Here is a 57671-nt window from a genome sequence, read left to right as displayed (position 1 = left end):
AGTTATAAATTTATGCAACATCTCCTAAAACTGATAACATTCTTTGTACGAGACTTAAAACTATACGTATTAGGTTTGGTGCTCTTAAGCGCTATGTTATCACTTCAGGCTCAAGATAAAGTCCCTGCCGATTTTGAAACTGCCTTACAAAAGGTAGAGAAAACTTGGCCCAAGGATTATACCGAGATTCATTCCATATTTGCCGAGTTTATAAACGACAGTTTAAATTTGAAACGTTTGGTGAACATAGCATCAGAGGCCGAGGCCTTGGAAGTAGAATGCTATGCATTGAATAAGCTGGGAGAAATCTATAGGAATAGATCATTTTATGATTCTGCTTTAAAAGCCCACCAAAAGGCTGAGAAATTGGCCCAAGCTGCCAACAACATTCAACTCGAGGTTATTAGCTTGAATATGATTGGTGTGGTTTACCGACGGATGGATTTTATAAAGCCCGCTTTGGATTATCATAAAAAAGCCTTGGACATTGCACGATCTGTTAAGGATCCATCGGATGAATTGATGCTCAGCATTGCAGTTTCACAAAACAGTATGGGGAATATCTATATGACCCTAAAGCAATATGACCTAGCAATTGAGCAGTTTGAAAAATCTCTGGTCATTGAAAATCAATTGGGAAATAGATTAGGTTTGGCTATTAATTACCACAATCTGGGCTATGCCGATGAGGCCAAAGGGCTTTTGGATCTTGCCCTTAAAAACTATAAGCGGTCCTTAAATTATAATGAACAAATTGGCTCTGAAGTTGGCCGGGTCATTTGTTATAATAGTATTGGACAGGTATATATAAAACAAAAGAAATATAATGATGCCAAAGTTATCATTGAAGAAGGTCTGAAAAAGGCGATCCATTTGGGCGATCAGTATTATATTTCCTACGCCTATATTAATTTGGGTTGGGTACAGCAAGAATTACAAATGTATGAAATGTCAGAAATCAATCTCAAGAAGGGATTGGAGGTTGCTGAAACCTACGGACTAAAAACCTCAAGGGTTGACGCCCATATGCACTTGTCGGAATTATATAAAAAATTGAATGATTACAAGAAGTCGTTATACCATTATGAGGAGGCTGTTACACTTGAAAAAACCATATTCACTGAGCGCAATATGCAATATGTAAGTGATATAATAATTCAGTATGAAAATGAAGCCAAAAACAATCAGATCATACAACTTGCCAATGAAAACGAATTGGTGCGCTCCAAATTACAACGGAATCAAACGATATTTTGGGCAGCTCTTTTGACGCTAACCATTGTTGCGGGTATTATGATAGCCATTAATAGAAACCGACAATTACGTCATGAAAAACAAATATTAACTTTAGAGCAGGACATGTTGAGGAGCCAAATGAATCCACATTTTATCTTTAATTCATTAAACTCCATAAAGCTCTATATTATCAATAACGAAAAGGAAAATGCAGTCTATTATTTGAATAAATTCTCAAAATTTATTCGAAAAATATTGATTGCTTCTACTGAAAAGGAGATTTCTTTGGAAGATGAGTTGGACACCATGCAACTATACATGAACATTGAAAATATACGATTTTCAAATGAGATTAATTTCTCGATAGATGTTGAACCAGGCATTAATATCTCGGTGATTAAAGTGCCGTCACTTATTTTACAGCCTTTTCTTGAAAATGCCTTATGGCATGGTCTTTCTTCTAAAAAGGCGAACAAGCAAATTGAATTAAGAGTTTATAAGGTCAATGATGATTTCGTTAATATTTCGATTACTGACAATGGCATTGGTCGGAAAGCTTCAGAAAAAATCAACGACGGTAGGGTACTCAAAAGCAGGTCAGTAGGTATCGCCATAACCAAGGCACGATTAGCCAATTTTTCCAAACGATTTACTACAGATTATAAAATGGATATTGAAGATTTATATGATGCACATGGACGACCGTTGGGAACTAAAGTGGTAGTGCATATTCCAACACGTGCCAATAAGCTGAAATCGGCATAAATAGTGGTTGCGAAGTTATTATGGTATAGTCTTTTTGTTTCATGAGCACGGTAGTCAGATGAAATATAGATGTAATAATAAGGAAGCCTTGCCGAGTAAACCTTATAATTTTCTGAATAATTTTGAGTAAATCATAGTCCAAAAGGTAGTGCGGGCAGTTTGTTTTTCCACTCCTCGCCAAATTTCAATGTTAAATACGCTTCGATTTTCTTGTTGGTGTTTGTTGCTGTTTTAAATGCGATAGGATCAACCACACAATTCTCACTTATAAAACCAACTCCATAATCTTCTTTAAATACTTTTATGGCTTCAGGATTTATAGCTAACAGCCCGTGGACTATAAAATTGATGGTGCCATTATTTATACTTTCTTCAATTTGTTCAATTGAAAAGTTGGAAATGTCTTTCATGGAAAGACTTCTATTGATTGAGACTGCTTCAGGATCAGCTGTGTTGTTTTCCAGTCTTATGGTCACGGTGTTTTTTCGTTCCGTAATCCTAACAGGGTAATAGGTTGAGGCAGTGACATCTTCAGAATAAAAACCAAATTGGTATTTTCCTTTCCTTGGAAGTGTAATCGTGAATTTCTCTAATGAATTAATTTCTAGTCTTTGATTGGTTTCTTTAATAAAAAATACGCCAGAGATGGTGGTTTTTTCAGTGAAATTTTCAAAAATGATGGTTGCCGTAATTGGATCAGAAAAGGCAGTAGAAATAGAGAAGATAGCAATGAGAACGCTTAGTAATGGTTTCATAAAATAGGTTTCTAATGATCTCAAAGATAATTACAATGAAGGTTGTTTTATATCTTAATTGCGTAAAAAAGGCATTTCAATACGTGAAATGCCTTTTTGGTTGAGGGAATGGTTCAATATCAAATACCGGAATTATTTTCCAAGAGCACCTAACATAGAACCGTAATCTGAGGCTTGGAGCGAAAAATCGGTTTTTTCCAAGCCTACGCATAACATGGTCGTGTTATTCTTTTTTTTCTTTTTGTCAATAAACTGCATTTCCATCATGAGTCCATTCTCTGCATAGGTTTCCATCCAGGCTGGGTTGAAGCCTTTTGGCATCTTGGATCTGCTGTTATCCCATACTTTATTAAAGCTCACTGGGGCTTCATCAGTAAGATAAACCGTGACTTCACTATCCTTGTTTTCCATAACAAAGCCTTGACAGTTAAACCCCAAAATGGTTTTAGAGCCTATTTTTGTAATTGTAAAATCGGGATCGTTTTCATCTAAATCAAAATCGCTAAGCTTTATTTTCGATTTTTGAACCATTTTTTTACCCATCATTTCCATGAACATTCCGGTAGTACTGTTATCGTAGTCAATAACGGTAAACATCTTCATGTCTTTCTGGCCTTTGGTCATTTCTGAAATATCAAAACCAAAATATCCCGCGTCTTTTTTGAGATAATAATCCATTTGGATTTCATCATTTTTGTTGGTTATTTTAAGTTTATAGATATAATCAAAATTGTATAGGTCTTTAAGCTCTTTAGAGCCCTTTTGAGATAGAACAATGCTTGTAGAGAACAAAAACAGGAAGCATAAAGCAACTCTAACAACTGAACTTTTCATTTGCAAATTGGATTAATTGAATTAAGGTTACTTAAAGCTATTAAAACAAATGAACTAAGGCTAAAAGAATGTATGGTCTGTAGTGAATAATGTATAGTTGGAACAAAAAGAGGGTTGAGATTGATTCCCACCAATGAATTTTATCCTTCTTGCCCCCTCAAAAAAATAAATTCCTATGTTTAGGTGGTTCGCTTGCCTTGAGATTTTTGATTCTCTGCCACTTTTTCCAGTTCCATATACCAATCTTCTCCAAATTTTCTGATCAGCGCTTGCTTAACAAACTTATAAACAGGCACCTGAAGCTCTTTGCCTAAAGTGCAAGCAGCATCGCAGATTTCCCATTTATGATAATTTAGAGCAGAAAATTCAGAATACTCTTTGACGCGCACCGGGTACAAATGACAAGATACGGGCTTTTTCCAATCTGTCTCACCCTGATTGTAGGCTTCTTCGAAGGCACAGAGCGCAGTTCCTTTTTTGTCAAAAATGACATAGGCACAGTCTGCCCCATCAATTAAAGGAGTTTCAAATTCGCCCTCTTCGGTGGTGATAAACGTACCTTGAGCCTCAATAGCATCAATGCCCTCTTGACGCAAAAACGGTTTGATCTTGGGATATATATCCTGCATGATTTTTGTTTCTTGCAACTCTAAAGGAGCGCCGGCATCTCCATCGATACAGCAGGCTCCTTTGCACGCGGCTAAATTGCATACAAAGTCCTTCTCAAGAAGATCTTCTGAAACGATGGTTTTTCCTAATTGAAACATAATCTATGGGCTTAAAGATGAGCTAATTTATATAAAAAATCAGGTTGCAAAAATAGCTAAAATTTATAGTTATTGACCTTATAAATTAGTATTAATAATCTACTTTTGCAAAAAGTTTAAAGCTAAATCGAATGCGACTTAATTTCAAAGAAATTTTTACCGCCTTTATGATTCTTTTTGCGGTTATTGATATTGTTGGCAACATCCCCATTGTAATTGATTTGCGCAAAAAATTTGGACATATTGAAAGTGGAAAGGCGTCTATCATTGCTGGATTGATCCTTATTACCTTCTTGTTTTTAGGTCAGAATATTTTGTCTTTAATTGGTATTGACATCAATTCTTTTGCGGTGGCAGGCGCTTTTATTCTGTTTTTTATTGCCTTAGAAATGACTCTCGGAATTACACTTTATAAAACTGAGGATAGTGGCAATATGACCGCAACCGTCTTTCCTTTGGCATTTCCATTGATTGCTGGACCGGGAAGCTTGACCACGTTATTGTCCTTGCGGGCAGAGTATTCGGTAGAAAATATCATTGTAGCGGTTTTGTTAAATGTTGTTGTTATCTTTATCGTTTTAAAAACTTCAGCCAGGATAGAACGTTTTCTTGGACCGAGCGGAATTAATGTCATCCGAAAGATATTTGGTGTTATTTTGTTGGCTATTGCTGTAAAGTTATTTGCCCATAATATCAAGACATTGTTTATGTTATCTTAATTAAATCCATATTTAATATGAAAATCGTCACTATAATTTTAACTATCGTCGCATTGGGACTCATTAGCTTCAATGCTGGAGAGCTCAATTTCAGCAATTTATTGCAAGGAGAGAGTTTTGTTGCAGTGGTTACTATCATCCTGTCTCTTTGTGCTATTGTTTTATTGCAGATCCTTCGAATTTCGATCCGCATTGAGAAACTTTCAAAACAAAATCAGGATGTATGACGTGTTGATTATTGGAGCTGGAGCTGCTGGAATGTCTTGTGCCTTGATCCTCGGTTCGGCAAAATCCAAAGCCTTTGCTAAGGACAGGCGGATTGGCTTGATTGCGCACCAGCGAACTTCCCATTTGCAAACCGCGTTGTTTAATAATGTTTTGGGTTTCACTTCTGGTACTTTGGGTGCTGATATCCTGAAACAAGGCAGTGATCAACTCACTGAATTGTATCCCCATGTTGATCAAATTAAAAATGAAAAGGTCAAGGCCATCCTGAGAATTGTGGACGGATTTAAAGTGACAACAAATAAAAACACTTACACTTCCAAAACAGTGATCGTTGCTGTGGGCTATACCAATTTGATGACGATTGAAGGTTTGGGGCCTTACGTTGAACCTCATCCAAGAGCGCCTGCAGCTAAGGAGCGCATCTGGTTGAAAAACGAAGACCATTTGGTGGATGATGGTTTATATGTTGCGGGAACCTTGGCAGGCTGGAGAAGCCAGTTTGCGATTGCTTCCGGAAGCGGTGCTCAAGTGGCAACGGATATCTTAACGTTGTGGAACGACGGCCAGGATGCCCATGTGCATGATAAAACCCAAGGATAGAACGCAGAGGACAGTGATTGAACTGATCAGCACTGATTATGATATGGTCGTTTGATATTTTGGAATTATTTCATGGGGTTGATGCCTATGCGCATTGGATTATCGCCATTATTACTATAGTTAAATGAACTATAACAACAAAAGATTTCAACCCGTTCATAATTCCGAAAATACAGAAACTTCAGAGGTAACTATATTTGAGTATAAACAGACCGGTATTATTCTGACATCCGAATATAAATGATGGCAAATATTAAAAGGGCCTATAATCGGATTGGTGAATGAAAAGGGTTATATTGAATGTATTATCACCAAGTCAATATCATCGGAGAAATAATGACTGGATGTTGTCATTCAAAACCAAAATTCCAGATCAATGGAAAAATAAGACTTCATGAAAATTGGCAATGGACCTCTGGCGACAAATCCAGCGGGAAATCCCTATTGGAGGAGATATAGTCTAAGTCAAAGAGATGCTGGCTTTCAATGGTGATTAAGAGCGATATCTTTAAAAACCAATAATAATATAAAATAAAGAATAACGCTTCTACCTGTTCTCGATCAATCTCATCACTTCTTCAATCATATCATCGGTAGCATTTAAAATTTCCTCAGAAGCATTTGAGCCATATAATTGATCGGCCAAGGCTGCTTTGATTAGCTGCTTCATTTCTTTATTGTATGCCACAAAAGTCACGTTTGCTCTGTGTTTTTCATTCAAATATTCTTGGAATCTGATCACAATATCATCACTGACCTCAAAATTAGTAATGAAATCCTGTTGGCTTACCCCCTCATAGCTCTCACGGTCTTTGTCAAGTTCTTCAAAAACAAAATAACTGATAAGGCCGCTTTGCCTGATGTAATTTAGGGTTTCGTTTTGGATGCTTGAATCTAAAGGCACAAAAACATCAGGAATAATGCCCCCACCACCATAAACTACTTTTCCTTTTGGGGTGGTGAACTTTAAGGAATCCGCCACTTGTATGTTGGTTTCATCATTGAGTTCGCCACTACTTCTACGCTTGTAATAATCGTTGTAGTATTCTTGATTGTGTCCGTTGTCATAAGGGCGTTGTATGGAGCGTCCGGTTGGGGTGTAATATCTCGATACTGTCAAGCGTACGGCGCTTCCATCACCCAATGCCATTTCACGTTGTACAAGGCCTTTGCCATAGCTTCTGCGTCCTATGATAGTACCTTTATCGTTGTCTTGTAGGGCACCAGCAACAATTTCACTGGCCGAAGCTGAGTTTTCGTTGATCAAAACAAACACTTCACCTTCTTCGAAATCGCCTTTACGTGTGGCGTAACTTTTTTCAATCCGGCCAGATTTGTTTTTTGTGAAAAGGATCAATTTACCATCTTCCAAAAACTCGTCCACAATTTGTTCGGCAATTCCTAAAAAGCCACCTGGATTATCTCTCAAGTCCAGAACTAACTTGGTAGCGCCTTCATCTTGCAGATCATCCAGAGCTTGTTTGAATTCTTTATATGTGGACTCGGCAAATCGATTGATTTTGATATATCCCAAGTCTTTTGTGATCATATAAGATGCATCTACACTTTTGATCGGGATACTGGTGCGTTTTACTGTAAAATCCAGTAGTCCTTGATGTCCTTTTCGGTAAACTTTTAGATTTATTTTAGAGTTTTTATCGCCTTTTAATTTCTTTATAATGTCTTCATTGCTCCATTGATGTCCAAAAATGGAGTCACCATCGGCCATAATAATTCGGTCACCACTTTTAATTCCTGCTTTTTCACTTGGTCCTCCAGAAAGCGGTCTGATGACTGCTATGGTGTCTTTGTAGGTATAAAAACTAACACCGATCCCCACAAAATCGCCTTTCATGTTTTCACTGACGCGTTGCATTTCGTTTTTAGGAATGTACACGGAATGCGGATCGAGTTTGTCTAAAATACCATTGACGGTCACATCCACAATGCTATCGGTGTTTACATTGTCTACATATTCAAAATCAATATAATCAATAAGCCGATTGAGCTTGTCTTTTTTGCTGTTTGAAGTGAACAGGCGATCTGAAGTATCTGTGAAATTTAATTTTCCACCAATAAAGACACCGGCTGCAATGGCAACACCAATAATCAATGGAATGTATTTTTTCCTAGACGTCATTCTGTAGTTAATTCTTCAATAAGTTTTAATTCTATTCCGGCCTTGGCCAAAAACGCAAGCCCGGAATCATCTTTGTAACCTTGGTGATATACAACACGAATAATGCCAGCTTGATGGATCAATTTGCTGCATTCTTTACAAGGTGATAATGTAATATATAAAGTCGCACCTTTACAAGACTGTGTTGAGGCCGCTACTTTTAAAATGGCATTGGCTTCGGCATGGAGAACGTACCATTTTGTGTAACCTTCATCATCTTCACAAGTGTTCTCAAAACCAGTGGGTGTGCCGTTATAGCCATCGGAGATGATCATCCTGTCCTTTACTATGAGTGCACCAACCTGCTTGCGCTTGCAATGGGATAATTTGCCCCATTCTTTTGCGATTCTTAAATATGCTTTGTCGTAGCGTAACTGTTTTTTATTTGACATTAATTAATTTAATTATTTGGTCGCTAGTTCTCATGCAAACCTACAACGAAAATAGAAGCTATGTATTTTAATTTTTACAATTTAGAGTTAAAGTTTCGACAAACCTTACGTCTCTTATGAAAACAACTCATTGTTGATCAGCATTGGGATGACCAAGCCCACAACAACAGCCGATAATACCACAATCCAATCGCGTCTTGAAAACCTGAAGATGGTTTGGCATAAGAAACCTAAAAACAGGACCACAAAAACAATGATGATCTGAGCCAATTCAATACCCAATGCAAATTCTACCAAGGGCATCAGTTTATTTTCTGCACGGCCGACAAACATTTTAAATTCGCCTGCAAAACCAAGTCCGTGGATCAACCCGAAAAATAAAGTTGATAAAAACAGAATTCCAATCTTTTCGCTCGTCGCTTTTTTGCCTGCAGTAAAAACATTGTAGAGCGCCACGACCAAAATTGTTATAGGAATCAGGAACTCAATCAAACTGGCATCAACACTGACAATACCATAAACGGCCAACACTAAACTAACAGTATGGCCTAATGTGAACATGGTCACCAACAAGATGATGCGTTTCCAATCTTTGAACATATAAGGCACGGTAAGGACTAGTAAAAATAGGACATGGTCGTATGCGTTGATGTCCAAAACATGGTTCATGCCGTACTTTACGTTAAACCAAAAATTGTCGAGCATAAGGTTGTTATTTGGGTAGCATCAAAGGTACAAGGAATGGGTTAAGCTGCAAAATATATTATAAAAAACAACCGGCCTGAAAATCCTAAAATCAGCGTTTTATGTGTCCAGATTACTTTTTATTCTTCACGATAAAACCCTGAGACTTTAATTTGTATTGAATGCTATGATTAAACGTAAAGTGCGCGAACTTTATTGTAAGGAATATCATGATGGAAACCCTAATGATGTTCATGCGACTTCGTGAACTTCGCAAAAAAATTTAGCGCTCCTTGGGATTGATGAAGTGATGGCCCAGGATTTCTCAAAGTTAAGTTGAAATTGAAGTCAGGAAACACAAAACGGGCCTGCCCGTCCGTAGTGAAGCACAGGCGGGCCTGCCCGTCCGTAGCTAGTGCGAAAGCGGAAAATACGAAACTTTGAACCTGAAACTTAATTATGACTTCCGATGCGGCAACAGCGGAGGCGGTTCGCCATTAAACGGGTTCCATCGGCCAATGGTTCGTGCTTCCATTCCGGCAGCGCTGATCACCGCTCTGTCGCCATAACGTTCGCGCATTTTGTCAATGGCCGTGTTTAAGTTGAGGTACTTGGTGTCGTCGTCAAACAAATTGACCTGATGTCCACCTTCTACCAAATGGCTGAATTTGACCCCAATCAAACGCACCAAAAGGCGTCGGTTATAAAGTTTTTCGAATAGATCGAGAACGACTGGAATGATATTATGGTCCATGGCACTGTACGGAATGCGTTGCTGTTGTGTGTAGGTCTGAAAATCAGAATAACGGATTTTAAAGGTCACGCAGGCGGTCAACTTATTGCCACGACGTAATTGATAGGCCAGGTTTTCGGCCATGGCAATAATAATTCCTTTCAATCTGGTCACATCGGTGGTGTCTTTATTGAAGGTGCGTTCCGTAGAAATGGATTTGCGCTCTTGGTATTGAACCACTGGCGAATTGTCGATACCGTTGGCTTTGTTCCAAATGCTCAAGCCGTTTTTTCCAAGCACTTTGTACATGAGTTCCATGGGCATTTCCTGAACGGTCCTGATTTGTTTGATGCCCAAATCGCATAAAGATTTATAGGTGACATCGCCAACCATCGGGATTTTCTTAACGGACAACGGTGCCAAAAATGGTTTTTCTTCGCCTGAGGGAATACGGATTTCATTATTGGGTTTGGCTTCGCCGGTGGCGATTTTGGAGACCGTTTTGTTGAGCGACAATCCAAACGAAATAGGCAATCCGGTTTCTTTGATGATACGTTGACGCAATTCGGAAGCCAATTTGTGGCAACCGAAAAATTTGTCCATCCCCGTCAAATCGATATAAAATTCATCAACCGATGTTTTTTCATAAAGCGGGACGCTGTCTTTGATGACGTCTGTTACATTTTGGGAAAACTTGGTGTAAGTGCCAGCATCGCCACGAAGAATAATGGCTTCTGGACATAATTGTTTGGCCATGCGCATGGGCATTGCGGAATGGATGCCAAATTTCCGTGCCTCATAACTACAGGAGGCCACAACGCCTCTATCGCTCGTGCCGCCAATCAGGACCGGTTTCCCAATCAGGCGACTGTCGAGCAGGCGTTCGCAGGACACGAAAAAGGTATCTAAATCCATGTGGACTATGGAGCGTTTGTGGAGCATTTTTTTTAAAAGAATTAAGAATCAAGAATCAAGAACAAAGAACAAAGAACAAAGAATCGAGACTGTTTCTAAGAAGGGTGCTTTTACGAAAGGAAATCAAGATTTGCTTTCGACTCATTAATGAATAACGTTTTTTAGATATTTTATTTGGTGTTAGAGTTGCCTTTCAAATACATTTCAGGGGTCATTATGGCTAATGTGCTTTTTTTAAAATCTTTTATATTCCTTGTTAAAATGACTTTAATTTTTCCTTTTCCTATAGCAGAGAAATTTTGTAAAGCATCTTCAAAATCCTTGAATTGAGAATTTAACGCATTTAAGACGACGGTTTTATCCATATCAGCAATGTCGATAATGGTTAGAAGCTGTTTTAATCTTTCAATAATAATGTCATGCTTTCCAATTTTTCTCAATAAATAATAAATATTTGAAATTGCTACAGGAGTTATAAATCCTTTTATTTTTTGTTCTTCACATAAGTTCAAAACTTTTGCGGCATATTTGGAATAGGGTTCTCGATCAAAGAAAAAATCCAATATGACATCGGTGTCTATAAGTACATGATCCATTCTATAAATATTTTTCTTCTAATCGTTTCGTTAATTCTTTCTTGTAATCTATTTTTTTAGATGTTTTAAAAGAGCCTTTTAGGGATTTTACAATTGGATGAAGAGTTTTCTCGCTTTGTTGACGTTCTTCCATGGTTAATATTTTGAGATAATTTTCAATAATATCGGATAGGCTACGATTTTTCTCTTTTGCATATTTTTTTGCCTTTTCTATGACTTCCTTTTCGATTGTCAATGTCAATTTCGTACTCATAACTTGTTGTTTTTTATAAAGATAATAAAAAAATAAATGCACGTGTATTATTTAATATATTTATACGTATTCTTAATGGTTGTCTACCTATCGGGAAGCGGATATTTGAATAGGTGATCTTTTAGGTTTTAATCTCACTCTCGGCATCATTCCGCCCTGAAAGTCCTCTTCCTCTCGGGAAGGGGATTTAGGGGATGGGATTTTATACCTCGGGTCTTCAATCACTGCCAAGTGTTCCATGCTACTCACTTCAATGGTGACACAATCAAATTCAATTACCACTTTACCTGTAATCTTATAAATACCTTTGCCCCTAAAAGGGAATTTGGCTGCCACCGGCGGAAAATGGACGGTGTCTACAAAATCGCCATCACGATCCAAAAAGTTTCCAAAATGCATGATTTTGCCGCTGGTCGTCTTGGTGTTTTTGAGGGTGATGAGATAGCCTTCAATGGTGATCATCTTTCCTTCCAGGGCTTGCAAATCTGTTGCTCGCAATGGGTTTGCCGAACGTTTTTCCAAGAGATGAAACGGGTTACAAAGTGGAAAACCCAACAATTCAATTTCGTCAAAAGCATTTTCCAAGGCTGTACTTGGCAATTCTGGCGTTTTATACTGGATTCGTTCAGTCTTAAATAATGTGACAACCTGCTCTTGTAAGGCATGCTTGCTGATCTTTAAATGGGCTTCCCAGAGCAGTTCGCGTTTATTGTTTCCGGTAAATCGGAAGGCATTTATTTTTATCAAGATCGAAATCTGTTCTATGGAAATCGGGACCCGTTCAATGAAGTCGTCCAAACTTAAAAAATCGCCTTGGGCATGACGTTCTTTCACGATGCGCTGGATGGTCTTTGACTCCAAGGACTGCAGGAACATAAATCCGAGGTAAATGGTTTTGCCATGAATGACAGTTTGTGTAAAACTCGTATTTATGCAGGGTGCTTCTATGAGGCCACCATCCATTCGGGCTTCATGGACATAGAGTTCTGTGCTGTAAAATCCGCCAAAATTATTGATGGTTGCCACCATATACTCCAATGGAAAATAGGCTTTTAAAAATAAGCTTTGGTAGCTTTCCACGGCATAGGACGCTGAATGGCCCTTTGCAAACGCATACCCAGCAAAACTTTCAATCTGTCGCCAAATATCTATCACTAAACCATCAGGTTTTCCGGTCTTTTTACAGTTGTCAAAAAATTGTTGTTTCACTTTCATGAACTCATCACGCGATCGAAATTTTCCTGACATGCCACGACGTAGCATATCGGCTTCTCCAAGTGTGAGGCCGCCAAAATAGTGTGCTACTTTTATAACGTCTTCTTGATACACCATCACGCCAAAGGTTTCTGGCATGAGATCGAGTAAGACTTTGGGCGCATCCTTTCGGCGCGCTGGATCACGATACCGCAGAATATATTCGCGCATCATGCCACTTTTGGCAACGCCGGGGCGGATTACGGAACTTGCCGCTACCAAGCCCAAATAACTGTCCACTTGTAATTTCCGCATCAGCATGCGCATGGCTGGAGATTCTACATAGAAACAGCCGATGGCTTTGGCGTTTTTAAGCAAGTATTTGATACGTGCATCTTGTTTGAACCGTTGAATATCATGGATGTCGATAGGCGGCTTTTCGGGATGGTTATAGGCGACAATCTCTGTAGCTTCCTTAATTTTCCCGAGGCCACGTTGGCTTAAAATATCAAATTTGTACAAACCGATATCTTCTGCCACGACCATATCAAATTGAGTGGTGGCATAGCCTTTTGGCGGCATAAAAGTAGCGCCATAGTAATGAATGGGTTTTTCTGAAATGATAATACCACCGGCATGAATACCCAAATAATTCGGAAAACCTTGAATATGCGTACTGTATTTAATGACGAGTTGAGACAGGTTGTCCAATTGGTTAATATGGTATTTTCCTCTGGTGAGCTTGTCCATTTCCGATTTTGGCAAACCAAACACTTTCCCCAATTCCCGTACGGAGGCTTTAAACTTGAAAGTATTGTACACGGCAATCAAAGCGGTGTTTTTAAATCGGTTGAAAATAAAGTCGGTAATATCATCGCGGTCTTTCCACGAGAAATCAAGGTCAAAATCGGGTGGATTCTGTCTGAAAACATTGATAAAACGCTCAAAATAGAGATCGAGTTCCACCGGATCTACATCCGTTATCCGAAGCAAATAAGCCACAATGCTATTGGCGCCACTGCCCCGACCAACGTAGAAATAATTTTTACTGCGTGCGTATTTCAGAATCTTCCAATTGATCAAAAAATAGGATACGAATCCTTTCTGTTCAATGATGGACAGTTCTTTTTCGATACGTTTGAAAATGCGCTCTCCAGGATTTTTATACCGGTAATGGATGCCGTCGTAGGTGAGTTTTTTAAGCAGTCTAAAATCCAATGCCTCATTGTTGGTGTAGCATCGCTGGTTATTGGGGTTTTCATGTGAAAAGTCAAAATCGATCTGACACTTTTTGAGAATGGACGCTGTGTTTTTTAAAAGCTCTGGAAATTCATTATAAGTATCGCACAATTCCTGATAGGGCAACATTCTGTCCGTCTCCTCTCCCTGCTCACTTTTGGTAAGTTTGCTCAACAAGGTGTTATTGTCAATGGCGCGTAATAAACGATGGGTATTAAAATCCTTTTTACTCTGAAATGACACGGTCTTTAACACGACCAATTTGTTCCTTAAGACATTCCATTTGGAGAATTTGAGATGGTTCAAATCCTTTGGTTTGATGCCCAGGAATTCGTTCTCTTTGAGTTGGTATGTTTTTTTATGGATGTAGGGATAAATCACAAAGACGTCTTCCAATTCGGGAGCAATTTCCGGGATTTCCAATTCAGGGTTATGTAAGAATTCTGATAGGTAATCGTTGATGTTCTTAAACCCATGATTGTTTTTGGCAATGAGGATAAATTGCTGTTGGACACCATTCCTGAAATCGATACCCAAAACAGGTTTGATCTTGTATTTTGAGGATAATCTTACGAAATCCAAGCAGGCGGAGGTGCTGTTGATATCCGTCAAAGCCAAGGTCTGCAAGCCATTTTCTGAAGCAATCGCAAGCAACTGCTCGGGCTTAATAGTGCCGTAGCGAAGGCTGTAGTAAGTGTGGCAGTTGAGATACATTTTTTCTTATTTATTGATATTTTTCAAAGTTAGCTATTATATGTAGTATTGATTGCTTATATTTGTAGCAAGTTGTGAATTCAGGATTCAGGATTCAGGATTCAGGATTCAAGATTTAGGATTCAGGAAACAAGCCTGCCCGTCCGTAGCAAAGCGGAGGCGGGAAACAAGAAATAAGAAAATGAAACATATCCAAGCAAATATCAAACACCTACGTTCTTTAAAGGAACTTTCGCAAGAGCGTTTTGCCGATGAATTGGGTTGGTCACGATCCATCGTTGGGTCTTATGAAGAAGGACGTTCGGAGCCGCCAATTGATCGATTGATCGATTTGTCCAATTATTTTAAAATCCCCATTGACATTTTAGTCAGAAATGATTTGCGAAAAGCCAAAGACACGTCCTTTATTGACATTGGCAGTAAGCGGGTCCTCTTTCCAATTACGGTCAATGAAGACAATGAAGACCTCATTGAGATTGTTCCGGCAAAAGCTTCGGCAGGGTATTTGTCTGGATATGATGATCCGGAATATATTGAGCAGTTACAAAAAATCAAATTGCCCTTTCTGCCCACCGGAACCCATCGCGCTTTTCCTATCAAAGGCGATTCCATGTTGCCCGTAAAGGACGGTTCTTTTGTGGTCGCAAAATTTGTGGAAGATATCCGGGATGTGAAAAACGGACGTACCTATGTTGTATTGACCAAGGATGATGGCTTGGTTTATAAACGTGTCTATAATTTGATAGAGGATAAGAACGTTTTGTTGCTGAGCAGCGACAATAAAGTGTATCAGCCTTATGAAGTTCCTATTGAAAATGTATTGGAGCTTTGGGAATTTACCTGCTGTATCAACACTCAGGAATACGACGAAAAAGAACTGAAAATGAGCAGTATTATGGCGATGTTCCAAGAATTGAAGGTGGAATTGGAGGCAGTTCAAAAAATGGCATAATGGCAAAACCCAAAACAACCTATACCATTATTGATGTGGAAACCACTGGGCGGGGCAACAAGATTACTGAAATTTCCATTTTTAAACATGATGGGGAAAAGGTTCTTGAAGAGTTCACGTCACTGGTCAATCCCGAGGCGTTAATTCCAGATTATATTACGGCATTGACGGGTATTGACAATGCGCTGGTTGCTGATGCCCCAACCTTTGCGGAGATTTCGGAAGCTATTCTTTCCATTACTGAAGACAGCATTTTTGTGGCCCATAATGTCAATTTTGACTATAACGTCATTCGTAATGAATTCAAAGCGATTGGTGGCGATTTCAGACGGCGGAAGTTATGTACGGTGCGCTTATCCCGAACCTTATTCCCAGGATTTCGATCGTATAGTTTGGGGAAATTGTGCAATTCCTTAGAAATTACTTTAGTGGATAGACATCGCGCACGAGGCGACGCCGAAGCAACCGTGACGTTGTTTGAGAAGTTATTGGCCCATGGTCATTCGGATACTGTTTTTTCCGATTTCCTTAAAAAAGGGTCTAAAGAAGCGACGCTGCCTTCACATTTGCCAAGTGCTATTTTTGAAGGTATCCCGAATGGTCCGGGAATTTATTATTTCAAAAACAAAAAAGGAAAAATCATTTATGTAGGCAAGGCCATCAATCTTAAGAAACGGGTCTTAGGGCATTTCTACGATAAAAAAGAAAAGGAACTTAATCTTTGCCGGGAAACGGCCCATATTGATTTTGAACTTTCGGGAAGCGATCTCGTAGCCCGACTGATGGAAGATGCCGCCATCAAGCATCATTTTCCCATATATAACCAAGCGGCCAAGCGCGTACCAAAACCGTATGCCGTGTTTAGTTATGAAGATCGGCAGGGCGTTCAGCACTTGGCATTCAATACGCTGAAGTCAACTCCCCATCCGTTGCAAGTTTTTCACAGTATTCGCGATTGCCGACTTTATTTAGAGCACGTATGCGAGCAATTTGAACTATGTCCCAAATATTGCCATTTACAGGAAAATGTCTGGACCTGCTCGCATTACAAGCTGACCACTTGCAAAGGCGTCTGTAGAGATGAAGAATCGGTTGGAATCTATAATGAACGTGTGAAGTTGGCAATTGATTATATGGCCAATTCCAATCAGAATTTGGTTTTAAGAGAAAAAGGTCGCCATCTAGAAGAAGAAGCTTTTGTGCTCATCAAGAACGGCCTCTATCTTGGTTATGGTTTTGTTGAGAAATCAGAACAAATTACAAATACTGAGGATTTGGAGACCTTCTTAATCCCGCAGAAAGAAACTACTGAAGTTCAAGGGATTTTGAGAAAATTGTTGTTGCAGCCTTCGGGTGTTCAGGCTTTGCATTTTGAATGACTTCAACATATATGATGTAGTAAGGTTAAGAAGATATTGTTTTAGTTCATCAAAACAGACTTTATACCCTTCGAGTTTATTAGTGTTCTTAGGAATATTCTGGTATAAGGACCCAACTTTTAGCTTTTTACTATGAATGTTTTCTTAACTATCCTATATTAGTATTCAAATTGAACCCCTGCTCCTATGAAACACGTTTGCATGATGTTACTGGCTCTGTGCGGCCTAATGTCGCATGGCCAAAAGAAACTCCCTTTTGTTGATTATGAATCAATTCTCACTTCTGTTTCTGAAAGTGCTGAAAAGGAAGATTATGATGAGGTGCTGAAACAACTGTATCGCATCCATAAAAACGATTCTACCTATTGCTCGATATTGACTACCAAATCTTATTACTACATCCTTCAGGAAAAATATGATAAAGCATTGGCGACTACAAATGAAGGTTTAGAGATGAACTGTGAAGGCGGTTCCAAATTATTCCTTTTAATTAATAAAGGAGTGAGTTATTCTAACAGCGAGAATTACGAAGAAGCACTGAAGGTTTATGAAACAGCCTTAAAATTGTATCCCAGGAATGCCAAATTGTGGTTCAATAAGGCTATCGCTTTAGAAAATTTAAACAATTTTCCAGCGGCTATTGAGGCCTATCAAAATACAATACTGTATAATCCGCTGCACAGAAATGCCCACGTGCGATTGGGAAATGTATGCTATCGTCAACAGCTTATGTCCCAGGCCTTAATGTGCTATAATATGGCCTTAATGATCGAACCTGATACCGAACGAGCGTTCGCTTTATTAAAATATGTCAATGATGTTGTCGCAGATAAAAATGAGAGTGAATCTGTACCTAATTTAGTGGTTTCTCCCGATGATGACGCTTTTGAGGATATTGATCTTATTTTGAACAACAGAATTGCATTGAACGCCAATTATCCAATCGAAACACAAATCCCCATTCCTTTAGTAAAGCAAAATCATGTGCTGTTGCAGCAATTGCAATCCTTTGAAGGCGATAACGGTTTTTGGGATAAATACTATGTGCCATTTTACAATTGGATCTATGCAAATAATTATTTTGAGGATTTTACCTATACGGTCAATTATGCCGTAAAAAATGAAGCTTACAAAAAAATCATAGAAAAAAATGAAGACAAGGTATTAGGTTTTATAAAAAGCTATAGTGAAAAATGGTTTGAGATTTTGAGTGAAAATGTCAGGGAAAACATGGCGCATCATTATTCCGAAGGGAATTTATTGGCTGAAGGACCTCGAAATGGTGATGTATATGTTGGGGATTGGACATTTTACGATGCCAATGGTAGATTGTCGAGCACTGGATTTTTTAATGAGAAAGGTGAGCGTCAAAACACCTGGACTTGGTTTCATGAAAACGGAGCAATCAAAGAAATTGCAACCTATAAAGACGGAAAATTAAACGGGGAGAACAGGTTGTTTTATGATGATGGGAGCCCGTATGTCCTGACGACATTATTGGACGATGAATTCGAAGGAGAATACAAATATTATTTAGAAACCGGTGGATTAAAACAGAAAAAATTCTATTCTAATGGGAAGCTGGATGGTAGGTATTTAGCCTACTTTGACGTTGGTGAAGACTTATTGGAATATGATACAAATTACAAAGAAGGTGAGATCTCTGGCGATCTTATTGAGTACTATGCTGATGGAAAGATTTTTTCTGTGGTTAATTTTAAAAATGATAAACGCCACGGAAAGGAAATTCAATATTATTGGAATGGAAATAAGTCTCTCGACGCCGATTATAGTGAAGGTGACCTCCAGGGTGCATATATCACCTATCATTCTAATGGTAAGATAAAAGATATTGGACAAGCTGATAAGGGATATTTTAATGGTCCATGGAAATCATATTTCTATGATGGCACCTTAAATGCAGAATACACATATAATGAAGGAGATTTTGAAGGCGGTTATAAAACTTACGATGTAGATGGTGTACTACTTTCAGATTTTCAATATAAAAAAGGTGATATCATCAGTTATAAATTTTATGACAAATCTGGGAAAACCTTTTCTGAAGGCAGTAAAAAAGAAGGAGAGTTTTTCTATGAAGGGTATTATGCAAATGGGAATAAATCATCAGAAGGTAAATATGACGTCAGTGGCGGCAAAACAGGCCATTGGAAGTTTTACGGACAGAATGGAATACTTAGTAGCGATGGCGAATTTCAAAACAATGAACCAATAGGTGTCCATACTACTTATCATAAATCTGGAAAGACCATGTCCATTTCAGATTATAATATCGAAAACGGAAGTACCTATTACCAATATTTTTATCTTAACGGACAATTGCAAAATCAGGGTTGGTATAAGGATGGCTTAGAACATGGCGAATGGCATTTTTATTATATAGATGGCACTTTGGAGGCGACTCGTTTTTACCATAAGGGCGATTTACATGGCCTACAGAAAAATTTTAAAGTAGATGGAACTATAGAAAGTCATACCGTCTATAACTTTGGTCGGCCAATTGAAGAATCGTATTTCAATACTCATAATGAGCAATATGAATCTTTCAAGTTTAAAGATGCTGAAAAAACCCACAAACTCGTAACCCATTATCAAAATGGCAATATCCAATCAGAAATTCCTTATGTCAACGGTGTTCAGCATGGACCATATAAGTTCTATGATTTTTATGGAGCGGTAGTAGTTTCTGGGAATTATAATAACGGGAATCAACATGGCGAATGGAACTGGTATTATGATGATGGTAAGCTTAGGGTTTCCGAAGTGTATTTGAACGGAAGCAGAAACGGCGCATCCAAACGCTACTATCAATCAGGGCAATTGGAAGATGATTATTTTTATGAAAATGGCTCCAAAGCGGGAACATGGTTGTCTTATCATGAAAACGGAAAACTGTTTACATCTACGGAATATGTCAACAACATGGTTGAAGGTAGAAAGGAACTGTTCAGTCCTTCCGGGAATTTGCAAATAGTTAGATTCTATAAAAATGATGTACTTATCGGATATACGTATCTCAATGCCGACGGCACTGAAAAGGAGATGATTCCTATCAAAAATGAAACAGCCCAATTGGAGGCATTTTATGATAACGGAAAACCTTCCAGAACCATGACTTTTATTAATGGAGAGGTTCATGGCGATTATAAGGCTTACTATTATAACGGACAATTGGAGCACCACAGTATTTATGACCATGGGGAATACAACGGTTTGGATATTGATTACTATGAGGACGGAGCAATAAAATCCAGAGAAAACACGCTTTACGGCTTGCGAAACGGAATCTCCGAACAGTTTTATGAAAACGGTAAATTAAAGCAATCCGTCAATTATCTTAATAATGAAAAACATGGCGAAGCGAAATATTATAGCGAAACAGGAAAGCTCACCAAAACTGAATACTATGCCAATGGTCTTATCTATGATTCAAAAAGCTGAACCTACAATTTTATATGTAATTCTTTGTTTGTTATTACTCATTCCTTCAGAAATAAAAGCCCAATATTCGCCTGAATTTGAACTCAACAAAGCTAAATATCCAGAATCCAATAAGGTGAGATTGTTGGATGAAGTTTTAATTTCTGTACAATTGAAGAATGATGAGATTGAAATTCGGCAATCTTTTGTGGAAGAAGACTTATTTCTGGATGAAATGGCAACCTATGGTTCGAAAAGGGCATTAAACTTTTCTTCTTTTTTTGAACTACAGTCGGTGGAGGCCACTTCCTACGAGTTTAAAAACGGAAAATACACGGCTTATAAGGTCAATAATTTTGTGGAAAAGGACGAAATGGGCGATGCTTTTCACGATGATATTAAATCTGTGAATTTCATATATCCCAATTTATCCATTGCGGGAAAAACAAAATTGGCATATACGGAGATTGTCAAGAACCCGCGCTTTCTGAGACCAATCTACTTTGCTGACTTTTTCCCAATCCAGCATAAAAAAGTGACGCTAATTGCAGATAAAAACATTCAATTTAAATTTCAGGAATTCAATACGTCAAATTACGATGTCATGTTTTCCCAAAAAGAAAAGAGAGGTGACATCATTTATACCTGGGAGCTTAAGAATATTGATAAGTTCAAACATGAATCCAATATTCCGAGCTATGGTCGTTTGTTACCACATATCGCACCTATTATAACTTCCTATAGCTCACAAGGAAGAACCACCAATGTCCTCAATGATGTGTCCGATCTCTACCAATGGTATTATTCTATGGTCAAGGACATTAATCAAGCACCTTCAGATCCTGATTTAATTGTATTGGTGGATGATCTTATCAAAGGCCAAAAAACAGATGTGGATAAAGTCAAAGCCATTTATTACTGGACCCAAAAAAACATCAAGTACATTGCTTTTGAATATGCTCTCGGAGGGTTTATCCCAAGAGAAGCCAACGATGTGTTCAAAAAGAAATATGGCGATTGCAAGGACAATTCCAGTCTGTTGTATGAAATGCTCAAGATTGCTGGACTGGATGGGCAATTGACTTGGATAGGTACCAGAACCATTCCTTATACTTATAGTGAATTGCCAACACCTTATGTAGATAACCACATGATTTTATCAATAGATATTAATGGTAAAACCTATTTTCTCGACGCCACCGGACGCTATTTACCTTTAGAAATGCCGTCTTCTTTTATTCAAGGCAAGGAAGCATTAATCGCTAAAAACGAAACTGATTTTGAAATTAAAGTGGTTCCGGTGATGGCACCAAAAACGAATACTTTTAGAGAGCAAACATCGCTGCAATTGGATGGGAATGCACTTATTGGAACAACTAAAACCGAGGTTTCAGGGTATTATAAAATCGATTTTTTTAATCAACTTGAAGCCGAAAACACCCCCATAAAGACCAAGGAATATTACACTCGGAAATTGCAAAAGGCTAATAATAAGTTTCTGATTGATGAGGTGAAAGAGACCAATAAGTACGATTATGATAAAAACTTGATTATAGATTATACGTTTAAAGTTGGTGATTATGCCAAGAAATTAAATGATGAAATCTATATCAATCTTAATCTCAATCAGAACATTTCCAATTTTAAAACCGAAGATAACAGACAAAATGATAGTGAGGTCAAATATAAAAGCTACTATGATTTTGAAACAATTTTAGCAATTCCTGAAGGTTATGCCATAGATTATATGCCAGACAATTTTTCATTGCAAAACGATTATTTTGACTGTCAAATAAGTTATGAGCCATCAGAAAACACCATTATCTACAAACATCAATTGGAGATGAAATTTTTAAATCTTAATTCTAAACAACAAAAGGAAGTTAATCAGGCCATTAAAACAGTGGAGAAAAACTTTAAAGAAATTGTTGTCCTAAAAAAACAATAGTATATGAGACCATTCGCATGTTTTTGCCTTCTTTATATCGCCGGAATGCTTACCACTTTGGCACAGCCGTTTTACAAATCGTATGATTGGGATACCAATCCAGAATATTCCAACGGATCTTTTGCCAATGAACACATGGCTTCTTTGAAGGAAAAAATCGTAACGGAATTTTATTTTGACGATGATGGTATTTTAACAGAATATTTTTTAGAGCATAAAGTGTATTATCTTAATTCTGATGATACTATTGAAGAATTTAATAAGGTGTATTTGCCCTACGCTTCCGATGCCCAATTGGAATTGAACAAGGCACGGGTGATAACTGCTTCTGGTCAAATAATTAATCTGGACGATTCTAAAATCTTAACCGCTACAAACAATGAAACCAACAAAACATATAAGTATTTTGCTTTTGAAGGAATTGAAAAGGGTAGTTTTATAGAGTATTTGTATGTGGTAAAACGCAGTCCTGTTTACAAAGGAAAACGCATTGATTTCCAGTCCAATTTCTCGAAAAACAATCTGGAATTTGATCTTTATGCGCCCTCAAATCTTTTGTTCAAATTCAAAAGCTATAATGGATTGCAGGAGATGGTAAGAGACACTATTATTGAGAATAAGAACCGTTGGTCGCTGCAAATTCCGGAGGTGGAATTGTTGGAAAGAGAAGATCTTGCTGCTTATGATGCGGACAGACAATTTCTGATATATGCCTTGAATGAGAATACAGCAAGTAGGGCTAAGGATATTAGTTCGTACGCAAATGTATCCCAAAACAGCTACGAGTATTACGTCGGGGAACTTCCAAAAAAGGAATTGTCAGTCTTGAAAAATTTATTGAAGGAAATTGAGTTTAAGGAAGATGAGGCTATCGATGAGAAAATAAGAACCATTGAATCTTATATTAAAACCAACTTTTTCATCACTGAGGGGAGCACTGACCAATTGTCCTCCCTATTGGATGTGCTCAAAGATAAAGTGGCCAATGAAAGAGGAATTGTAAAGTTGTATGCTTCAATTTTTAATCACTTGAAAATTAAGTTTGACTTTATTTACACTTGTGGACGGGACTATATGAGATTTGATAAGGATTTTGAGGCCAATATTTTTTTGACCGATGTGCTGTTTTATTTTCCGAAAACCAAAAAATACATGTCTCCATCTGAAATGGATTCCCGATACGGATTCCCACCACCAAATTTAACCGATACTTATGGGCTGTTCATTAAGGAGGTTGTCATTGGAGACTTCAAATCGGCTATTGGAAAGATAGACTATATCCATCCTGTGACAGCTGATATTACAACCGATAAAATGTTGATTGATGTCTCCTTTGACGATGAAGACGTCAGCAATGTTACCATAAAAATGGATAAATCAATGACGGGGTATTATGCCATGTATATTCATCCGTTTATGGATTTGATCAAACCTGAAGATAAGGTGGAGCTCATTGAAGGGTTTGCGAAAAACATTGATAAGGATGTGCACATTACTGAAAAAAAGGTCAATAATGGCAGTCCAAAATTATTTGGTATAAAACCTTTACAATTTGTTCTAGATTTTAACTCTAACGCCTTTGTGGAAAAAGCAGGAAAAAAATATTTATTTAAGGTGGGCGATTTGATTGGCCAGCAAATGGAAATGTATCAAGAAAAGAAGCGTGTGTTGCCAATAGAGAACGAGTACCAACGGAGTTACTATAGAACGCTGACCATTACTATCCCAGAAGGATATGCCGTGGCAAATTTGGAGGACATTAATATCGATAATGTGTATTCTGAAAATGGAAAGGAATTATTGAGTTTCAAATCATGTTATGAACTTAATGGAAATACACTTATAATCACGGCGGATGAGCATTATAGAATCAATCATATTAGCACGGAGGTTTATGAAGATTATAGAAAGATCATAAATAGCGCCGCCGATTTCAATAAGATCACTCTGATTTTGGAACCGAAGTAGCAATCACGCTCAAATAAAATTAGACCTTATTGACCCATTTTAATGGGTTCTGTGTTACGAATAAGCTATTAAAGAAATCTATATGGAACCGAAGGTTGAGGATTCCATGTTGTTTGTAAAGAATGGATCTTTTTGAATGCAAAGTTTGTGGCAGATATTTTGGATGTGAAAAATCGACTAGGGTTGAATTGACCAAAGTTGATGCCGTTTCGTCATACGTATCCATTAGTGAAAGTGCGATAAATTTCTTCTGTATTTATATTTAGCAATCGTCCTACTACTTATAACTATCACTAAATGAGCATGTTATTTTAATTTATTTTAAAAAAACACTTGTTTTTGGTTTTTTTTATAATTATTTTGGTAGGGTCGTTCTTATTAATTTTAATCCACCCTCAGTTATGAAGAAGCACTATGATTTTTTCGCAACCCTCTTCGCCATTCTTTTTTTTAACCTTCATAGTCATGGGCAAAAACTAATACCGATCAGTAATTTCCAGAAAGGAACAGTTGAAACTAAAAGTATCACCATTAATAAAGAGCTTTGTGGCACAGATTTCATTCATGATCAAAAAATGAAAGAAGATGCTCAGTACAGAGCCGGTCATCGGCGCACATTAGAATCTATGCAAAAGGTGAGTATGCAAAGAGGCGTACAGGCCAACGGTGTTTTACAAATTCCAATTGTAGTTCACGTTATGCATAAAGGCGAACCTGTTGGGATTGGTACTAATATTTCTGATGCCGATGTAAAAAGAGGTATAAGGTATCTGAATAATTTTTGGAGAAAAACAGAGGGTTCACTTGGTGATGGGATGGGCGTAGATATGAAAATTGAATTTGTTTTAGCTGTTCAAGATGAAGACGGACATTGCACCGATGGTATTTTGAGGGTAGATATGAGTAGTGTGACTGAGTATGTCAACAACGGCGTTAATATAAATAACTCAGATGGCATTGAAGATTATACGGCTGGAGGCGGTGTAAATTCTCTTAAGGAATACAGCATTTGGGACCCAAATAAATATTATAATGTTTGGATCGTAGATGAAATTGATAACAAGAATTGTTATAATGCAGGTTCAGAATCATATACCGCAGGATATGCATATTTTGCGTCTGCGCATGGTAGACCTTATGATGGTACGGTAGTTTTAAGCTGCTCGTATTTAGATGAATTTTCCAATACCTTTGCTCATGAGTTAGGACATGCTTTTAACTTACCCCATACTTTTAATGGGGACGACTCTACAGGAGATGGAAAGGGTGATCAATGTGGTGACGATGGTATTTTTGATACGCCAAGCCATATGAGAATAAGCTCAATAGACCCCCCTATTTATTGTGATAATAATGATTCTAATGAATGTGACGCGTCATTTGATCAAATAACAAATCCGGATACAGGCTTCAGAAGAAATACAGGGACACATCAAGATCACATGAGTAATTATATGAATTATACAAGTTGCCGGAGTGAATTTACTGGAGGACAGAGAGCGGTAGTGAATTCTGCACTGAATGACATTAGAGCTTCTTACCTAACGAGCTCTGCATTAACGCCACCTTCGCAAGCGGAAGTTCAGTTCACATCTCAAGTGAACCTTGCATGTTTGGGAGAAGAGGTAAGTTTTTACGATCAGTCTACCTGTTCGCCCAATAGTTATACAGATACTAGTTACGACGATGTATCATTTCTTTGGACTTTTGATAACAACGTGGATGAACCTTATACTTCAACGGATCAAAACCCTACTATAATATTTAATAACGCTGGCATTTATGATGTAACGCTTTCCATTACAAATGCACATGGAGCATCTAGTTTAACCAAAGCGGAAAGTATGACTGTTAGTGCAGGAATGGTGTCGGCGTGTGTTATCAGCAGTTTTAATAATGATCAGGATTATGGTCTCGGGGTTACCAATGTGTCATTTAATACCATCAACAAAGAAACCTACACTTTTATTCCAAAAACGGCCATGCAAGATTTTACCTGTTCTGATAACACCACAATTCATCTCGGATCTTCGTATGATTTAGTAGTCACCTATAGGTCAAGAGATAGTGGTGCACAACATACAGAAGTATGGATAGATTGGGACAATAACGGCATATTTGAAACTTCAAACAGTCATGGAATCAATGAGCGTGTTTTAACTCATGATATTGGGGTTAATTCAATCGGCTCACCTTCAGTCAGTATAACTCCGCCTGCCACGGCTGTCCTAAATACCTTATTGAGGATGCGGGTCATATCAGAATATACTAAAGCGCCTTTGGTGTGTGGCGATGGGTTGGCACAACGTGCGGATGATTATGGCGTGATGGTGGAAAATACGTTAAGTGTTAGTGAGTTTACAAGCCCTAAATTTAGGATGTATCCGAATCCGACCAAGGATGTTTTAACCTTTCACTTAGAAAACAATGGCCAAATCAAGGGATATAAAGTTTATGATATTACAGGTAAAAAAGTGATAAATATTGCAAAAACCGATAAAAACTCCATTGAGGTGTCAGGGCTTCCCAAGGGTTTCTATTTTGTTAAGGTAGAAACAGATACTGCAGAATTGGTGGGTAAATTTATTAAGGAATAAAGAGTTGAATGTGGTTTAGTACTTGGACAAATGCCCCGGAGTTAAATATATATGAAGCTGTTTCAATTAGTTTTGAGTCGGTTTCTTTCATGATAAGTTAGACCAAGTGAAAACCCAATCCTCCGATCATCAAAAAAATGATTTAGACGACTGTATAAATTTATCTAAAACAATTTTCAGGAGTAGACTTGTTCAGATGTGCACTTCAGATTTTGAACCTAGACATCTTCACTGCAATCGACATTTTTGTTAAAAAACAAAGCCCTTTGTCTTCTCAGGACAAAGGGCTTTTATTTTTAAAACCATAAATTTTTGTCCTTGATTACCAGAACAAGGCATATAAAACGGCAGTAATTAAACAAACCACCATGGCTCCAACATTGAACAAAGGTGTGGTTTTAAATAGGTCTTTTGTGATCTCTATACCTTTTGGATCGTCAGCACCTTTAGTCTGAAGGTAGCTTAACACCACGATAATGATCATGGTAAGAAGTGCTGTTATTCCCATTTGATGCATCCATGGCTCCAGGGCATCAATTGGTGCGAATTTAAGGATTAGGGCAATTGGAATCGATAGAATGGCGCCCCAAATTGCAGCGTTATTGGTGGTTTTCTTCCAGAATAAACCTAATAAAAATACCGCTAAAATCCCCGGACTCACAATACCTGTATATTCTTGGATAAACTGAAAGGCTTGATCGATGCCTCCTAAAAGTGGAGCCACGATAACAGCTATGATTAAAGCTACAGCACCCGAAATACGGCCAGCGCTTACCGTGGTTTTATCGGATGCGGTTTTATTGATATATTGTTTGTAAATATCCATGGTAAAAATGGTTGACGTCGAGTTTATCATTGACGCTAGTGAGGATACTATCGCCGCCGCTAAAGCAGCAAAAGCAATACCTTTTAGCCCTACGGGTAAAAACTGTAATAACCAAGGATAAGCTTTGTCGGCTTGGTCTGTAGTGGGTACGTTCAACATGCCTGCTTCGCCCAAATTGGCCATAATAGAAGGGTCATTAATCATAACAAAAGCGGCGATACCAGGTACCACAACAATCAATGGAATAAGGAGCTTTAGGAACGCTGCCAATAAAATTCCTTTTTGAGCTTCTTTTAAAGATTTGGCAGCTAAAGTTCTTTGAATAATATACTGATTGAATCCCCAATAATACAAATTGGCAACCCATAATCCTCCTACCAATACCCAGATACCTGGGAGATTGTTAAAGTTATCGTTGGCCTCATCCAGTATCATGTGGAATTTCTCCGGTGCAGCCTCCCAAATGGCTGAGAAACCAGCCATTGCACCTTCACCTCCGGACACCGTGTTCAATGCTAAATATGTAGTTACTAGACCTCCTAAAACTAAGAAAACAACTTGTATGACATCTGTCCATGCTACAGCAGATAATCCCCCATAAAGAGAATAGGCCGCGGCAAATAGAGCTAACCCGATAATGGCATAGATCATATCTACACCCATGATCGTTTCTATGGCTAAACCACCGAGATAAAGTACCGAAGCGAGATTTACAAAAACGTAAAGACCAATCCAAAAAACAGCCAATATGGTCTTCAGATTTGTTGAGAAACGTTTTTCAACAAACTCTGGAATGGTATAGAGTCCTTTTTCAATAAAAATGGGTAAAAAGTACTTTCCAACAATTAGAAGTGTTAAGGCAGCCATCCATTCATAGGATGCAATAGCAATACCCAGGGCAAAACCTGAACCAGACATCCCGATAAATTGCTCTGCCGAAATATTGGCAGCAATCAACGATGCCCCAATGGCCCACCAAGGCAAAGATTTACTTGCTAAAAAATAATCCTCTGCATTTTTTTGGTGTCCTTTTTTATCTCTGGAGACCCATAAACCTACGCCTAAAATAAGTGCTCCGTAGGCAATGAAAACTGCATAATCCCACGAATGAAAACCTGATGCCATAAATAGTTTGATTGAGTTAGTTTAGTTTTTATATCTCAAATATATGTAAATATTCTGTTTGACTATGGCTTACATTTTAATTTCTTAAAAACAAAAAAAATGTTTTAGCAAGGCTTTTCTATATATTTGTAATACTGCGGTTCCCAATGAGGGCTATAAAACCTTAGAAAAAACGCAAAACCGTAAACCGATAGTTAACGTCGTGACATAATTACATTTAATTTTCATCAAGGGCAATGAACTAAAAAGATTCGGCCTCTAAAAATTTAGTGTTTAAGAATTCTATATTATGTACATTATTACACAAAACGATCAGACCAATATCGTTGAAATAAAAAGCGCTTCCCAGGGCGTATATGCTAAAGTATGTCTCAATGACGGTGGCAGTTTGCAAGAATTGACCTTGGATAACGTGCCGCTCATTGTTGATTTGGCGCCGTTAACTTACGACACTACCTATGCTTCTGCGATATTGTTCCCGTTTGCGAATCGAATAAAGGATGGTCAGTATCTTTTTAATGATCAACAATTTCAATTGGATCCAAATCATAAAGAAGAGAATAATGCGCTACATGGATTGGTATATAAAAAAACTTTTTTAGTGACCCACCAATCGGCTGATAAACAGGGCGCGGAACTTATAATGGAATATGATTATCAGGAGGTAGAAGATGGCTTTCCGTTTCCTTTTCTTATTCGATTAAAATATACGTTTACCCAAACTGGCCTGGATATAGATGTTTCGGTTGTAAACACATCGGATACCACCTTTCCATTCACCATAGGATGGCATCCCTATTTTTTAAGCGAAAATCTTAATAATAGTATTCTTAAATTTGAAAGTGAACATAAATTGAATATTGGCCATCGTAATATCGGTCTCGATTTAGAACCCATATCCCCTATTGATTCAGTAGTTTTAAAAAATAAAAACTTGGACGATTGTTGGCAGTTGAAAGGGACCGATGTGGGGTTTGAAACACCAAATTACAAGTTAATTCTGTCCTCGTCCCAAGCCAACAGTTTTTTGCAGGTGTATACGCCGCCAAAAGAACATATGATTGCTATTGAACCAACGACGGGTGTTTCTAATAGCTTTAATAACAACATAGGATTAAAATTTTTAAAGTCTAAGGAAACCTTCGATATTACCTGGACTTTAAAAATTCATACCAACTAAAAACGATACAATGATTGCAAATTTGGTCAAAGAGGTTGAAAACTCTTTTAAAAAACAGTTTAAAACAGATCCTTTAATCGTGTTTTCTCCAGGGAGAATCAATCTCATAGGAGAACACACCGATTATAACGAGGGGTTTGTATTCCCGGCCGCAATTGATAAAGGGATTGCATTGGCCATTCAAAAAAGTGAAGAAGACATCAGTAAAGTTTTTGCCTTGAATAAGGGAGAGCTTTATGAGTTTGCCTTGGATCATATCAAACCTTTGAAAAATGGCGATTGGCGAAACTATATTTTGGGCGTTGTTGCAGAATTACAAGTGCTTGGGAAAGAAATAGGCAACTTTAATGGCGTCTTTTCCGGAAATATTCCCGGTGGTGCAGGCATGTCCTCATCGGCAGCTTTGGAAAATAGTTTTGTATTTGGGATCAATGAGCTCTTCAATCTCGGTCTGACCAAAGAAGAAATGATTTTGGTGTCCCAAAAAGCCGAACACAATTATGCTGGCGTAAAATGTGGTATTATGGATCAATATGCCAGTATGTTTGGCATTAAAGACAGTGCACTGCTTTTGGATTGTAGAACGGTGACTTCCAAACCCTATAAAATCGATTTTAAAGACTACGATCTAATGCTCATAAACACCAATGTCAAACATGATTTGGCAGAGACCGCCTATAACGACCGTCGTGAAGTTTGTGAAAAAGTTTCCGAATTGCTTGGAGTTGTCGCTTTAAGAGATGCATCTACATCCGATTTAGAGAAAATAAAACATGATATTTCTGAAGAAGATTATCAAAAGGCCTTGTACGTCATTGAAGAAAACAATCGTGTAAAGAAGTTTGCGGCAGCCATTGAAAAAGATGACTTGGGTACTTTGGGGAGTTTACTCTTTCAATCACATGATGGGCTGAGCGTTCAATACCTAGTGAGCTGTACTGAGCTCGATTTTTTGGTGACCCAAGCACAGGGGAGTTCTGATGTTATTGGTGCTCGGATGATGGGTGGAGGCTTTGGCGGTTGTACCATAAACTTGGTGAGAAAAAGTGGCATGGAGGCGTTCAAAAAGGAAGTCTCCAAAAATTTTAAAGATGAATTTGGAAGAGCCTGCTCTATTTATGAAGTGAAACTTTCTCAGGGCACACATTTGGTAAATTGACTAAAGAATAAAGAATAAAGAGCAAAGAACCAAGACTCATCAATTGATAGAAAAACAGGTGTTTTCAGCCTTAAGAAAGTTGAATGATCTTTTAATTTTTTAAATGCATTACTATTTGAAGCGGAGACCTGCGATTGAAAAGGGAAAATTAAATAACAGAAAATATCATGGACAAGAATTTACAAGACTATTCACATAAACGCTACAATATCCTTACTGGCGAATGGGTATTGGTGTCGCCTCATCGAGCAAAACGGCCATGGCAGGGACAGAACGAAGCTGTTTCCGATGAGGAACGCCCTGCGCACGATCCAAGTTGTTATTTATGTGCGGGCAACACCAGAATTAATGGAGAGCAGAATCCTGATTATAAGGATGTCTTTATTTTCACCAATGATTTTGCTGCATTACAGACTACGTCACCTGCATTTTCCGTAAATGAAGGGTTATTTATAGCAGAAAGTGAGCAAGGCATTTGCAAAGTCGTTTGTTTTAGTCCTGACCACTCAAAGAGTTTGGCAGATATGGCCGTGGAGGACATCAACAAAGTGGTTAAAGCATGGCAAAAAGAATACCTTTTGTTAGGGTCCAGTGAGCTCATCAATTATGTGCAGATATTTGAAAATAAAGGCGCCGTCATGGGTTGCAGTAACCCCCATCCACATGGGCAAATATGGAGTCAATCAACGTTGCCTAATGAGGTTGAGAAGAAAGATCAGCATCAGCAGGCCTATTACAGCAAGAATAAAAGCAGTCTCTTGGGAGATTATCTAAAACAAGAGTTGAAAGCAAATGAGCGTATTATTTATCAAAACGATGATTTTGTGGTACTCACGCCATTTTGGGCCGTTTGGCCTTTTGAAACCATGATTGCACCTAAAAAGAATTACAAGGATATTTCAGAACTTTCAGATGATGAAAGTTTGGCTTTTGCCGAAGCCATTTCGAAAATCACCAAAGCTTATGATAAGCTGTTTCAGACCTCATTTCCTTATTCGAGTGGGATCCATCAAGCGCCAACCAACGGCGCGTCTAATGAACATTGGCATTGGCATATGAGTTTTTATCCGCCATTGCTTAGAAGCGCCACGGTAAAGAAATTCATGGTAGGGTATGAGATGTTTGGTTCCCCACAAAGGGATATTACGGCAGAGCAGGCGGTTGAACGACTTAAAGCATTAATATCTTAACCCTGTCACCAAATCTGCAAATCCCGTCGCAGGCTTCCAGTCGGATTCTGGTTCAAAATAACGCCATAGATAGGCCGAAATAAGTCTTTGCAGTTGCCAGGCTTTATTGTCGAAGCCCCAGGATTCATCGGTGTTGTTTTTAGTGGCGATATAGAATACATAATCACCACTTGGCGCATTGACCATGACCACTTCCGATCGTGACTTATTCACCATGCCCTGTTTGGCAGCGGTTTGTACATAAGGTGGAATTTGCGAAAGCGAATAATCCGTGTAGAAAGAATTCGACATAATGCGGTACATTTCATCGCTCGATGCAGCATCGACCAAAGTCCTGTTTCTCATTTTTATCAGTAATGAGGCCATTTCTCGCGGTGTGGTCTGTCCCCATCCATATGCTTCCCAATCTTTGGTTCTGCCTTCCGTACGGCTGTTGACCCTAGTATGAGCCAAGCCTAGATCTGCCATCGTTTCGTTGATGGCTTCACCGCCACCCACAAGTTCCTGACACCAAAGTGAAGTCGTGTTATCGCTCATGGTGATCATCAATGAGGCCAAGGTGCGAAGGTCCGTAACGGTACTGTCCTTATAAAACTGCATTAAACCAGAACCACCATATTTTCTTTTCGCATCATAAACCAAGGTGTCCTTAAGATGTAATTTGCCCGCTTTGATCTGTTTGAATACTTCAATCAAAATAGGGACCTTCACAACACTGGCCGTTGGAAAAATGGTATCGGCATTGACTCCGGCTTCTTGATTGGTTTTAAGATTATAGACGTAAATACCCACATCACCTTCAAAATCTTTTGCAAGGTCTTGAAGTCCTTTTTCCAATGTTTTATCGGTCTGTTGGGCCATTAGCATGAGATTGCACGAAAAAAGGAAAAACAGACTACACAGGGTTATTCTTTTCATAAGCACTAAGTGTTGTTTAAAAAGGTCATAATTTACAAAATTTTATAATCACTCTTTTGCTTTGATGAATTTCGGGTTGATATAAAGTTTTCCGTCTTTTAATTTTTGCCAATAAATTTTCATATCGGCATTTATTTCGGGAGCCATAATGTATAATCCTATGATATTCGGGAATGACATGGCAAGGATCATCATATCGGCGAAACTAAGAACGGCTCCTAAACTAACGGAAGCTCCCAAAACGACGAAAACGAGATACATGATTTTATATACCAATTCCAATTTCTTGCTTCTTCCGAAGAGGTAGCTCCAAGAACGCATGCCGTAATACGACCAGGACACCATGGTGGAAAAGGCAAATAAAACCACGGCCACCGCCAGTACGGCTGGAAACCAAGAAACAACCGTTCCGAAGGCATCGGCAGTAAGTTCTACACCGCCCATGCCGCTATTGATTTCATGTTTGCCGGTAAAAATCAATACGAGGGCAGTCATGGTACAGACTAGCATGGTGTCAATAAGTGGTTCAATCAAAGAAGTAAAGCCATCGGCAACAGGGTGGTTGGTCTTGGAGGCACTGTGGGCAATTGCCGCCGAACCTACTCCCGCTTCACTTGAAAATGCAGCACGTTGTAAACCGATGATGAGCACCCCGATAAATCCGCCTTTCATGGCTTGGGCAGAAAAAGCGCCATCGAAAATGGCTACAAACGCACCTCCAAGAAATTCGATATTATAGCCAATCACCACCAAACAGCCCACCACGTAAAAGATGGCCATCACAGGAACTACTTTTGCGGTTACATTGGCAATACTTTTAATGCCGCCAATAATCACGGCACCAACCAAAATTGCAAATAGAATTCCGAACCAAAACCCTTGACCTTGTAAAACGGGAATCTGCTCTGATACGATTTTAAAAGCTTGATTTGACTGCAACATATTGCCACCGCCAAATGAGGCGCCTACCCCAAGTACGGCAAATAGGATCGCTAAGAATTTCCCTAAACGCTTAAGGTTTTTCTTTTCAAGACCGTAGCGCAAATAGTTCATGGGGCCGCCAAATATGCGGCCTTCGTCATCAATAAACCGATACTTGACACCCAAGGTACATTCGGCAAACTTTAAGGACATGCCAAAAAAACCGGCGAGAAACATCCAGAACGTTGCTCCCGCACCTCCAAGGGAAATGGCCACGGCAACTCCAGCAATATTTCCCAATCCCACCGTAGCTGATACTGCGGTGGCCATGGCTTGAAAATGCGTAATCGTGCCAGGAGCATCCGGATCGTCATACTTTCCTCTTGCCAAATTCAAGGAATGTCTAAAACCACGAATATTCACAAACTTTAAGCGTAACGTAAAGAATATGCTGCCCAAAATAAGCCAGACGACAATGAAAGGAATCGTACTGGTTTTTATATCGCCGTTGGGATGTAAAAGGAGTTGTGGGGTTTGAAAGTTGATTGTGGCCAAAAGTGGGATCCTGTAGGAACCAGGTTTAGGTTTTCTTGAAATCACAGTATCTTCTTCAATGACATGTTCTAAAATGCCAGCATCTGGAGCATAGACCGACAATTCTACGTTTTGATGGTTGACCAACAAGGCAATTTTCTCGCCTTTTTTTACTTGGCTCCCATCGGTAACCAGCCATTTTTTCAAATGGTATTCTCCTTCGCTGGATGGATCCTGTAGCGGAAGCTGAATGTTGGTATGTGAAGTATAAACTACCGGATCATATATTCCTAGGGAGGCAAAAGCATCCCAAAACAGGACGGCACCCAGCACATCTACTGCTGGTTGTACGCTACTATTGAAAATCTCGGTAATTGATTTTGCAGGAATGGTGAAGTGCTTTGTAACCGTGTTCCCATTGGCATCGGTAATGGTCACCGCATGTTCCATACCTTCAATTAATCCATAAGATTCTGAAGAATCTAAGGCCGTATTTATATTACTCCATTTGTATCGATAGGGTGGAAGCCCACCTTCTACCGCTACTTTCGCCACACCATTATTAATTTCGGAAGAAGGGTTGATAAGTTCTAATTGTACGGTCATTTTGCCGTCAGGTTGAACTTGAGCTATGGCATTTGTAACGTTAATCAGTAAGAGCGTCAAAAGGGCAAAGAGCCTGTGTTTTATCTTCAAAATCAGTAAGGTTTTTCAGTTTGTATCGTGAAAAACACAATTTAGTGATAAGCAGAAGTCCTCCCAAGATATTCGAGGTGTTTTTTTGAAATTTAGTAAACCAACGATTCGATAAAAGTAGTTTAAGCGATTTTTTTGTGAATGAAATAAAAGCTGTCTTATCACAAATACTTAAAAGACCTCTCAAGAAAATCTGAGAGACAAAAAGGAAGTCATTTGACAAAGTAATTTTAGCTATCAGACCTGTAGCAAGCCATTAATTATAGAGACCTATATTACATTTTATTTTTAAAAAATATAATTATTCGGAAATCACTTTTACTTGAGTTTTGCCATCTTCGTTTGGGATTTCAGAAACTAAAAAGACGGATTTATCTTTTTTAAATTCGGAAAACTCGAAATTCTCAAGTCCGGTGTAGGTATAACCTTGTGAAACCAGTTTGTCTTTAATTTCTTGAACCTTATAATTTTTTGCAAGAGATACGTCTAATTCATTGGACGTATCGTTTGATGACATCACTGTAATGACAATCGTGTTGTCCAAATCGTGCTTGTAAGTTCTGCCGTAAGTGTTTTGCAGATTGTCTTTATTGTTTCTGATCTTTTCAAATCCGTAATAGTCGATCATATACTTATCTGAGGAAGCGAAAGATTTAGTTGTTAGATTTTCCAAAAGTACGATATCCAAATCCTGGGACAGCGCAATATTGGATAAAGAAAGACATAAGGCTAAGGTGAGGAGTTTTTTCATGAGGATTGTTTTTGATTGAATATGACGATTGAAGGTGCAAATTAAGAAAAATTGATGATGTTTTAGACTAAGGTGTTGAAATTTACGGCGTTATCAGATTTTGATAAAATGAGAAATAAAAAAAGGCTCCAACATTTCTGTTGAAGCCTTTGCAGTACTCAAGGCGGGAATCGAACCCGCACTCCGAAGAACTGGATTTTGAATCCAGCGCGTCTACCAATTCCGCCACTTGAGCAAAGAAGTACTAAATTGGACTGCAAAATTATAAAATATTTTTCTACAAACAACTAAAATATCTTTCTTTTATACTTTTTCTGTCCAATTAAATTCTTAAATTTGCAGCCTGTTAAAGAAAACGGGGATTAACTCGTTATAAAACACTCTATTACAATGCCTAATTTTGTTACGGAAGCCAAGATTTTTGCGTGTTCACAGAGCACAGAACTTGCTGAGAAAATTGCAGCCACTTTTGGTGCGCCTTTAGGTAAGGTCATTACGTCTACCTATAGTGATGGGGAGTTTCAGCCGTCTTATGAAGAATCGATAAGAGGAACGCGAATTTTTATCATTGGATCTACGCATCCGGGCCCTAAAAATTTAATGGAAATGTTATTGATGATTGACGCCGCAAAGCGCGCATCAGCAAGACATATCACAGCTGTTCTACCTTACTTTGGTTGGGCAAGACAGGATAGAAAGGATAAGCCGAGAGTACCAATTGCCGCAAAACTTGTGGCAAAAATGCTGGAAGCAGCAGGAGCAACCCGAATCATCACTATGGATTTGCACGCTGATCAAATTCAAGGTTTTTTTGAAAAACCAGTAGATCATTTATATGCATCTACGGTGTTTTTACCTTATTTGAGAAGTTTGAATCTTGAGAATTTGACCATTGCTTCACCTGATATGGGTGGTTCAAAACGAGCCTATGCCTATTCTAAAACAATGGAAAGTGATGTGGTCATCTGTTACAAACAACGTGAAAAGGCCAATGTCATTTCGCATATGGAACTGATTGGCGATGTTAAAGGTAAAAATGTGGTATTGGTAGATGATATGGTCGATACCGCAGGGACGCTGACCAAAGCTGCCGATTTGATGATGGAGCGTGGAGCATTGAGCGTAAGAGCTATTTGTACACATCCTATTTTATCTGGAAATGCTTATGAGCGTTTGGAAAATTCCAAATTGGAAGAGTTGATCGTTACTGATTCCATTCCTTTAAGACAAAAAAGTGACAAGATTAGAGTGCTCAGTTGTGCCGATTTGTTTGCTGGTGTGATGCATAACGTCCATTATAACAAATCTATAAGTTCTAAATTTTTAATGTAGATTTCGACGGCTCAACTTACAACGAGCAATTAACTAAGAGTAATAATTAATAATAAATAAATTTTAAATGAAAACGGCTTGGAGCAAAACACTTCGTTTTATTTCAAAAAAGTTTCCATAATACCATTAAATAACAATAAATAAACAATAAATAAACAATTATGAAATCAATTACAATCAACGGATCTAAAAGAGAAAGCGTGGGCAAGAAGTCAACAAGAGCCTTACGTAATGCTGGTCAGGTTCCTTGCGTATTATACGGAGGAGACAAACCAGTGCATTTCTCAGCACCTGAATTGGCTTTCTCTAAACTGGTTTATACGCCTAATGCGCATACAGTTGTGATTGCCTTAGAAAACGGAACGTCTTTTAACGCTATTATGCAAGACATCCAATTTCATCCAGTATCTGACAGAATACTGCACATCGACTTTTATAAGTTATATGAAGACAAAGAAATCATGATGGAAATTCCTGTGCATGTTATTGGAACTTCAAAAGGTGTGTTAAATGGTGGGGTATTACAGAGAAATCAACGTAAACTTAGAATTAAAGCTATCCCAGCAAATCTACCTGATTTTATAGAGGTTGATATTACACCTTTAAAAATTGGAAGTAAACTATACATTACCGAATTGGAAAACCCTAATTACAAATTCTTACACCCAGACAATACTGTGGTATGTCAAGTTAGACGTTCTAGAGCAAGTATTGCTGAGTTTGAAGAAGAGCTTGAAGAAGAGCTTGAAGAAGGTGCAGAAGGAGCTGAGGCAGCTGCTGAAGGCGCTGAAACACCAGCAGAAGGTCAAGAGTAAGGTACATCTTATTTTGCGATAAATTTAAAAGCATTCTGTTTATTCAGGATGCTTTTTTTTAGTGAAACCCATATTCCAAAAGCCGAAGGCGCATTGGAATATGTTGGTTGAACTAATCCCGCCCTTTCGGCGGGATCTCTAGGTTCTATGCTATTATTTAAGTTTTAAAAAGCCGAAGGCGCATTGAGTTTTGATAGCTGTTCTTAAACATGGTTCCATTCTTTAGAATGCTGCTTGATTAGCGGGATTTCCGTACATACTTTTCATAACCGCTCATGGGATTGATGTTTAATTGTAGGTCCAAATGCCTTTAATTTTTTGATTTTTGATGATTGTTTTCTAAATTTTTATCAAAAAAGGTTATTTTTCACTTTGATAAACATGTTTTAAAAAGCTTACATGTTCAGTTTTTTACACAAATTTTTTAAATCTTCAAAAAGCGTAACCCCAGTTGAAGAAATTGCTATGAAAAAATATCTCATTGTAGGTTTAGGTAATATTGGTAGTGAGTATGCCAATACGCGCCATAATATTGGTTTTAGGATCTTAGATCATTTGGCGAAAAAGGAAGGTCTGAATTTTGAGACCCAAAAATTGGGAGATATTGCCGTTTATAAGTTTAAAGGACGACAGTTTATTTTATTAAAACCCAGTACTTATATGAATTTGAGTGGCAAAGCCATCGTTTATTGGATGAACAAAGAAAACATACCGCTCGAAAACTTATTGGTAATCACCGATGATTTGAACTTGCCTTTCGGCACCATTCGACTGAAGACCAAGGGAAGTGACGGCGGACACAACGGATTAAAGGATACTCAAGACAAATTGCAAACCACCAATTATAACCGCTTTAGGTTTGGTATTAGTGATGCTTTCAGTAAAGGCAGACAGGTGGATTATGTGTTGGGCGAATGGTCGCCAGAAGAAGAAGCGAAATTGCCAGAACGCTTGGACAAATCCTTTGAACTCATAAAATCCTTTGGGACTGCTGGGGTAAATATTACCATGAACACGTTTAATGGCCAGTAGAATAAGCTGGATTTAAATACTATGCCTAACATCTCTTACGCTCTACTTTTTTTGGTGTTCATTTTGATAAGAGGTTTTATCAAACGTGTTTTTAAAAACTTAACGATTACGAAACATTAAGTTAACATTGAAATCAGTTCTTTGCTAGCAAAGAACTGATAGAAATGACATTTCGACCTACACTTTTGGTTTTGTTTTTTATTGCGTTTTCAATGGTCCATGCCCAGGAGATCAAGGCTCCCAAGTTTGGCGATGGTATTCTTAATCTCAAGGGAAAGGATAGTACCTGGTCCATGAAAGTTGGTATGCAACTACAATTTCAGACATTTGCCCAATGGGACGAAGATTCGAGTTTTTCGGATGCGGAGACCAATTTCTTGATCAGAAGGGCGCGCCTTAAGTTTGATGGTTTTGTTTATTCTCCCAAATTAACTTATAAAATAGCCATAGGTCTTTCTAATAGAGATATATCTGGGGCTTCAAAATATACCTCCAATGCACCGCGCTACATTCTGGATGCGGTTATAAAATGGAATTTTTATGAAAACTTCGAATTATGGTTCGGACAAACAAAACTTCCTGGAAATAGGGACGACCTCATTTCTTCAGGAAGTCTTCAGTTGGTTGATCGATCCCTTTTGAACACTAATTATGGCTTAGAACGGGATCTCGGAATTCAATTTAGACACCATTTTCAACTTTCAGATGAATTCATTATTAAAGAGGCATTTGCCATTTCGCAAGGCGAAGGACGTAATATTACCTCATGGAACATTGGCGGATTTCAATACACATCGCGATTGGAGCTTCTTCCTTTTGGCGATTTTATAAAGAAAGGAGATTATGTGGGAGGTGATATCTATAGAGAGCACGCTCCTAAATTTGCCATAGGGGCCTCTTATGATTTCAATCACAATGCGGTAAAGACCCAAAGTAATCGCGGTTCTTATATGATTACCGATACCGGTTTTTATGAAACAAATATCTCAACATTATTTATTGATGCCATGTTTAAATATCGAGGCTTCTCATTGATGGCTGAATATGCTGATAGAACTGCTGATGATCCATTGGCAAAGAATTCAGATGGTTCTCTTACCGGTGATATCGTTAAAATAGGAAGTGGTTTGAATTTTCAGGCGGGTTATATCCTTAAAAACAATTGGGAAGTATCTGGAAGATTTACAAATATTGATTTTGATAAAAGCATCACGTTAAAAGACCTCCAAAACCAGTATACTATAGGGGTTTCAAAATATATCCTAGATCATAAATTAAAAGTCCAATCTGATGTGAGTTACTTAGCAATGAACCTATCAAATGACGAATTACTGTGGCGGTTGCAATTTGCCGTTCACTTTTAAGAAATAACATTGCGGTAACATTCCCTTCAAAAACTGTAGGGATATTTGCAAACTATTTTAAACTAAATTATGGACAACATTTATTTATACATGATCATTGCCTTAGCCATTTTAGCGGTTGCTGATTTGGTAGTCGGTGTCAGCAATGATGCCGTTAACTTTTTAAACTCCGCAATGGGTTCAAAAGCTGTTTCCTTTAGGACACTCATGATTGTTGCGAGTCTTGGAATTGGGATTGGCGCTATATTTTCAAGTGGTATGATGGAAATCGCCCGGAGTGGGATTTTTCATCCTGATCAATTTATGTTCAGTGAAATCATGATTATTTTTATGGCGGTCATGCTCACTGATATTTTACTGTTAGATTTTTTTAACTCTATTGGACTGCCAACTTCTACCACGGTTTCCATTGTCTTCGAGTTGCTTGGAGCAGCGGTTGCAATGACTTTGATTAAAATCAGTCATGATGGTGGTGGATATATGGCTGTTTTCGACTATATCAATACAGATAAAGTATCTGAAATTATCTTTGGGATATTGCTTTCAGTTGTTGTGGCTTTTTCTATTGGTGCTTTTGTACAGTGGGTAGCCAGACTATTGCTTTCTTACGATTTTGAAAAGAAAGCCAATTGGGTTGGTGCTCTGTTTGGAGGTATCGCATTGACTTCGATAACCTATTTCATCTTTATCAAAGGTATAGGCGGAACTAACTTTGCCAACATAAGCTATGAACTCATTGGCAATGTAACCATAAAGGAGTTTTTAGAGCAACAAGTATTATATATTGTTGCCATTAGTCTCTTATTTTGGATATTGCTGTCCTATGCTGTGATAGAATTTTTGAAGACCAACATTTATAAATTGGTCATTTTGGTCGGTACATTTGCATTGGCCTTAGCCTTTGCAGGGAATGATTTGGTCAACTTTATCGGCCCTACCATTGGTGCATTCCAGGCCTATTCTGATTTTATGGATCCGGCAGTGAATACCATGGGCCTCTCTGCTTCAGAATTTTCCATGGCAAGTTTGGGTGAGGCGGCTTCAACACCTACATTATTGCTGCTCTTGGCAGGTGTGGTCATGGTAGTGACGCTTTGGTTTTCTTCAAAAGCTAAAAACGTGGTAAAGACGTCAATTGATCTCTCAAGTCAAGGAGAGACTAAAGAGAGGTTTCAGCCCAACTTTTTGTCAAGAATTTTTGTTAGAGTGGCCATAGGATTGTCTCAAATGTCCTCATATATACTCCCAAAGTCTTGGGAAGCTAAGATTGACAAGCAATTTGAACCTCCTGTCATTAAATTGGCAAGGGATAAAGTACACGAATTGCCCTCGTTTGATTTGGTAAGGGCTGCCGTAAACCTCATGGTTGCTGCTGTGTTGATTGCCATCGCCACCTCTTGGAAACTGCCTTTGTCCACAACCTACGTGACCTTCATGGTGGCTATGGGATCCTCTTTGGCGGATAGGGCTTGGGGTGCAGAAAGTGCTGTTTATAGAGTGGCGGGAGTCATCAATGTCATTGGTGGCTGGTTCTTTACCGCAATCAGTGCCTTCGTTTCAGCGGCTTTAGTGGCTTACTTACTAAATTTGAACATCAAGATCATGTTCCCTATATTATTGTTGGTGGCTTTTGGACTGCTCATTAAGAGTTCTATTGCCCATAGCGAAAAATTGAAGGAAACTAAGGCTGAAGATCGTTTGAATAAAACCGAAAGCAGCTCAGTACAAGGAGTTATCCACGAAAGTGCCAAGAATATTGCCAATGTTGTGAAACGCGGAAATAGAATTTATACGAATGCTATCAACGGACTCGCTTTGCAGGATCTTTCCTTATTGAAGAAAAACAAAAAGCAGGTAAGAAAACTATCGGAGGAGGTAGAAGAACTGCGTGATAATATTTTCTATTTTATTAAAAACCTGGACGATTCAAGTGTGGGTGCCAGTAATTTTTATATCAATATTTTGGGCTTCTTACAGGATATGACCCAGTCTTTGGAGTACATTTCAAAAGTGAGCCATAAACACATCCACAACAACCATAAAAAATTAAAGTTCAGTCAGATCAAAGAGCTCAAGGAAGTGGATGAACGATTTGAGCGCTTGTTCAATAACACAAGAAATGCCTTTGAATCGCATTCGTTTGAGGAAATTGGGATTATTCTCGGAAGAAAAAAGGAAATTGTATCTCTGGTTACAGATAAGATCCAAAAACAGGTAGAACGTACCCGTACAGAAGAATCAAGCCCAAAAAACACGACCTTATACTTCAGTATTTTGTTGGAGACAAAAGACTTGTTAACAGCAACCATGAATCTTTTGGAAGAGTATTACCATGCACATGATAGTTCTGTAAAACCTATTCCATTTCCTGAAAAGCATAAGAAATAGGAGAGAACTTCACTGTTAAAACAAAGCACCCTAAACGGATAACATTCCTTTAGGGTGTTGTTATTTTATATGACAACTGATGTATTAAAACGCGGTCATGATAACTTGAAGATTTGATTGGCATCACCGTATTTTGATGAAGTCTTGGGCTGTGACATAATAAAGACCAACTGAACTAGGTCGGTTGGTCTTTTAAATATTGTTTTTTTTAAGGGCGATTATTCCGCCATTTCTTGGTCCAAATCTTCATTGATCGATCTTATTTTAAAACGCAACCATATTTTAAACTTGGTCACCAAAAAGAATAAAATTGGTACGACAATTAGGGTCAAGAATGTTGCAATCAGCAATCCATAAATTACGGTCCAAGCCAAGGGCCCCCAAAATACAACGTTGTCTCCACCCATATAGATATCGGCATCGAATTCTCTAAACAACGAAAAGAAATTAATGTTTAGACCGATAGCCAAAGGCACCAATCCTAAAATAGTTGTGATCGCTGTTAATAAAACCGGACGCAAACGGGCTTTACCAGCCTTAATAATACATTCAAACAGATCATCAATTTCCAAATAGTCGCTTTTTTCTAAATTGAGTTGGTATTTTTTACGTTCGATGAGCAATTCGGCATAATCTAAAAGAACAACACCGTTATTTACTACAATCCCCGCCAAGGAAATAATTCCAACCATGGTCATCATAATCACAAAAGCACTTCCAGTGATCACGATACCTCCAAATACACCTATAAAACTCAAAAATATGGCCAACATGATAATGGCAGGTTTTGATATGGAATTGAATTGGAAAATAAGGATAAAGAAGATCAGTCCGAGCCCAGTTAAAAAGGCCCCCACCAAAAATGTCATTTGTTTTTCTTGCTCTTCAATTTGTCCCGTATAATCAATTTTGATGCTTTCAGGCATGTTCTCATAGCTTTTCATTTCGTTTTGGATCTGTGCCACAATGGCCCCCGCATCGGTGTATCCTGGCGTTAGTGCAGAATAGACCGTCACCACCCGATTGGTGCCTTTATGTTTAATGGCACTAAAACCTGAAGTGTTTTCATATTTAATGAGAGTGGATAATGGAATGTCTTTTATCTGACCTTTGTTATCTCTAAATGTGATATTTTGGTTAAACAGTGCATTGGTGTTGTAACGGATATCTTCATTAAAGCGCACATATATATCATAGTTGTCTCCTCCTTCCTTATAAATGCCTGCTTTTGCCCCAAATATGGAGTTTCGTAATTGCTGGCCTATCTGAGCCGCACTTACGCCAAGTTCACCTGCTTTTTCGCGATCAATAATGACACGCATGCTCGGCTTGTCCTTGTTGACATCAATTTTGAGTTCATCAATACCCGCAATATTTTTGGTATTTATAAATTCACGCATGTTTTCTGCAACGGCAATCAATTCGTTATAATCTTCACCTTGGATTTCTATATTGATTGGTGCGCCTACCGGTGGACCATTGGCGTCCTTTTCAACCGATATCAACACGCCAGGATAGATGCCTACCAAAGCTTCCTGGACTTTTTGACGAAGCAGCTCACTGTCAGCGCCTCTTCGGTATTTAAATTCACGCATGGAGGCTGTGATTTTAGCTTTGTGCGGCATTTCAGCGGCCGACCCCATATCTGCTTGTGGATCTCCAGCGCCTTCGCCAACCTGAGAAACGGCACTTTCTACCAAGAAGTTATAATCTCCGTCACGATATTGATCATCATTTATGACATTATAAACGCGTTTTTCAATTTGTTTTGTAATGGCGTTGGTCTTTTCAATGGCAGTACCTTGAGGGTATTCAATATATACTATAATTTGATTTGGTTTATTATCTGGGAAAAACTCTACTTTTGTGCGCTTGGCACCTAAAGATGCACCAAACCCTATGAATGCCAGAATCAACAGGGCAAATGTCCCAAGGCTTAAAATGTAGGGCATCTTTCCGGAAAGCGCTCTACGAAGTTGACGTTCATACCAATTTTCTAGTTTAACTAACGTACTATTTTGAAAGCTATTGGCCCATTTTCTTAGGAAGAAACGATATACCCATAGCATGATAGCCGTAAATATCATTAATGAACCAAGCGCGCGATATTCACCGGCTACAAAAAATACAATCAGTCCTATAATGGCCATTACACTAGTAATGATGATAATGCGCTTTAAAGGCATGTTTTTATCCTCAATACTCATATATTGAGATACCAAAACGGAGTTGAAAAATATGGCAACAAACAATGAGGACCCAAGAACTATAGATAAAGTAATGGGTAGAATCATCATGAATTCGCCCATAATTCCTGGCCATAATCCTAACGGGATAAATGCCGCAACGGTTGTAGCCGTAGAAATAATGATCGGAAATGCAATCTCTCCAATACCTTTTTTGGCAGCTTCTACACGGCTCATGCCTTCTTCATCCATCAATCGATAGACGTTTTCAACCACTACAATCCCGTTGTCAACCAACATTCCCAAACCCATGATCAATCCAAAAAGCACCATAGTGTTCAAACTATGGCCCAGCATATTCAGGATCATTAAGGACATGAACATGGACATCGGAATTGCGAATCCAACAAAAACGGCATTCTTAAATCCTAAGAAGAACATCAGAACCGTCACGACCAAGATGACCCCAAAAATAATATTGTTGACCAAGTCATCAACCTGACCTATGGTTACTGAAGACTGGTCATTGGCAATAGAAATCTTCAGGTCTGGTGGGAAGACTTCAGCCTTGGCTTTATCAATTATAACTTTAACCTGCTCTACCGCATCCACCATGTTCTTTCCGGCACGCTTCTTTACGTCCAACATAACCACTGGATCCCCAAATTCGCGTGCAAAGGTGGTTTTATCTTCTTCTTTAAACGTTACGGTAGCTACATCTTTAAGATATATGGCATTCCTGTCCTCTGACTTGACCACAAAGTTCTCCAATTCTTTGGGCGTGTTAATTTCACCCAAAACACGAATGGTACGTCTTTGTCCGCTGGCTATTAAATTTCCTGCAGACATCGTGACATTTCCATTTTTTATAGCTCCTATAATATCATTAAAAGTAACCTGGGACGCCATCATTTTATAGATATCCACGGCCACTTCTATCTCCTTTTCCTGTGCACCACGAATGTCCGCTTTTTTAATTTCCTGAATATCCTCAATTTCATCCTGGAGGTATTCTGCAAATTCCTTGAGTTTCTCAACTGTATAGTCTCCCGAAATATTAATATTAAGAATGGGCATTTCTTCAGAAAGGCTCATTTCAAAAACATCAGGTACAACTTTGGCATCGTTAAATGTCGGCCAATCCTCACTGGCAGTTTCACTGTCTATTTCATCCTTTACCTTTTGTTTAGCTTGTTCTACGGTAATGTTTTCATCAAATTCCACAACCACCATAGAAAAATCTTCTTGGGATGTAGAGGTGATCTCTACCACATTACTTAAGGTTTTCAGCTTGTCCTCAAGCGGATCGGTGATGAGTTTTTCAATATCTTCTGCCGTGTTTCCAGGGAAAATGGAACTTACAAAAACTTTAGTGATGTTGACTTCCGGAAAACTTTCCCGAGGCATACTGAAAAATGCGGAAACGCCTAAATAGAAAATCACGGCAATCAGCACATACATGGTCGTTTTATTGGTAATTGCCCATGAAGACAAGCCAAACTCCTTTTCCACCTGTTTTCTTTTTTTAGTCATTTTGTTGGTTATCTAATATTAGTATTTCTACGGTTTGTCCGTCTTTGACACTTCTTGCGCCTTCCTGGATCAGTTCCGCACTATTTTCTATTCCTTCCAAGACCTCGATCAGATCACCTTGCGTGCGTCCAGTTTTGATAATTACTCTGGTAGCCGTGCCTTGATTTCTATCATTTTTGTCCTTCACCACATATACATATTGTTCACCTTCGGCATTTTCAGAAATAATGCTTTGTGGAATTAAAATTGCCTCTTTATTCGTGTAATCGTTAATCTTTAATCGCGCGGTCAAATTGGGCTTAATATCCCTTTCCTTATTAGGAATAGCAATTTCTGCTTTAAATGTTCTATTGGAAGGATTGATAACATTGCTGATTTGACGCACTTTGGTATTGATGGTTTTTCCGAGAATAGGGAAGATGACCTCTACATTTTTCCCTACGGTAATGGTGTTGAGGTGACGTTCTGGAACCTCAGTTTCAATATACATATTATCCAAATTTACTATCTGCATTAATTGTGTTTGCCCTGCCACAACAACGCTGCCTTGTTCTGTAATAATAGCATCAATTTTCCCTGAAAATGGCGCTTTTACAATAGTTTTTGATATTTGTTGCTGGATTTGGTTCACCGCTTCAACCTGTCCTTCATAATTGGATTTTGCTTGCAGAAATTGGATTTCACTTCCAATTTTTTGATCCCACAATCGTTTTTGACGTTCGAAAGTGGTTTGCGCCAAATCCTTTTGGATCTGCTGTTGCGCTAATTGCTGACTCAATCCGCCATCGTCAATCTTAGCTAGAGTTTGACCTTTGCTCACCCATTGGCCTTCTTTCACATAAACGTTGGTAAGGATACCGTTATACTCTGGTGTTATGACCATTAAATCCTTGGTGGTAACATTCCCTTGTAGTTCCAATACGTGATTGAATTCTTCCGGAGTGGCTTTAAATGCGGTAACGAGGGGAACGTTTTTGGTGGTGTCCAAAACCGAGATTTTTTCATCCAACAACATGATCTTATCGTGGAGCACTTGCTGCTGGTCTACAAGTTCCGCTCTCTTTTTTCGGATGGTTTCAAGATCATTGCTTTCCAATGCTTTTTCAACCGTGTTTTTTTTGCCATCACCGCAGGAGGTCAGGAGAATACTTAATGTTAAGATGGTGAGTATGTATTTCATTTTTGATTGATTTAATGGATTAAGGTGTTGTAATGTTTGTTTTATAAGTTATTTGTGATTCGTTTTATTCCGCTTTTGATCAGAGTAACATTAGAATTTAGAAGCATGCCTAATTTGCAATCTGATAATTTTAAATAGGTCAGTTCTTGTGCTATATGGATATCGTTTAACGCCTCAACAGATTTAATTTCTATTATAATTTTATTTTCAATAATCAAATCCACTCTATATCCAACATCTAATTTTACTTCTTCATATATTAAGGGTAATGGTTTCTGTCTTTCAACTAAGATTCCCAATTTTTTTAGTTCATAGAACATACACGCTTCATAAGCACTCTCAAGAAGTCCAGGACCTAATGCCTGTGCACTTTCAAGGCGCAATGAAAGATGATTTGGGAAATCCCGTTTTATGTCATGATTTGTTATCTAATTTGAACTTCATATTTATGTCTTGTTCTTTTGCGATTTTTTTAACGTAGGGTTCACAGAGATTCTTCGTACAGGGCGCAATCATTGCGTTCTCTGCGTTTTGCTTTGCGTTCTTTGCGGTTAATTGGTTAACACATTCAAAGCAGTCTCCAACTCAGCCTTCGCATTGATAACATCCAACATGGCTTGTAATAGTTCCTGTTGTGCTGTGTATAATTGCGTTTGGGCCTGGCGTAAATCAAAACTTGAGGAAATGCCTTCAAAAAATTTGGTTTGATTTTTTGCTTCAATACGTTCGGCAAGCTTTAAATTTTGTTTTTTATTGTCATAATCTTCTATGGCGAATTGATAATCGCTTTTTGCAGCGGCAATCTCAAATTGAATATTCTGTTCTTTTTCAAGGAGTTCTGTTTTTGCTTTTTCCAGGTTTATCTGTGCCCGTTGGGTTGATGCACTTCGCATTCCGGAACTGAAAATGGGAATATTAAGACTGACCCCAAAAAGTGAAGAACCAAACCATTTTTGATCTTTGTTTGCAAAGCTGAAATCATCGGTATATGCTGAATAGCCACCATTGATAAAACTAGTGAGCGTTGGTAAAGCCTTGCTCTTTTCTAACTTCACTAAAAGCTCCTTGGACACTTTATCGTTTTCTGCAATTTGATAATCAATTGTGTTTTGAACATTGACTTCGGCCTCCATCAGGCTTAAAGAAATGTGTTCTTGAGTTAATCGCTCCAAATTATCGCTTAAACTAGTTGGCCAATGAATGTCCAAACCAAGCGTCATATTAAGCATTTGATAGGCCAATGTTTTCATTCTACGCGTATTTTTCAAACTACTTTCAACACCAGATAGGGTAATTTGTAGCTGCTCGACATTTTCCTCCTCTCCCAATCCATTTTCAAATATCTTGGTGGTTTCGTTGAGGTTCTTTTCAAGTACTTTTAAATTGCGTTCTAAAATTTGAATGGTTTCTTCTGCTAGCAATACATTGCCATAAGCATTGATTACGGCTTTTCTGACTTCCAATTCCGTTTTGGTATTTGCGTTCTGCGAAATTTCCAGAAATACTTTAGCAGATTGTAATCCTACCAAATAAGAGCCGTCAAAAATTTGTTGACTTAAGGTAGCTGTAGCATTCATGTTTTGTTTGGTCCCAAAAATAACTTCGGCAAATTCTCCTGGGGTCCCACCAAAAAACTCTGCCGGAATCACTTGAACTTGCTGTTTTAAAAAGTTTTGATAATCAACTGCAGCGTTTAATTGGGGCAGTCCACTTGCCGTGGTTTCCCATTTTTGGGCCTTTGCGGCCTCAATGTCGCGTTGGGAATTGATGGCTCTCCGGTTATTTTTAAGTGCAAAATCTATGGCTTCTTGCAAGCTGAACGTTGTTGGTGGCTCCTGTGAGAATGTGAGTAACGGGGAAAGAATCAACAAAAGAAAATAGAATGTGTTTCTCATTAGGTTAGTTTTGATTATTGATGATTTTTGTGAGTACTTCCAGGCCTTTTGGAGTGCAAATACCTCTGACGTGATATTCCAGATAATGGTTCATTAAAGAAGACATTGAAAAGTGTTTGAGCGGAAACAATTGCTTGTCTTTTAATGACCTGATAGAAGTGAAATACAGTTTTGAAATTATATCGATTTCTAAATTATCCCGATAAAGTCCGAGTGTGATGCCACGTTTCAAATTGTCTGCAACGCAATCTTCCATCAATCGGTATTGCTTAGACCTTAAAGAACTAAAAATTTTAGGGTAATATTTTTGTAATTGGTGGTACGGAGAGGATTTTTCATCCTTTAAATGCTCCATCACAAGTTTTTTTATATCGTAAATTTCCTCAATAGGATCTTTTTGCAATTGGCAAATGGCGTCAATGCCTTGTGAAATGATCTCAAAGACTTCTAAGGTTGAAGCCTCTACCAATTGCGTTTTGTTTTCGAAATGCACATAGATGGTTTTCTTGGAAATGCCCAATTCATTGGCAATATCGTCCATAGTCACACTCTTGACACCAAGTGACAAAAACAGTTCCGTAGCCCTATGTACAATTTTTTCTCTCATAAGCGGTTGCAAAAATACGACAGGAAACTTTAAAAACAGTAAAAGTTTCCAAAGTTTAATAAAAATTTAATATTGATTTTTAGGCTTGTTTTCCTGCCGGGATTTGCCTTATTTTTGTTCTATGCAAAAAATTTCTTTCTACCACACGGCCTTTATTTCCTATTTAGAAGAAAATATCCGATCAAAAGAGCCTGCTTCTTTATATGATCCTATTCTTTATATCTTAGGATTAGGAGGTAAGCGTCTGCGGCCCATTCTAACATTAATGACCGCCGAAGCGTTTAATGATGATTATCAAAATGCACTCGACGCTGCCTTAAGTGTTGAAATATTTCATAATTTTTCGTTGATCCATGATGATATTATGGATGCAGCGCCCTTGCGCCGAGGCCAACCGACAGTTCATGAAAAATGGGATGTCAATACCGGAATTCTGTCGGGAGATGCCATGCTGATTTTGGCCTATCAGCTTTTTGAGCGCTACGATGCCACTACTTTTCAGGATTTGGCAAAATTGTTCAGCAAAACGGCTTTGGAAGTTTGTGAAGGACAGCAATATGACATGGATTTTGAAACAAGAGAGGATGTGACTGTTGAGGAATATCTGAAAATGATTGAATTCAAAACAGCAGTTTTGGTTGGTGCTGCAATGAAAATGGGTGCCATTGTGGCCTCGGCATCAAAAGAAGACCAAGATTATATTTATGAATTTGGACGTTTATTGGGGGTTGCCTTCCAACTCCAAGATGATTATTTGGATGCGTTTGGAGATCCCGAAACTTTTGGGAAGCAGGTGGGTGGCGATATTATCGAAAACAAAAAAACCTATTTATTCATTAAAGCCTTAGAGTTTTCTAATGATGAGGATAAATTGGAACTTCAACATTTATTTGGCATCAATCCGACTGATCCTTCTGATAAAATCGAAACCGTAAAGCAAATTTTTCAAACGAGTGGTTCGGCAGATGCCACGCGCAAGGAAATCGAAAAGTATACTAAAAAGGCTTTTGCGGTGCTCGACGAACTTTCTATTCCTGAAAGTAAAAAGCAAGCTCTGAAATTATTTGGGGATGATTTGATGAACAGAAGGGTTTAAGAGGTTATGGAAAATTTGAAAACCTTTGATGATGTGATGGATCAAGCTCATAAATGGGAACTTTATGCAAAACTTGTGGATCAACTCAATAAAGATTTGGCCTTGGCTAATGTAGATTTAGAATTTGACTCTGAGGTTTTGCCAACAAGTTTAAAGCTCCTATTGCATGAAGAAGTTTATCGCCTCATTCAACATAAATTCATGGATTATCTCAATTTGCTATATATAGTAGATGTTTCTGAAGAAAAAATAAAGCAATTGGATGGAAATGATACTATCCAGTTGGCAGAAAATGTCACTTTTTTAATCCTTAAACGCGAATGGCAAAAAGTGTTTTATAGAAATAGGTTCAGCTCCTAAGTTGACCGAAACTCAAGGTTCTTGTTTTTCGAGTACATCTTTTATGGACTGGTAAATAGGTTAGTCCTTCTAAAAATACACCCTCACAAAGGGTACCCAGGCATCGCCATATATGCTCTTTCCCTCATCATATAACACGTCGTATCTTATTCCAACCGACACGTTATGAGATCTATAGCCAAGGCCTAAAAATAAAGCGGGATACCAATAATTTTCATTGGGGCGTGCATACCTATCATCCCAATTTCGACTGACATTGAGTTCTTCAAATTCGGCCGATAGCTGAATTTCCGGTATGGGATTGAACAAGCCAATCAGACTTCCTCCAAAAACAGTCGATTTGTATAAGTCTTTCCGTTTATTATACGTGCCATTTAGTCCAACCCCAAAGGCAAACTGCTCATTAAATTCATAAATTGCGCTTGGGGCCAAGGTTCCACTGAAAAAACCATCTCCAAAACTCAATCCAATCCCACCTCCAAAGCGAACATGGCTCCAGAAATCAGAAGAGGATTGCGTTGTTCTTAATTGTGCCAAGCAACTTGAAGATAATAGAATGATAATAAGACAAGATAACAGGGTTTTATTTAGTGGGAATCGCATAAATTTGGTATTTTGTTTATTGATACAGTTATATCATATAAATATACTAAAAGCAATTCTTATTTTGTTAAAAGTTGTATTTTTGAATAAAATTTGAAAACATTTGAACGTCTTACAGAAATGATGGATAAATATTCCTTTTTAAATGCCGCTCACTCAGCTTATTTTGCTGAATTATACGATCAATATTTACGAAATCCTGATTCGGTTGAGCCAAGTTGGAGAGCCTTTTTTCAAGGATTTGACTTTGGTTCAGAAAACAGTGAGGTTACCTATGATGATGGTGCTGTCTGTATTTCACCCGAAATTCCTGATCATCTGCATAAGGAATTCAACGTCATAAGATTGATTGATGGATATAGAAACAGAGGTCATTTGTTCACAAAAACCAATCCTGTCAGGGAGCGTAGAAAATATGAGCCCACTTTGGCTCTTGAAAACTTCGGACTTCTAAAAGAAGATCTTCAAACTGTTTTTTCTGCAGGTGATATATTAGGAATTGGCCCACAGACTTTAGAAAGTATTGTGGATCACTTAGAGAAAATTTACTGCTCTTCCATCGGTCTGGAGTATATGTATATCAGAAATCCGAAAGAAATTGAATGGATTCAGAGCAAGTTGAACATCAACGACAATCAGCCTAAGTTCTCTACAGATCAGAAAAAACATATTCTCAGCAAACTGAATGAAGCGGTTACCTTTGAAAGCTTTTTGCATACCAAATATGTGGGTCAAAAGCGTTTTTCATTGGAAGGAGGAGAATCTTTGATTCCAGCTCTTGATGCGCTCATTGAAAGTGCCGCTGAAATTGGTGTGAAGGAATTTGTCATGGGAATGGCCCATAGAGGTCGATTAAGTACACTCATCAACATTTTCGGAAAATCAGCAAAAGATATTTTTAGTGAGTTCGATGGAAAGGATTATGAACAGGAAGTTTTTGATGGTGACGTAAAGTATCACTTAGGATGGACTAGCGATAGAGAATCTACAGGTGGAAAGAAAATAAACTTGAACATTGCACCAAACCCTTCCCACTTAGAGACGGTGGGCGCGGTGGTAGAAGGTATTGCAAGAGCCAAGCAAGATGATAAATATGCTGATGACCCATCGCAGGTGTTGCCAATTATTGTCCATGGTGATGCTGCCATTGCCGGACAAGGTTTGGTTTATGAAGTGATTCAGATGGTCAATTTGGACGGATATAAGACCAGTGGTACCATACATATTGTAATCAACAATCAGATAGGGTTTACTACTAATTACCTTGACGCCCGTTCAAGTACTTATTGTACTGATGTTGGTAAAGTCACTTTATCTCCGGTATTGCACGTTAATGCGGATGATGTTGAAGCCGTAGTGCATGCCATGTTGTTTGCATTGGATTTTAGAATGACTTTTAAGCGCGATGTGTTCATTGATCTTTTGGGCTATCGAAAATATGGACACAACGAAGGTGACGAGCCGCGTTTTACTCAACCAAAACTGTATCGAGCCATTGCCAAACATAAAAATCCGAGAGAAATCTATGCAGATATTCTTATAAAAGAAGGTATTGTTGACAAGGATTATGTCAAAAATCTTGAGGAAGTATATAAAGCATCATTGGAAGAGGAACTAGAGGATTCCCGTAAGCAGGAAAAAACCGTCATTACCCCATTTATGCAAGATGAATGGAATGGCTATGAATATGCTGATGTCAATATGATGATGCAAGAGGTAGATACTACTTTCTCCAAGGAAAAATTAGCTGAGATTGCCGAAGTGATTTCGACATTGCCAAAAGATAAAAAATTCATACGTAAAATAGAACGACTTGTTCAATCCAGAAAAACCATGTTTGATGAGGATAAACTGGATTGGGCAATGGCTGAGCATTTGGCTTATGGCACACTGTTGCAAGAAGGTCATGATGTACGCATTTCGGGTCAGGACGTTGAACGGGGAACATTCTCCCACCGTCATGCTGTTATAAAAGTAGAAGACAGTGAAGAAGAAATTGTCCTTTTAAACCATATCAGTGATGGGCAAGGTCAGTTTTATATTTATAATTCATTGTTGTCTGAATATGGCGTAGTAGGTTTTGACTATGGATATGCTATGGCAAGTCCTAATACATTGACCATTTGGGAGGCACAATTTGGTGATTTTGGAAACGGGGCTCAAATAATGATAGATCAATATATTTCTGCGGCAGAAGATAAATGGAAGCTGCAAAACGGGTTGGTCATGTTGTTGCCACATGGTTATGAAGGCCAAGGCGCTGAACATTCCTCAGGTCGTATGGAGCGTTTTTTACAGCTTTGTGCTAGTGATAATATGTTTGTAGCCGATTGTACCACACCTGCAAACATGTACCATTTGTTGAGAAGACAGATGAAGACCAATTTTAGAAAACCACTCATCATCTTTACACCAAAAAGTTTACTAAGGCACCCTCTAGTGGTGTCCACCGTAGATGAATTTGCAAATGGAAGTTTCCAAATGGTCATTGACGATGATAAAGCTAAGGTGGATAAAGTTAAAACTTTGGTTTTTATGACTGGGAAGTTTTATTATGATCTTTTGGAAGTACGAGAAGAACAAAAAAGAGAGGATGTCGCATTGGTCAGAATAGAGCAATTATTTCCTTTGCCTGCAAAACAGTTGAGAGACATCATAAAAAAATATAAAAATGCCGATGATATTGTCTGGGCCCAAGAGGAACCTCGCAATATGGGAGCCTATGGCTTTATGATGATGCATTTTGAAGAGTCCAAGTCGTTTAGAATAGCTTCGCGACGCGCTTATGGCGCACCGGCCGCCGGAAGCGCAACACGTTCTTTACGTCGTCATAAAGAAGTGATTGATTATGTGTTTGACAAAACAAAGAACAACCAGCGATAAAGAAGTCATCTTTTTGGAATTACAAATTGAGATGTTTTTTGGTTTGAATTAAGTACTTTGAAACCACAAGAAATCGAAAATAGGATTTATGAAATCAGACATCAAAATGTGATGTTGGATTTTGATTTGGCGGAAATGTACCAGATTGAAACTCGTGTTTTGAAGCAGGCCGTTCGGAGAAATCTTGAGAGATTTCCTAAGGACTTTATGTTTGAACTTACTGAAATGGAGATAGTGACCATGGTATCACAAAATGTGATACCATCAAAACAACAACTTGGTGGAGCAAAGCCTTTCGCTTTTACGGAGCAAGGAGTCGCAATGCTTTCGAGTGTATTAAGAAGTAAGATAGCTATTGAAATCAATATTTCAATAATAAGAGCTTTTGTTCTTATGAGACAATATGCGTTATCGCATAAGGAGTTGAGTGAGAAATTGAGTCAGCTTGAAAATAAATTCAATAAACAATTTAATGATGTTGCAGATGCATTAAATTTTTTATTACAAAAAGACAAAATAGAAACAGAACAAAAACAACGCAAACCAATAGGTTACAAAAAACAATAAGAACTATGATTTTAGAAATGAAAGTTCCTTCACCAGGAGAATCCATTACAGAAGTAGAAATTGCAGCATGGTTAGTTGCGGATGGTGACTATGTAGAAAAAGACCAAGCCATTGCTGAAGTTGATAGTGATAAGGCCACATTGGAACTTCCGGCAGAAGCCAGTGGGACTATTACCTTGAAGGCAGAAGAAGGAGATGCAGTTGCCGTGGGCGCTGTGGTATGTCTGATTGACACATCCGCCGAAAAGCCTACAGGTGATTCTGATGCTAAGCCTGTGAGCAAAGGTGATGAAGGTTCTGGTGACAAAAATGTTGAAAAAGAACTTTCCAAAGAACAAAAGGAAACACCGAGTAAGGAGGTTTCCGAAAAAGCACCAAGCCCTGAACAGAAAACATATGCTTCTGGAGTAGCAAGTCCTGCAGCCAAAAAAGTATTGGCCGAAAAAAACATGTCGGCTTCTGATGTCAGTGGAACGGGGAAAGATGGCCGTATCACCAAGGACGATGCGATAAAAGCAGTACCGTCAATGGGTACGCCAACTGGAGGAAAACGCGGCGTTTCACGTTCAAGATTGTCGATGTTGCGACGTAAGGTAGCCGAGCGTTTGGTCACTGCAAAGAATGAAACAGCAATGTTGACTACCTTTAATGAGGTGGATATGACTGCGATTTTCAAAATACGCGAAGAATATAAAGAAACCTTTAAAAACAAGCATGGTGTAGGTTTAGGCTTTATGAGTTTCTTTACACTTGCTGCGGTCAGAGCTTTAAAGGAATATCCTGCAGTCAACTCCATGATTGATGGTCAAGAAATGGTGAGCTATGATTTTTGTGATATCAGTATTGCCGTTTCAGGACCTCGAGGTTTGATGGTTCCGGTCATTAGAAATGCTGAAAACCTATCCTTTAGAGGTGTCGAAAATGAAGTAAAACGATTGGCAATCAGAGCACGTGATGGACAGATTACGGTAGATGAGATGACCGGAGGTACCTTTACAATTTCTAATGGTGGTGTCTTTGGAAGCATGCTATCCACTCCAATCATCAATCCGCCGCAAAGTGCAATCTTGGGAATGCACAATATTGTGGAACGTCCTGTAGCTATTGACGGACACGTTGAAATTAGACCAATCATGTTCCTGGCGGTATCTTATGACCACAGAATTATTGATGGTAAGGAAAGTGTAGGTTTCTTGGTGGCGATCAAAGAGGCTTTGGAAAACCCGATTGAGCTGTTAATGGATAATGATGTGAAGAGAGCGTTGGAGCTGTAAATTGCAATCCCAGTAAAATAAAAAAAGAGGCTGTCTGAAAAGAGGCCACTGAAAAAGTCCCCTTAAAAATATTGGGGTAAAAAGAGATAAAAAGGAGTGTAAACCGTAGTGTTTTCACTCCTTTTTTCGTATCTTTTTTACTGATTAACAAACACTTGGATATGTTAT

The 57671-nt window shown here is 38.4% G+C and carries 46 protein-coding genes and 1 tRNA gene (1 of these 47 running past the window's edge); 26 read left to right on the top strand and 21 right to left on the bottom strand.

Annotated elements, in window-relative coordinates; translation table 11 throughout:
• Both G6N06_RS08890 and G6N06_RS08885 read left to right on the top strand, forming a co-directional pair.
• A protein-coding gene (locus tag G6N06_RS08890; RefSeq protein WP_163516015.1) for a LytR/AlgR family response regulator transcription factor crosses the window boundary here: on the top strand, nt 1-8 show its 3' portion. Its footprint begins 727 nt before the window's first position; 8 of the gene's 735 nt are visible here — the last part of the coding sequence; the start codon falls outside the window, past its left edge; the stop codon is at nt 6-8.
• A gap of 4 nt (nt 9-12) precedes the next feature.
• Complete coding sequence (locus G6N06_RS08885) at nt 13-2001, top strand: tetratricopeptide repeat-containing sensor histidine kinase (RefSeq protein ID WP_163516013.1); 1989 nt, start codon at nt 13-15, stop codon at nt 1999-2001.
• A gap of 131 nt (nt 2002-2132) precedes the next feature.
• On the opposite strand, the gene G6N06_RS08880 is transcribed toward G6N06_RS08885, so the two are convergent.
• The 3 genes from G6N06_RS08880 to G6N06_RS08870 form a co-directional block, all read right to left on the bottom strand.
• Entirely contained in the window at nt 2133-2756 is a 624-nt protein-coding gene (locus G6N06_RS08880) for an FEKKY domain-containing protein (protein WP_163516011.1), read from the bottom strand.
• Between the two features lie 132 nt (nt 2757-2888).
• The gene (locus tag G6N06_RS08875; protein WP_163516009.1) at nt 2889-3590 is read right to left on the bottom strand and encodes a DUF4412 domain-containing protein; all 702 of its coding nucleotides are present in this window, start codon (nt 3588-3590) and stop codon (nt 2889-2891) included.
• A gap of 179 nt (nt 3591-3769) precedes the next feature.
• Nucleotides 3770-4357 (bottom strand): DUF3109 family protein, encoded by a 588-nt coding sequence (locus G6N06_RS08870; protein WP_163516007.1) that lies wholly within the window; start codon nt 4355-4357, stop codon nt 3770-3772.
• Nucleotides 4358-4488: 131 nt separating this feature from the next.
• Here G6N06_RS08870 and G6N06_RS08865 point away from each other — a divergent pair, with 131 nt between their 5' ends.
• From G6N06_RS08865 to G6N06_RS20195, 5 genes are all read left to right on the top strand, one after another.
• Nucleotides 4489-5076, top strand: coding sequence for a MarC family protein (locus G6N06_RS08865; RefSeq protein ID WP_163516005.1), 588 nt, complete (start codon nt 4489-4491; stop codon nt 5074-5076).
• Between the two features lie 17 nt (nt 5077-5093).
• Nucleotides 5094-5303: a hypothetical protein gene (locus G6N06_RS08860; protein ID WP_163516003.1), complete on the top strand. Its 210-nt coding sequence runs from the start codon at nt 5094-5096 to the stop codon at nt 5301-5303.
• Nucleotides 5296-5904, top strand: coding sequence for an FAD-dependent oxidoreductase (locus tag G6N06_RS08855; protein WP_163516001.1), 609 nt, complete (start codon nt 5296-5298; stop codon nt 5902-5904). The genes G6N06_RS08860 and G6N06_RS08855 overlap by 8 nt, the downstream gene beginning before the upstream one ends.
• 124 nt (nt 5905-6028) lie before the next feature.
• Complete coding sequence (locus tag G6N06_RS20200; RefSeq protein ID WP_503826525.1) at nt 6029-6148, top strand: avidin-fold protein; 120 nt, start codon at nt 6029-6031, stop codon at nt 6146-6148.
• 56 nt (nt 6149-6204) lie between these two features.
• On the top strand, nt 6205-6363 hold the full coding sequence (locus G6N06_RS20195) for an avidin-fold protein (RefSeq protein WP_471734190.1): 159 nt from the start codon (nt 6205-6207) through the stop codon (nt 6361-6363).
• An 88-nt stretch (nt 6364-6451) separates the two neighbouring features.
• On the opposite strand, the gene G6N06_RS08850 is transcribed toward G6N06_RS20195, so the two are convergent.
• The 7 genes from G6N06_RS08850 to G6N06_RS08820 form a co-directional block, all read right to left on the bottom strand.
• Nucleotides 6452-8044 (bottom strand): S41 family peptidase, encoded by a 1593-nt coding sequence (locus G6N06_RS08850; RefSeq protein ID WP_163515999.1) that lies wholly within the window; start codon nt 8042-8044, stop codon nt 6452-6454.
• Nucleotides 8041-8475: a deoxycytidylate deaminase gene (locus G6N06_RS08845; RefSeq protein WP_163515997.1), complete on the bottom strand. Its 435-nt coding sequence runs from the start codon at nt 8473-8475 to the stop codon at nt 8041-8043. Before G6N06_RS08845 ends, G6N06_RS08850 begins: the two co-directional genes overlap by 4 nt.
• 114 nt (nt 8476-8589) lie before the next feature.
• On the bottom strand, nt 8590-9180 hold the full coding sequence (locus G6N06_RS08840) for a HupE/UreJ family protein (protein ID WP_163515995.1): 591 nt from the start codon (nt 9178-9180) through the stop codon (nt 8590-8592).
• A 436-nt stretch (nt 9181-9616) separates the two neighbouring features.
• On the bottom strand, nt 9617-10834 hold the full coding sequence (dinB, locus tag G6N06_RS08835) for a DNA polymerase IV (RefSeq protein ID WP_163515993.1): 1218 nt from the start codon (nt 10832-10834) through the stop codon (nt 9617-9619).
• A 143-nt stretch (nt 10835-10977) separates the two neighbouring features.
• The gene (locus G6N06_RS08830; RefSeq protein ID WP_163515991.1) at nt 10978-11403 is read right to left on the bottom strand and encodes a type II toxin-antitoxin system VapC family toxin; all 426 of its coding nucleotides are present in this window, start codon (nt 11401-11403) and stop codon (nt 10978-10980) included.
• A 1-nt stretch (nt 11404) separates the two neighbouring features.
• Nucleotides 11405-11656 (bottom strand): DUF6364 family protein, encoded by a 252-nt coding sequence (locus G6N06_RS08825; protein ID WP_163515989.1) that lies wholly within the window; start codon nt 11654-11656, stop codon nt 11405-11407.
• 87 nt (nt 11657-11743) lie between these two features.
• On the bottom strand, nt 11744-14803 hold the full coding sequence (locus G6N06_RS08820) for a DNA polymerase III subunit alpha (RefSeq protein ID WP_163515987.1): 3060 nt from the start codon (nt 14801-14803) through the stop codon (nt 11744-11746).
• Between the two features lie 181 nt (nt 14804-14984).
• On the opposite strand from G6N06_RS08820, the gene G6N06_RS08815 reads away from it, so the two are divergent.
• The 6 genes from G6N06_RS08815 to G6N06_RS08790 all read left to right on the top strand — a co-directional run bounded on the left by G6N06_RS08815 (nt 14985) and on the right by G6N06_RS08790 (nt 27088).
• A complete protein-coding gene (locus tag G6N06_RS08815) occupies nt 14985-15755 on the top strand; it encodes an XRE family transcriptional regulator (protein ID WP_163515986.1) in 771 nt (256 codons plus the stop codon).
• Nucleotides 15755-17134 carry an exonuclease domain-containing protein gene (locus G6N06_RS08810; RefSeq protein ID WP_163515984.1) on the top strand — a complete coding sequence of 460 codons (1380 nt, stop codon included), beginning with the start codon at nt 15755-15757 and terminating at the stop codon, nt 17132-17134. The genes G6N06_RS08815 and G6N06_RS08810 overlap by 1 nt, the downstream gene beginning before the upstream one ends.
• 201 nt (nt 17135-17335) lie before the next feature.
• Nucleotides 17336-20596 carry a tetratricopeptide repeat protein gene (locus tag G6N06_RS08805; protein WP_205334748.1) on the top strand — a complete coding sequence of 1087 codons (3261 nt, stop codon included), beginning with the start codon at nt 17336-17338 and terminating at the stop codon, nt 20594-20596.
• On the top strand, nt 20562-22523 hold the full coding sequence (locus G6N06_RS08800) for a transglutaminase-like domain-containing protein (RefSeq protein WP_240338020.1): 1962 nt from the start codon (nt 20562-20564) through the stop codon (nt 22521-22523). The genes G6N06_RS08805 and G6N06_RS08800 overlap by 35 nt, the downstream gene beginning before the upstream one ends.
• A 3-nt stretch (nt 22524-22526) precedes the next feature.
• Nucleotides 22527-24491, top strand: coding sequence for a DUF3857 domain-containing protein (locus tag G6N06_RS08795; RefSeq protein ID WP_163515980.1), 1965 nt, complete (start codon nt 22527-22529; stop codon nt 24489-24491).
• 401 nt (nt 24492-24892) lie between these two features.
• Entirely contained in the window at nt 24893-27088 is a 2196-nt protein-coding gene (locus G6N06_RS08790) for a T9SS type A sorting domain-containing protein (protein WP_163515978.1), read from the top strand.
• Nucleotides 27089-27410: 322 nt separating this feature from the next.
• On the opposite strand, the gene G6N06_RS08785 is transcribed toward G6N06_RS08790, so the two are convergent.
• A complete protein-coding gene (locus G6N06_RS08785; RefSeq protein ID WP_163515976.1) occupies nt 27411-29039 on the bottom strand; it encodes a sodium/sugar symporter in 1629 nt (542 codons plus the stop codon).
• A gap of 289 nt (nt 29040-29328) precedes the next feature.
• Between G6N06_RS08785 and G6N06_RS08780 the strand changes: the two genes are divergently transcribed.
• From G6N06_RS08780 to G6N06_RS08770, 3 genes are all read left to right on the top strand, one after another.
• A complete protein-coding gene (locus G6N06_RS08780) occupies nt 29329-30219 on the top strand; it encodes an aldose 1-epimerase (RefSeq protein ID WP_163515975.1) in 891 nt (296 codons plus the stop codon).
• A 10-nt stretch (nt 30220-30229) separates the two neighbouring features.
• The gene (gene galK / locus G6N06_RS08775; RefSeq protein WP_163515973.1) at nt 30230-31378 is read left to right on the top strand and encodes a galactokinase; all 1149 of its coding nucleotides are present in this window, start codon (nt 30230-30232) and stop codon (nt 31376-31378) included.
• Nucleotides 31379-31545: 167 nt separating this feature from the next.
• Nucleotides 31546-32568 (top strand): UDP-glucose--hexose-1-phosphate uridylyltransferase, encoded by a 1023-nt coding sequence (locus tag G6N06_RS08770; RefSeq protein ID WP_163515971.1) that lies wholly within the window; start codon nt 31546-31548, stop codon nt 32566-32568.
• Here the strand turns inward: G6N06_RS08770 and G6N06_RS08765 are convergent.
• From G6N06_RS08765 to G6N06_RS08750, 4 genes are all read right to left on the bottom strand, one after another.
• Nucleotides 32557-33486: a serine hydrolase gene (locus G6N06_RS08765; RefSeq protein ID WP_163515969.1), complete on the bottom strand. Its 930-nt coding sequence runs from the start codon at nt 33484-33486 to the stop codon at nt 32557-32559. The genes G6N06_RS08770 and G6N06_RS08765 overlap by 12 nt on opposite strands.
• 48 nt (nt 33487-33534) lie before the next feature.
• Nucleotides 33535-35547, bottom strand: a complete 2013-nt coding sequence (locus tag G6N06_RS08760; protein ID WP_163516200.1) for an alanine/glycine:cation symporter family protein — start codon at nt 35545-35547, stop codon at nt 33535-33537.
• A gap of 391 nt (nt 35548-35938) precedes the next feature.
• Nucleotides 35939-36388 (bottom strand): hypothetical protein, encoded by a 450-nt coding sequence (locus G6N06_RS08755; protein ID WP_163515967.1) that lies wholly within the window; start codon nt 36386-36388, stop codon nt 35939-35941.
• 155 nt (nt 36389-36543) lie between these two features.
• Nucleotides 36544-36623: transfer RNA gene (locus G6N06_RS08750), tRNA-Leu, on the bottom strand.
• Nucleotides 36624-36778: 155 nt separating this feature from the next.
• Here G6N06_RS08750 and G6N06_RS08745 point away from each other — a divergent pair.
• The 5 genes from G6N06_RS08745 to G6N06_RS08725 all read left to right on the top strand — a co-directional run bounded on the left by G6N06_RS08745 (nt 36779) and on the right by G6N06_RS08725 (nt 43319).
• Complete coding sequence (locus G6N06_RS08745; protein WP_163515964.1) at nt 36779-37720, top strand: ribose-phosphate pyrophosphokinase; 942 nt, start codon at nt 36779-36781, stop codon at nt 37718-37720.
• 161 nt (nt 37721-37881) lie between these two features.
• Nucleotides 37882-38535, top strand: coding sequence for a 50S ribosomal protein L25/general stress protein Ctc (locus G6N06_RS08740; RefSeq protein WP_163515963.1), 654 nt, complete (start codon nt 37882-37884; stop codon nt 38533-38535).
• A gap of 399 nt (nt 38536-38934) precedes the next feature.
• Nucleotides 38935-39567 carry an aminoacyl-tRNA hydrolase gene (gene pth / locus G6N06_RS08735; protein ID WP_163515961.1) on the top strand — a complete coding sequence of 211 codons (633 nt, stop codon included), beginning with the start codon at nt 38935-38937 and terminating at the stop codon, nt 39565-39567.
• 164 nt (nt 39568-39731) lie between these two features.
• Nucleotides 39732-40931 (top strand): porin, encoded by a 1200-nt coding sequence (locus G6N06_RS08730; protein ID WP_163515959.1) that lies wholly within the window; start codon nt 39732-39734, stop codon nt 40929-40931.
• A 69-nt stretch (nt 40932-41000) separates the two neighbouring features.
• Nucleotides 41001-43319: an inorganic phosphate transporter gene (locus G6N06_RS08725; RefSeq protein ID WP_163515957.1), complete on the top strand. Its 2319-nt coding sequence runs from the start codon at nt 41001-41003 to the stop codon at nt 43317-43319.
• A 218-nt stretch (nt 43320-43537) separates the two neighbouring features.
• Here G6N06_RS08725 and G6N06_RS08720 read toward each other — a convergent pair whose 3' ends face one another.
• The 5 genes from G6N06_RS08720 to G6N06_RS08700 form a co-directional block, all read right to left on the bottom strand.
• Nucleotides 43538-47038 (bottom strand): efflux RND transporter permease subunit, encoded by a 3501-nt coding sequence (locus G6N06_RS08720; protein ID WP_163515955.1) that lies wholly within the window; start codon nt 47036-47038, stop codon nt 43538-43540.
• On the bottom strand, nt 47031-48218 hold the full coding sequence (locus tag G6N06_RS08715; RefSeq protein ID WP_163515953.1) for an efflux RND transporter periplasmic adaptor subunit: 1188 nt from the start codon (nt 48216-48218) through the stop codon (nt 47031-47033). The genes G6N06_RS08720 and G6N06_RS08715 overlap by 8 nt, the downstream gene beginning before the upstream one ends.
• Nucleotides 48219-48259: 41 nt before the next feature.
• Nucleotides 48260-48601, bottom strand: coding sequence for a GxxExxY protein (locus G6N06_RS08710; RefSeq protein ID WP_308469750.1), 342 nt, complete (start codon nt 48599-48601; stop codon nt 48260-48262).
• A 168-nt stretch (nt 48602-48769) separates the two neighbouring features.
• The gene (locus G6N06_RS08705) at nt 48770-50113 is read right to left on the bottom strand and encodes a TolC family protein (RefSeq protein WP_163515950.1); all 1344 of its coding nucleotides are present in this window, start codon (nt 50111-50113) and stop codon (nt 48770-48772) included.
• 4 nt (nt 50114-50117) lie between these two features.
• On the bottom strand, nt 50118-50720 hold the full coding sequence (locus G6N06_RS08700; RefSeq protein WP_163515948.1) for a TetR/AcrR family transcriptional regulator: 603 nt from the start codon (nt 50718-50720) through the stop codon (nt 50118-50120).
• Between the two features lie 121 nt (nt 50721-50841).
• Here G6N06_RS08700 and G6N06_RS08695 point away from each other — a divergent pair, with 121 nt between their 5' ends.
• Nucleotides 50842-51816: a polyprenyl synthetase family protein gene (locus G6N06_RS08695; RefSeq protein ID WP_163515946.1), complete on the top strand. Its 975-nt coding sequence runs from the start codon at nt 50842-50844 to the stop codon at nt 51814-51816.
• A gap of 6 nt (nt 51817-51822) precedes the next feature.
• Complete coding sequence (locus tag G6N06_RS08690) at nt 51823-52176, top strand: M3 family oligoendopeptidase (RefSeq protein WP_163515944.1); 354 nt, start codon at nt 51823-51825, stop codon at nt 52174-52176.
• 69 nt (nt 52177-52245) lie between these two features.
• Here the strand turns inward: G6N06_RS08690 and G6N06_RS08685 are convergent, their stop codons facing one another.
• Complete coding sequence (locus G6N06_RS08685; protein ID WP_163515942.1) at nt 52246-52779, bottom strand: alpha-ketoglutarate decarboxylase; 534 nt, start codon at nt 52777-52779, stop codon at nt 52246-52248.
• Nucleotides 52780-52902: 123 nt separating this feature from the next.
• Here G6N06_RS08685 and G6N06_RS08680 point away from each other — a divergent pair, with 123 nt between their 5' ends.
• Genes G6N06_RS08680 through odhB form a run of 3 tightly spaced genes read left to right on the top strand, consistent with a single transcriptional unit; the run spans nt 52903 to nt 57503 of the window.
• The gene (locus G6N06_RS08680; RefSeq protein WP_163516196.1) at nt 52903-55662 is read left to right on the top strand and encodes a 2-oxoglutarate dehydrogenase E1 component; all 2760 of its coding nucleotides are present in this window, start codon (nt 52903-52905) and stop codon (nt 55660-55662) included.
• Between the two features lie 57 nt (nt 55663-55719).
• On the top strand, nt 55720-56229 hold the full coding sequence (locus G6N06_RS08675; protein WP_163515940.1) for an ORF6N domain-containing protein: 510 nt from the start codon (nt 55720-55722) through the stop codon (nt 56227-56229).
• A gap of 5 nt (nt 56230-56234) precedes the next feature.
• The gene (gene odhB / locus G6N06_RS08670) at nt 56235-57503 is read left to right on the top strand and encodes a 2-oxoglutarate dehydrogenase complex dihydrolipoyllysine-residue succinyltransferase (protein ID WP_163515938.1); all 1269 of its coding nucleotides are present in this window, start codon (nt 56235-56237) and stop codon (nt 57501-57503) included.
• Nucleotides 57504-57671 lie beyond the last annotated feature (168 nt).

The organism is Gelidibacter japonicus, from assembly GCF_010725055.1.
Lineage (GTDB): Bacteria > Bacteroidota > Bacteroidia > Flavobacteriales > Flavobacteriaceae > Gelidibacter > Gelidibacter japonicus.
Note: the sequence above shows the minus strand (reverse complement) of the source record. Positions and strands in the feature narration are given on the sequence as shown.

Excerpts from the sequence above, each read along its gene's own strand:
- G6N06_RS08885 (WP_163516013.1), top strand. The coding sequence starts at position 13 with ATGCAACATCTCCTAAAACTGATAACATTCTTTGTACGAGACTTAAAA.
- G6N06_RS08880 (WP_163516011.1), bottom strand. The coding sequence starts at position 2,756 with ATGAAACCATTACTAAGCGTTCTCATTGCTATCTTCTCTATTTCTACT.
- G6N06_RS08875 (WP_163516009.1), bottom strand. The coding sequence starts at position 3,590 with ATGAAAAGTTCAGTTGTTAGAGTTGCTTTATGCTTCCTGTTTTTGTTC.
- G6N06_RS08870 (WP_163516007.1), bottom strand. The coding sequence starts at position 4,357 with ATGTTTCAATTAGGAAAAACCATCGTTTCAGAAGATCTTCTTGAGAAG.
- G6N06_RS08865 (WP_163516005.1), top strand. The coding sequence starts at position 4,489 with ATGCGACTTAATTTCAAAGAAATTTTTACCGCCTTTATGATTCTTTTT.
- G6N06_RS08860 (WP_163516003.1), top strand. The coding sequence starts at position 5,094 with ATGAAAATCGTCACTATAATTTTAACTATCGTCGCATTGGGACTCATT.
- G6N06_RS08855 (WP_163516001.1), top strand. The coding sequence starts at position 5,296 with ATGTATGACGTGTTGATTATTGGAGCTGGAGCTGCTGGAATGTCTTGT.
- G6N06_RS20200 (WP_503826525.1), top strand. The coding sequence starts at position 6,029 with ATGAACTATAACAACAAAAGATTTCAACCCGTTCATAATTCCGAAAAT.
- G6N06_RS20195 (WP_471734190.1), top strand. The coding sequence starts at position 6,205 with ATGTATTATCACCAAGTCAATATCATCGGAGAAATAATGACTGGATGT.
- G6N06_RS08850 (WP_163515999.1), bottom strand. The coding sequence starts at position 8,044 with ATGACGTCTAGGAAAAAATACATTCCATTGATTATTGGTGTTGCCATT.
- G6N06_RS08845 (WP_163515997.1), bottom strand. The coding sequence starts at position 8,475 with ATGTCAAATAAAAAACAGTTACGCTACGACAAAGCATATTTAAGAATC.
- G6N06_RS08840 (WP_163515995.1), bottom strand. The coding sequence starts at position 9,180 with ATGCTCGACAATTTTTGGTTTAACGTAAAGTACGGCATGAACCATGTT.
- dinB (WP_163515993.1), bottom strand. The coding sequence starts at position 10,834 with ATGCTCCACAAACGCTCCATAGTCCACATGGATTTAGATACCTTTTTC.
- G6N06_RS08830 (WP_163515991.1), bottom strand. The coding sequence starts at position 11,403 with ATGGATCATGTACTTATAGACACCGATGTCATATTGGATTTTTTCTTT.
- G6N06_RS08825 (WP_163515989.1), bottom strand. The coding sequence starts at position 11,656 with ATGAGTACGAAATTGACATTGACAATCGAAAAGGAAGTCATAGAAAAG.
- G6N06_RS08820 (WP_163515987.1), bottom strand. The coding sequence starts at position 14,803 with ATGTATCTCAACTGCCACACTTACTACAGCCTTCGCTACGGCACTATT.
- G6N06_RS08815 (WP_163515986.1), top strand. The coding sequence starts at position 14,985 with ATGAAACATATCCAAGCAAATATCAAACACCTACGTTCTTTAAAGGAA.
- G6N06_RS08810 (WP_163515984.1), top strand. The coding sequence starts at position 15,755 with ATGGCAAAACCCAAAACAACCTATACCATTATTGATGTGGAAACCACT.
- G6N06_RS08805 (WP_205334748.1), top strand. The coding sequence starts at position 17,336 with ATGATGTTACTGGCTCTGTGCGGCCTAATGTCGCATGGCCAAAAGAAA.
- G6N06_RS08800 (WP_240338020.1), top strand. The coding sequence starts at position 20,562 with ATGCCAATGGTCTTATCTATGATTCAAAAAGCTGAACCTACAATTTTA.
- G6N06_RS08795 (WP_163515980.1), top strand. The coding sequence starts at position 22,527 with ATGAGACCATTCGCATGTTTTTGCCTTCTTTATATCGCCGGAATGCTT.
- G6N06_RS08790 (WP_163515978.1), top strand. The coding sequence starts at position 24,893 with ATGAAGAAGCACTATGATTTTTTCGCAACCCTCTTCGCCATTCTTTTT.
- G6N06_RS08785 (WP_163515976.1), bottom strand. The coding sequence starts at position 29,039 with ATGGCATCAGGTTTTCATTCGTGGGATTATGCAGTTTTCATTGCCTAC.
- G6N06_RS08780 (WP_163515975.1), top strand. The coding sequence starts at position 29,329 with ATGTACATTATTACACAAAACGATCAGACCAATATCGTTGAAATAAAA.
- galK (WP_163515973.1), top strand. The coding sequence starts at position 30,230 with ATGATTGCAAATTTGGTCAAAGAGGTTGAAAACTCTTTTAAAAAACAG.
- G6N06_RS08770 (WP_163515971.1), top strand. The coding sequence starts at position 31,546 with ATGGACAAGAATTTACAAGACTATTCACATAAACGCTACAATATCCTT.
- G6N06_RS08765 (WP_163515969.1), bottom strand. The coding sequence starts at position 33,486 with ATGAAAAGAATAACCCTGTGTAGTCTGTTTTTCCTTTTTTCGTGCAAT.
- G6N06_RS08760 (WP_163516200.1), bottom strand. The coding sequence starts at position 35,547 with ATGACCGTACAATTAGAACTTATCAACCCTTCTTCCGAAATTAATAAT.
- G6N06_RS08755 (WP_163515967.1), bottom strand. The coding sequence starts at position 36,388 with ATGAAAAAACTCCTCACCTTAGCCTTATGTCTTTCTTTATCCAATATT.
- G6N06_RS08745 (WP_163515964.1), top strand. The coding sequence starts at position 36,779 with ATGCCTAATTTTGTTACGGAAGCCAAGATTTTTGCGTGTTCACAGAGC.
- G6N06_RS08740 (WP_163515963.1), top strand. The coding sequence starts at position 37,882 with ATGAAATCAATTACAATCAACGGATCTAAAAGAGAAAGCGTGGGCAAG.
- pth (WP_163515961.1), top strand. The coding sequence starts at position 38,935 with ATGTTCAGTTTTTTACACAAATTTTTTAAATCTTCAAAAAGCGTAACC.
- G6N06_RS08730 (WP_163515959.1), top strand. The coding sequence starts at position 39,732 with ATGACATTTCGACCTACACTTTTGGTTTTGTTTTTTATTGCGTTTTCA.
- G6N06_RS08725 (WP_163515957.1), top strand. The coding sequence starts at position 41,001 with ATGGACAACATTTATTTATACATGATCATTGCCTTAGCCATTTTAGCG.
- G6N06_RS08720 (WP_163515955.1), bottom strand. The coding sequence starts at position 47,038 with ATGACTAAAAAAAGAAAACAGGTGGAAAAGGAGTTTGGCTTGTCTTCA.
- G6N06_RS08715 (WP_163515953.1), bottom strand. The coding sequence starts at position 48,218 with ATGAAATACATACTCACCATCTTAACATTAAGTATTCTCCTGACCTCC.
- G6N06_RS08705 (WP_163515950.1), bottom strand. The coding sequence starts at position 50,113 with ATGAGAAACACATTCTATTTTCTTTTGTTGATTCTTTCCCCGTTACTC.
- G6N06_RS08700 (WP_163515948.1), bottom strand. The coding sequence starts at position 50,720 with ATGAGAGAAAAAATTGTACATAGGGCTACGGAACTGTTTTTGTCACTT.
- G6N06_RS08695 (WP_163515946.1), top strand. The coding sequence starts at position 50,842 with ATGCAAAAAATTTCTTTCTACCACACGGCCTTTATTTCCTATTTAGAA.
- G6N06_RS08690 (WP_163515944.1), top strand. The coding sequence starts at position 51,823 with ATGGAAAATTTGAAAACCTTTGATGATGTGATGGATCAAGCTCATAAA.
- G6N06_RS08685 (WP_163515942.1), bottom strand. The coding sequence starts at position 52,779 with ATGCGATTCCCACTAAATAAAACCCTGTTATCTTGTCTTATTATCATT.
- G6N06_RS08680 (WP_163516196.1), top strand. The coding sequence starts at position 52,903 with ATGGATAAATATTCCTTTTTAAATGCCGCTCACTCAGCTTATTTTGCT.
- odhB (WP_163515938.1), top strand. The coding sequence starts at position 56,235 with ATGATTTTAGAAATGAAAGTTCCTTCACCAGGAGAATCCATTACAGAA.